Origin of the sequence: Accumulibacter sp. (assembly GCF_023806635.1) — a bacterium.
Lineage (GTDB): Bacteria > Pseudomonadota > Gammaproteobacteria > Burkholderiales > Rhodocyclaceae > Accumulibacter.
In genome coordinates this window covers 3,007-49,772 of record NZ_JAMTDQ010000112.1, presented here as the reverse complement: position 1 = coordinate 49,772, position 46,766 = coordinate 3,007, and the positions used below count along the sequence as shown (strand labels likewise).

Annotated in this window: 46 protein-coding genes and 1 pseudogene; 19 read left to right on the top strand and 28 right to left on the bottom strand. The window is 65.4% G+C overall.

Going from position 1 to position 46,766, the window contains the following annotated elements:
- Nucleotides 1-52: 52 nt before the first annotated feature.
- The gene (locus NFW30_RS19215; RefSeq protein ID WP_295349668.1) at nucleotides 53-1,333 is read right to left on the bottom strand and encodes an aspartate kinase; all 1,281 of its coding nucleotides are present in this window, start codon (nucleotides 1,331-1,333) and stop codon (nucleotides 53-55) included.
- 254 nt (nucleotides 1,334-1,587) lie between these two features.
- On the opposite strand from NFW30_RS19215, the gene NFW30_RS19210 reads away from it, so the two are divergent.
- Nucleotides 1,588-1,926 (top strand): helix-turn-helix transcriptional regulator, encoded by a 339-nt coding sequence (locus NFW30_RS19210; RefSeq protein WP_295349667.1) that lies wholly within the window; start codon nucleotides 1,588-1,590, stop codon nucleotides 1,924-1,926.
- 193 nt (nucleotides 1,927-2,119) lie between these two features.
- Here NFW30_RS19210 and recN read toward each other — a convergent pair whose 3' ends face one another.
- Entirely contained in the window at nucleotides 2,120-3,787 is a 1,668-nt protein-coding gene (recN, locus tag NFW30_RS19205) for a DNA repair protein RecN (protein WP_295349666.1), read from the bottom strand.
- 23 nt (nucleotides 3,788-3,810) lie between these two features.
- Nucleotides 3,811-4,737, bottom strand: coding sequence for an NAD kinase (locus NFW30_RS19200; RefSeq protein WP_295349664.1), 927 nt, complete (start codon nucleotides 4,735-4,737; stop codon nucleotides 3,811-3,813).
- Between the two features lie 76 nt (nucleotides 4,738-4,813).
- On the opposite strand from NFW30_RS19200, the gene hrcA reads away from it, so the two are divergent.
- Together hrcA and hemH are read left to right on the top strand one after the other, a co-directional pair.
- A complete protein-coding gene (gene hrcA / locus NFW30_RS19195) occupies nucleotides 4,814-5,842 on the top strand; it encodes a heat-inducible transcriptional repressor HrcA (protein ID WP_295349663.1) in 1,029 nt (342 codons plus the stop codon).
- Nucleotides 5,842-6,945 (top strand): ferrochelatase, encoded by a 1,104-nt coding sequence (gene hemH / locus NFW30_RS19190; protein ID WP_295349662.1) that lies wholly within the window; start codon nucleotides 5,842-5,844, stop codon nucleotides 6,943-6,945. Before hrcA ends, hemH begins: the two co-directional genes overlap by 1 nt.
- A gap of 157 nt (nucleotides 6,946-7,102) precedes the next feature.
- Here the strand turns inward: hemH and aceB are convergent, their stop codons facing one another.
- The gene (gene aceB, locus NFW30_RS19185; RefSeq protein ID WP_295349661.1) at nucleotides 7,103-8,701 is read right to left on the bottom strand and encodes a malate synthase A; all 1,599 of its coding nucleotides are present in this window, start codon (nucleotides 8,699-8,701) and stop codon (nucleotides 7,103-7,105) included.
- Between the two features lie 116 nt (nucleotides 8,702-8,817).
- Between aceB and NFW30_RS19180 the strand changes: the two genes are divergently transcribed.
- Nucleotides 8,818-9,717 carry a LysR family transcriptional regulator gene (locus NFW30_RS19180; RefSeq protein ID WP_295349660.1) on the top strand — a complete coding sequence of 300 codons (900 nt, stop codon included), beginning with the start codon at nucleotides 8,818-8,820 and terminating at the stop codon, nucleotides 9,715-9,717.
- A gap of 73 nt (nucleotides 9,718-9,790) precedes the next feature.
- Here the strand turns inward: NFW30_RS19180 and NFW30_RS19175 are convergent, their stop codons facing one another.
- Both NFW30_RS19175 and NFW30_RS19170 read right to left on the bottom strand, forming a co-directional pair.
- A complete protein-coding gene (locus NFW30_RS19175; protein WP_295349659.1) occupies nucleotides 9,791-9,946 on the bottom strand; it encodes a hypothetical protein in 156 nt (51 codons plus the stop codon).
- A gap of 734 nt (nucleotides 9,947-10,680) precedes the next feature.
- Entirely contained in the window at nucleotides 10,681-13,662 is a 2,982-nt protein-coding gene (locus NFW30_RS19170) for an HD domain-containing phosphohydrolase (RefSeq protein WP_295372487.1), read from the bottom strand.
- A 119-nt stretch (nucleotides 13,663-13,781) separates the two neighbouring features.
- On the opposite strand from NFW30_RS19170, the gene NFW30_RS19165 reads away from it, so the two are divergent.
- Nucleotides 13,782-14,291, top strand: a complete 510-nt coding sequence (locus NFW30_RS19165; RefSeq protein ID WP_295349657.1) for an adenylyltransferase/cytidyltransferase family protein — start codon at nucleotides 13,782-13,784, stop codon at nucleotides 14,289-14,291.
- An 87-nt stretch (nucleotides 14,292-14,378) separates the two neighbouring features.
- Here the strand turns inward: NFW30_RS19165 and NFW30_RS19160 are convergent, their stop codons facing one another.
- The 4 genes from NFW30_RS19160 to NFW30_RS19145 form a co-directional block, all read right to left on the bottom strand.
- On the bottom strand, nucleotides 14,379-15,227 hold the full coding sequence (locus tag NFW30_RS19160; protein WP_295349656.1) for an HDOD domain-containing protein: 849 nt from the start codon (nucleotides 15,225-15,227) through the stop codon (nucleotides 14,379-14,381).
- Between the two features lie 176 nt (nucleotides 15,228-15,403).
- Entirely contained in the window at nucleotides 15,404-15,781 is a 378-nt protein-coding gene (locus NFW30_RS19155; RefSeq protein WP_295349655.1) for a YajD family HNH nuclease, read from the bottom strand.
- Nucleotides 15,782-15,834: 53 nt separating this feature from the next.
- Nucleotides 15,835-17,001: an alkaline phosphatase family protein gene (locus NFW30_RS19150; protein WP_295349654.1), complete on the bottom strand. Its 1,167-nt coding sequence runs from the start codon at nucleotides 16,999-17,001 to the stop codon at nucleotides 15,835-15,837.
- A gap of 120 nt (nucleotides 17,002-17,121) precedes the next feature.
- Nucleotides 17,122-18,195, bottom strand: coding sequence for an MBL fold metallo-hydrolase (locus NFW30_RS19145; RefSeq protein ID WP_295349653.1), 1,074 nt, complete (start codon nucleotides 18,193-18,195; stop codon nucleotides 17,122-17,124).
- Between the two features lie 203 nt (nucleotides 18,196-18,398).
- Between NFW30_RS19145 and NFW30_RS19140 the strand changes: the two genes are divergently transcribed.
- The 13 genes from NFW30_RS19140 (at nucleotide 18,399) to NFW30_RS19080 (ending at nucleotide 30,957) form a co-directional block, all read left to right on the top strand.
- Nucleotides 18,399-18,872: a PaaI family thioesterase gene (locus NFW30_RS19140; RefSeq protein WP_295349652.1), complete on the top strand. Its 474-nt coding sequence runs from the start codon at nucleotides 18,399-18,401 to the stop codon at nucleotides 18,870-18,872.
- 135 nt (nucleotides 18,873-19,007) lie between these two features.
- Complete coding sequence (locus NFW30_RS19135) at nucleotides 19,008-20,171, top strand: isovaleryl-CoA dehydrogenase (protein ID WP_295349651.1); 1,164 nt, start codon at nucleotides 19,008-19,010, stop codon at nucleotides 20,169-20,171.
- Nucleotides 20,172-20,276: 105 nt separating this feature from the next.
- Nucleotides 20,277-21,419, top strand: coding sequence for a carbonate dehydratase (gene can / locus NFW30_RS19130; RefSeq protein ID WP_295349650.1), 1,143 nt, complete (start codon nucleotides 20,277-20,279; stop codon nucleotides 21,417-21,419).
- Between the two features lie 7 nt (nucleotides 21,420-21,426).
- Nucleotides 21,427-22,371, top strand: coding sequence for a DMT family transporter (locus tag NFW30_RS19125; protein ID WP_295349648.1), 945 nt, complete (start codon nucleotides 21,427-21,429; stop codon nucleotides 22,369-22,371).
- Nucleotides 22,368-23,504: an acyl-CoA dehydrogenase gene (locus NFW30_RS19120; RefSeq protein ID WP_295349647.1), complete on the top strand. Its 1,137-nt coding sequence runs from the start codon at nucleotides 22,368-22,370 to the stop codon at nucleotides 23,502-23,504. The genes NFW30_RS19125 and NFW30_RS19120 overlap by 4 nt, the downstream gene beginning before the upstream one ends.
- A gap of 90 nt (nucleotides 23,505-23,594) precedes the next feature.
- Complete coding sequence (locus NFW30_RS19115; RefSeq protein WP_295349646.1) at nucleotides 23,595-24,197, top strand: 2-hydroxychromene-2-carboxylate isomerase; 603 nt, start codon at nucleotides 23,595-23,597, stop codon at nucleotides 24,195-24,197.
- The gene (locus tag NFW30_RS19110; protein ID WP_295349645.1) at nucleotides 24,197-25,816 is read left to right on the top strand and encodes a carboxyl transferase domain-containing protein; all 1,620 of its coding nucleotides are present in this window, start codon (nucleotides 24,197-24,199) and stop codon (nucleotides 25,814-25,816) included. Before NFW30_RS19115 ends, NFW30_RS19110 begins: the two co-directional genes overlap by 1 nt.
- Before the next feature lie 8 nt (nucleotides 25,817-25,824).
- Nucleotides 25,825-26,619 carry an enoyl-CoA hydratase/isomerase family protein gene (locus tag NFW30_RS19105; protein ID WP_295349644.1) on the top strand — a complete coding sequence of 265 codons (795 nt, stop codon included), beginning with the start codon at nucleotides 25,825-25,827 and terminating at the stop codon, nucleotides 26,617-26,619.
- 9 nt (nucleotides 26,620-26,628) lie between these two features.
- Nucleotides 26,629-28,665 carry an acetyl/propionyl/methylcrotonyl-CoA carboxylase subunit alpha gene (locus NFW30_RS19100; RefSeq protein ID WP_295349643.1) on the top strand — a complete coding sequence of 679 codons (2,037 nt, stop codon included), beginning with the start codon at nucleotides 26,629-26,631 and terminating at the stop codon, nucleotides 28,663-28,665.
- Nucleotide 28,666: 1 nt separating this feature from the next.
- Nucleotides 28,667-29,593: a hydroxymethylglutaryl-CoA lyase gene (locus NFW30_RS19095; RefSeq protein ID WP_295349641.1), complete on the top strand. Its 927-nt coding sequence runs from the start codon at nucleotides 28,667-28,669 to the stop codon at nucleotides 29,591-29,593.
- 31 nt (nucleotides 29,594-29,624) lie between these two features.
- Nucleotides 29,625-29,846 carry a DUF1289 domain-containing protein gene (locus tag NFW30_RS19090; protein ID WP_295349640.1) on the top strand — a complete coding sequence of 74 codons (222 nt, stop codon included), beginning with the start codon at nucleotides 29,625-29,627 and terminating at the stop codon, nucleotides 29,844-29,846.
- Nucleotides 29,834-30,043 (top strand): DUF1289 domain-containing protein, encoded by a 210-nt coding sequence (locus NFW30_RS19085; RefSeq protein WP_295349639.1) that lies wholly within the window; start codon nucleotides 29,834-29,836, stop codon nucleotides 30,041-30,043. Before NFW30_RS19090 ends, NFW30_RS19085 begins: the two co-directional genes overlap by 13 nt.
- Nucleotides 30,025-30,957, top strand: coding sequence for an MBL fold metallo-hydrolase (locus NFW30_RS19080; protein ID WP_295349638.1), 933 nt, complete (start codon nucleotides 30,025-30,027; stop codon nucleotides 30,955-30,957). Before NFW30_RS19085 ends, NFW30_RS19080 begins: the two co-directional genes overlap by 19 nt.
- A gap of 96 nt (nucleotides 30,958-31,053) precedes the next feature.
- Here the strand turns inward: NFW30_RS19080 and NFW30_RS19075 are convergent, their stop codons facing one another.
- On the bottom strand, nucleotides 31,054-31,758 hold the full coding sequence (locus NFW30_RS19075) for a DsbC family protein (protein WP_295349671.1): 705 nt from the start codon (nucleotides 31,756-31,758) through the stop codon (nucleotides 31,054-31,056).
- Between the two features lie 38 nt (nucleotides 31,759-31,796).
- Nucleotides 31,797-32,966, bottom strand: coding sequence for a UbiH/UbiF family hydroxylase (locus NFW30_RS19070; RefSeq protein WP_295349637.1), 1,170 nt, complete (start codon nucleotides 32,964-32,966; stop codon nucleotides 31,797-31,799).
- Between the two features lie 87 nt (nucleotides 32,967-33,053).
- Between NFW30_RS19070 and NFW30_RS19065 the strand changes: the two genes are divergently transcribed.
- Nucleotides 33,054-33,437: a hypothetical protein gene (locus NFW30_RS19065; protein ID WP_295349635.1), complete on the top strand. Its 384-nt coding sequence runs from the start codon at nucleotides 33,054-33,056 to the stop codon at nucleotides 33,435-33,437.
- 121 nt (nucleotides 33,438-33,558) lie between these two features.
- On the opposite strand, the gene NFW30_RS19060 is transcribed toward NFW30_RS19065, so the two are convergent.
- From NFW30_RS19060 to NFW30_RS18985, 16 genes and pseudogenes are all read right to left on the bottom strand, one after another.
- Complete coding sequence (locus NFW30_RS19060) at nucleotides 33,559-33,843, bottom strand: PsiF family protein (protein WP_295349670.1); 285 nt, start codon at nucleotides 33,841-33,843, stop codon at nucleotides 33,559-33,561.
- 77 nt (nucleotides 33,844-33,920) lie between these two features.
- Complete coding sequence (gene hprK, locus NFW30_RS19055) at nucleotides 33,921-34,865, bottom strand: HPr(Ser) kinase/phosphatase (protein WP_295349634.1); 945 nt, start codon at nucleotides 34,863-34,865, stop codon at nucleotides 33,921-33,923.
- Nucleotides 34,862-35,314 carry a PTS IIA-like nitrogen regulatory protein PtsN gene (gene ptsN, locus NFW30_RS19050; protein WP_295349633.1) on the bottom strand — a complete coding sequence of 151 codons (453 nt, stop codon included), beginning with the start codon at nucleotides 35,312-35,314 and terminating at the stop codon, nucleotides 34,862-34,864. The genes hprK and ptsN overlap by 4 nt, the downstream gene beginning before the upstream one ends.
- Nucleotides 35,315-35,407: 93 nt before the next feature.
- Nucleotides 35,408-35,734 carry a ribosome-associated translation inhibitor RaiA gene (gene raiA, locus NFW30_RS19045; RefSeq protein WP_295349632.1) on the bottom strand — a complete coding sequence of 109 codons (327 nt, stop codon included), beginning with the start codon at nucleotides 35,732-35,734 and terminating at the stop codon, nucleotides 35,408-35,410.
- A 16-nt stretch (nucleotides 35,735-35,750) separates the two neighbouring features.
- The gene (locus NFW30_RS19040) at nucleotides 35,751-37,178 is read right to left on the bottom strand and encodes an RNA polymerase factor sigma-54 (protein WP_295349631.1); all 1,428 of its coding nucleotides are present in this window, start codon (nucleotides 37,176-37,178) and stop codon (nucleotides 35,751-35,753) included.
- A gap of 81 nt (nucleotides 37,179-37,259) precedes the next feature.
- Nucleotides 37,260-37,985, bottom strand: a complete 726-nt coding sequence (lptB, locus tag NFW30_RS19035; protein ID WP_295349630.1) for an LPS export ABC transporter ATP-binding protein — start codon at nucleotides 37,983-37,985, stop codon at nucleotides 37,260-37,262.
- Between the two features lie 11 nt (nucleotides 37,986-37,996).
- Entirely contained in the window at nucleotides 37,997-38,443 is a 447-nt protein-coding gene (gene recX, locus NFW30_RS19030) for a recombination regulator RecX (RefSeq protein ID WP_295349628.1), read from the bottom strand.
- Between the two features lie 10 nt (nucleotides 38,444-38,453).
- A complete protein-coding gene (gene recA / locus NFW30_RS19025; protein WP_034935060.1) occupies nucleotides 38,454-39,473 on the bottom strand; it encodes a recombinase RecA in 1,020 nt (339 codons plus the stop codon).
- A gap of 153 nt (nucleotides 39,474-39,626) precedes the next feature.
- Nucleotides 39,627-41,363 (bottom strand): hypothetical protein, encoded by a 1,737-nt coding sequence (locus NFW30_RS19020; RefSeq protein WP_295349627.1) that lies wholly within the window; start codon nucleotides 41,361-41,363, stop codon nucleotides 39,627-39,629.
- Between the two features lie 299 nt (nucleotides 41,364-41,662).
- Nucleotides 41,663-42,175: a CinA family protein gene (locus NFW30_RS19015; RefSeq protein WP_295349626.1), complete on the bottom strand. Its 513-nt coding sequence runs from the start codon at nucleotides 42,173-42,175 to the stop codon at nucleotides 41,663-41,665.
- Nucleotides 42,172-42,663, bottom strand: a complete 492-nt coding sequence (locus NFW30_RS19010; RefSeq protein ID WP_295349669.1) for a phosphatidylglycerophosphatase A — start codon at nucleotides 42,661-42,663, stop codon at nucleotides 42,172-42,174. Before NFW30_RS19010 ends, NFW30_RS19015 begins: the two co-directional genes overlap by 4 nt.
- Nucleotides 42,650-43,603, bottom strand: coding sequence for a thiamine-phosphate kinase (gene thiL, locus NFW30_RS19005; RefSeq protein ID WP_295349625.1), 954 nt, complete (start codon nucleotides 43,601-43,603; stop codon nucleotides 42,650-42,652). Before thiL ends, NFW30_RS19010 begins: the two co-directional genes overlap by 14 nt.
- 44 nt (nucleotides 43,604-43,647) lie before the next feature.
- The gene (gene nusB, locus NFW30_RS19000; RefSeq protein ID WP_295349624.1) at nucleotides 43,648-44,139 is read right to left on the bottom strand and encodes a transcription antitermination factor NusB; all 492 of its coding nucleotides are present in this window, start codon (nucleotides 44,137-44,139) and stop codon (nucleotides 43,648-43,650) included.
- Complete coding sequence (gene ribH, locus NFW30_RS18995) at nucleotides 44,136-44,654, bottom strand: 6,7-dimethyl-8-ribityllumazine synthase (protein ID WP_295349623.1); 519 nt, start codon at nucleotides 44,652-44,654, stop codon at nucleotides 44,136-44,138. Before ribH ends, nusB begins: the two co-directional genes overlap by 4 nt.
- The gene (gene ribBA / locus NFW30_RS18990; protein ID WP_295349622.1) at nucleotides 44,654-45,787 is read right to left on the bottom strand and encodes a bifunctional 3,4-dihydroxy-2-butanone-4-phosphate synthase/GTP cyclohydrolase II; all 1,134 of its coding nucleotides are present in this window, start codon (nucleotides 45,785-45,787) and stop codon (nucleotides 44,654-44,656) included. Before ribBA ends, ribH begins: the two co-directional genes overlap by 1 nt.
- A 351-nt stretch (nucleotides 45,788-46,138) precedes the next feature.
- Nucleotides 46,139-46,766: pseudogene (locus NFW30_RS18985) on the bottom strand (hypothetical protein); the annotation flags it as partial.

Below are 46,766 nucleotides of genomic sequence, written 5' to 3'. Positions count from 1 at the left end.
GCCCGCATGCTCCCTTAGCAGGGGAGTGCCTTCGACCTCTCGGCCACGTCTCCTAAGACGGCGAGATGATATCGGTTTCACCTCGGCCGGTCAAACCCAACTTCGACTTCGCGGGCTTCTCGAGACCGAAGGCCTTGTGCAGTACGCGCACGGCAAGTTCCAGATACTTTTCCTCGATCACCACCGAAATCTTGATTTCGGACGTCGAAATCATCTGCAGGTTGATGTTTTCCTTCGCCAGCGCGGCGAACATCCTGCTGGCGACGCCAGGATGCGAGCGCATGCCGACGCCAACCGCTGAAACCTTGCAGGTCGTCGCGTCGCCGCTGACGTCGCGTGCAGCGATTTTCTCCTTGACTGCGTCGAGGATTTTGAGCGACTTGCTGAAGTCGTTGCGATTGACGGTGAACGAGAAATCGGTGGTGCCGTCGCGGCCGATGTTCTGGATGATCATGTCGACATCGATGTTGGCGTCGGCGATCGGCCCGAGGATCTGGTAGGCAATCCCCGGGCGATCCGGGACGCCCAGTACAGTCAGTTTGGCTTCGTCGCGGTTGAAAGCGATGCCGGAGATGATCGGTTGTTCCATTTGGCCTTTTTCCTCAACAGTGATCAGTGTTCCTTCGCCCTCATCCTCGAAGCTCGACAGGACGCGCAATTTGACTTTGTACTTGCCGGCAAACTCCACCGAGCGGATTTGCAGCACCTTCGAGCCGAGGCTGGCCATTTCGAGCATTTCCTCGAAGGTGATCGTGTCCAGCTTCCGGGCTTCCGGGACGACGCGCGGGTCGGTGGTGTAAACGCCGTCCACATCGGTATAAATCTGACACTCGTCGGCCTTCATCGCCGCTGCCAGAGCCACCGCCGAGGTGTCGGATCCGCCCCGACCGAGCGTCGTGATGTTTCCTTCCTCGTCGGCACCCTGAAAACCGGCGACGACCACGACGTTTCCGTCGGCGAGGGCCTTGCGGATCCGGCCCTGATCGATCTTCAGGATGCGCGCCTTGGTAAAGGTGCTGTCGGTCAGGACGCCGACCTGCGGACCGGTAAAACTCTTCGCCTTCACTCCTTCTCCGTGCATCGCCATGGCCAACAGGGCGATCGTCACCTGCTCGCCGGTGGAAGCGATGACGTCGAGTTCGCGTGGATCTGGCGAGGGAGAAATCTCTCTCGCCAGAGCCAGCAGCCGATTGGTCTCTCCGGCCATTGCCGACGGAACCAGAATGATGTCGTGCCCCTGCGCGCGCCAGCGTGCGACACGCCGCGCGACATTCCTGATGCGCTCGGCCGAACCGACCGACGTGCCGCCGAACTTCTGTACGATCAATGCCATGGAAGATCCCGTTGAGCAGTGCCAAAAGGCTGACATTTTAGGATAACGCCGCGGTCGACAGCAAAAAGCTTGGCGCCAAGCCTGGCAAGAGGCAGGTCCCGGACTTGCTGCTTCGATGCGTTCGATCCCGCTTGCAATTGCGGATGAAATCCTTATAGTGTGGCGTGCGTCATTCCATCCATATGGTATGTCGTGACGGCAGGGACGAGGGGAGCCCGCTGCGAGGCGTCAACCAATAGCAAGAAAGGACTGTCATGAGCACCGTCAAGGTCGTTGAACGGGTCGATCCGCGCGAGATTCGTCGCAGGCTGGGTATGAATCAGCAACAGTTCTGGTCGAAGATCGGGGTCACGCAAAGCGGCGGTTCGCGCTACGAGAGCGGTCGCAACATGCCAAAGCCTGTACGCGAGCTTTTGCGCCTGGTCCATGTCGAGCAGATAGACATCCAGCGCATCAAGCGCGAGGACTTCGAGGTCGTGGAGTACCTCAAGGCGGAGGATCCGGACCAGTTCAAGGCGCTCAGGAAGGCAGCGAAGAACAAGCTCAAGAAGGCGGCCGCGAAGTCGTCTGCAGACGGCCAGGCTGCTCCCTAGGCGCGAACGGCGCACGCCTGCGCAGTCCTCCCTGGCGACTGACGAAACCGGTTGCCTGACGCACCCGCAGCACGAAGTCCACGCGGCTGCCGAGTGTCTCGCGTACCGCTGCCCAGGTGGGCCCTGCATTGGCCGGTAGCGAGGGGAGCATCAGCACGCGAAACGCGCCTCGTCTTCGCGGTTGCGATGACGGCTAGCCTTCTGGCGTGCTCATCGCCAGCATCTCGCGTGCATGCTGGCGAGTGACCGCCGTGATGTCGATACCGCCGAGCATGCGGGCGATCTCCTCGACCCTCGCCTCATCGTCGAGGCTGACGACCCGGCTGCGCAGTTGTTCCCGTGCCAGTTCCTTGCTCACCTGCCATTGCCAGTGGGCACGGGCTGCCACCTGTGGCAGATGGGTCACGCACAGAACCTGTCGCTGATTGCCCAGTTCGCGCAGCAGGCGCCCGACCACCTCGGCAACGCTGCCACCGATGCCGACGTCGACCTCGTCGAAGATTAGGGTCGGTACGGCAGCGGCCTGGCTGGTGACGACCTGGATCGCGAGACTGATACGCGAAATCTCGCCGCCGGAAGCGACCCTTGCCAGTGCGCGCGCTTCGCTGCCGGCCAAGCCGGCGATACGAAACTCGACCTGTTCGAAGCCATTTGCATTGCCTCCCTCGACCGCCAGGAGAGCCACCTCGAAGCGTCCGCCACCGAGGGCGAGCTGCTGCATCACCTCGCTGACTTCACTGCCAAGTTGCCTCGCTGCCGCTTGCCGACCGGCTGAAAGGCGACCGGCAAGCTCTTCATAGGTGGCCCTGGTGGCGGCCGTGCGTGCGGCCAGGGCGTCGGTGTCGGCTGCCTGCCCGAGCACTGCCAGCCTGTCCAGCCAGCGTTGCAGCAGATCGGGCAAGTCCTCGGGCGCACAGCGGAACTTCCGCGCGCAAGAGAGAACGGCATCGAGCCGCCGCTCGACCTCGCCCAGGCGCCGTGGGTCCAGATCGATCCGGTCGCCATAGCGACGAAGGGCCGAAACCGCTTCGCCAAGTTCGGCTTGGGCTGACTGCACGAGAGCGGCCACTTCTGCGATCGCCTGGTCATAGTCCGAGAGGTCGCCGAGTCGATGGCTCACGGCCGCCAGGCGCGCGTCGCAGGCGGCGTCGCCCGCAGCCAGCTCCTGCAAGGCAAACTGGACGCCGTCGACGAGGCTGGCCGCATGCGCCAGTCGTCTGTGTTCCTGATTGAGAAGCGCCCATTCGTCGCGGCAGAAGGCGAGTGTCTGCAGCTCACGCACCTGCCACTCGATCTGTTCGCTTTCGCGTGCCAGCGCCTCGGCCCCGTCACTGGCTGCCGCCAGGGCAGCCCGTGCCTTCTGCCAGCTGCGCCAGGCGGCGGACACCTCCACCTGCAGCGATTCGAGCCGCGCATGCCCGTCGAGCAACGCACGTTGCGCGTCGCTGCGCAGGAGCGATTGATGCGCGTGCTGGCCATGGATGTCTACCAGCGACTCAGCCACCTCGCGCAGCTGCTGTACCGTGGCCGGCGAGCCATTCAGGTAGGCGCGCGAACGACCGCTGCGGTCGACCACACGTCGCAGCAGCAGGCCTGCCTGCGTGTCGAGATCATGTGCGAGCAGCCAGGCCGCGGCATCGGGTGCGCCGGCGAGGTCGAACTCGGCGGTGACTTCAGCGCGCTCGCAGCCGCTGCGGATCAGTCCGCTATCGGCGCGCTCGCCGAGGGCAAAGGCGAGCGCGTCGACGAGGATCGACTTGCCGGCACCGGTTTCGCCGGTGAGTGTTCCGAAACCAGCCTGCAAATCGAGTTCCAGGCGGTCTACGAGGACGAAATCGTGGATCGTCAGGCGACAGAGCATGGTATTCCCGTCCGGCGGCCGCGCTAGTGTTCCTTCGGCCGTTCGCTCCAGTGCAGCTTCTGGCGGAGCATCGCGAAATAGCTGTAGGCCGGCGGGTGCAGCAAGGTGATCGAATACTCGGAGCGTCGTATGCGGACGGTGTCAGCGTTCTTGAGGTCGGCTGTCACCTGCCCGTCGAAGTGGGCGCGCGAGTCGGTCGCGTGGACGATGCGGATCTCGATCTCGGCGCGGTCACCGACCAGAATCGGCCTGTTGGTCAGTGCGTGCGGGCAAAGAGGCACCAGTGCGATGGCCGACACCCCAGGGTGGAGTATCGGCCCATTGGCCGACAGGGCATAGGCCGTGGATCCGGTGGAAGTGGCGACGATCAGGCCATCCGAGCGCAGGTGATAGATGAACTCGCCGTCGATGAAGAGCTCGAACTCGATCATTCGACCGATCGCTCCCTTGTCGACGACGACATCGTTCAGTGCCAGGTTGCAGACGATGGTGCGGCCTTCGCGGCTGACCTCGGCATCGAGCAGCATGCGCGTTTCCGGCGTGAAGCTGCCATCGAGCAGGTCGTCCATGCACGCCAGCATCTCGGTGCGGGCAATATCGGTCATGAACCCCAGGCGCCCCTGGTTCACGCCAACCAGTGGCACGCGATAACGCGCGAGTTGTCGTGCCGCATTGAGCATGGTGCCATCGCCGCCAACGACGATCGCCAGGTCGGAGTGGGCGCCGAGCCAGGCAAAGTTGCCGCTCGCCCAGCTCCCGAGCGCCAGGTGCGAGACGACGTTGCCTGCCGTTTCCTCTTCGATCAGGACGGTGATGCCACGCTCGTGCAGGTAGCGCGCCAGCAAGCGGATCGATTCGGCAATCTCCGGACTGTGGTATTTTCCAACCAACGCGATCGTTCGCGGTGGCGGAGCGCAGTCGGCCGAAGCTTGCGGAAAGGCACAGGTCATGGGTTCGAATTAAACCACAATTCGACTCGCAACCGCGGCACAGCGCGGTTGCGGCATTTTTTTGTAGAATCCGGACATGCTCGACGATCGCGCACGAACACTTCTCAAGACCCTGATCGAACGTTACATTGCCGACGGTCAGCCGGTCGGCTCGCGCGCGCTCTCACGCTGTTCCGGACTTGAGCTGTCGGCTGCGACGGTGCGCAACGTGATGGCCGACCTCGAGGACATCGGTCTGATCGCCAGCCCGCATACGTCGGCCGGCCGTGTTCCGACGGCGCGCGGCTATCGCTTCTTCGTCGACAGCCTGCTGACCGTCAGGCCACTGGAACCGGACAAGCTGCAGGCCATCGAGGGCCAGTTGGTGCCGACGCAGCCGCGGCAACTGATCAGCAATGCGTCACACCTGCTCTCCGGATTGACCCGTTTCGCCGGGATTGTCATGGCACCGCGCCGGCCGACGCTCCGGGTTCGTCAGATGGAGTTCGTCAGCCTGTCCGAGCGGCGCGTGTTGCTGATCCTGGTGACGGCCGACGGCGACGTGCAGAATCGCTTGCTGTTTACCAACCGTGGGTACACACCGTCGGAGCTGGTCACCGCCACCAACTACCTGAATCAGCATTTCGTCGGACACGACTTCGAGCACATGCATGCGCGTGTCCGCGACGAACTGAAGGAACTGCGCGGCGACCTGCAGGCGCTGATGGCCGCTGCGCTGACGGCCGGCGACGAGGTGATACGAGGTCCGGGCGAGCGCTATGTGATTTCCGGCGAAAGCAACCTGCTCGGAGTCGAGGAGTTCTCGTCGAACATGCAGCGACTGCGCGAGCTGTTTGACCTCTTCGAACAGAGGACCGCGCTGATGCAACTGCTCGACCTTACGCAGCGAGCCGACGGGGTGCAGATCTTCATCGGCGGCGAGTCCGGTTTGGCCCCGCTCGACGAATGCAGCGTCGTCACGGCACCCTATGAGGTCGATGGCGAGGTGGTCGGCTCGGTGGGCGTCATCGGCCCGACGCGAATGGCCTACGAGCGCGTGATCCCGATCGTGGACATCACCGCCAAGCTGCTCTCGTCGGCGCTCAGCTACAAGGCCACTTCCTGATGTCGCACTACCTCGTTGAACCGGCGTACCGTCATGGCTCGCCGCCGCGGACCGCCATCCTGCTGATCAACCTCGGGACTCCGGAAGCACCGACGAAGGCGGCAGTGCGGCGCTACCTCGGCGAGTTCCTCGCCGACCCGCGGGTCGTCGAGATGCCGCGGCCGTTGTGGTGGCTGATCCTCAACGGCATCGTCCTCAATACCCGCCCGGGACGCTCTGCCAGGAAGTACGCCGCCGTGTGGACGGCGGACGGGTCGCCGCTGCAGGTTCATCTGGCACGCCAGGCGACGCTGCTGCGCGGCTTTCTCGGCCAAGCCGGGCACTGCGTCGCGGTCGAGTACGCCATGCGCTACGGCCAGCCGTCGATTCCGGCGACGCTGTCGCGGCTCAAGGCCGAGGGCTGCACACGCATTCTCGTGCTGCCCCTCTATCCGCAGTACGCTGCCAGCACGACGGCGAGCGCGTTCGACGCCGTGGCTGCGTGGCTGCGTGGCGTACGCAACCAGCCGGAAATGCGCAGCATCCGAAGTTTCGCCGACCATCCGGGCTACATCGCGGCGCTGGCTGCCAGCGTCCGCGAGCACTGGGCAAGCCACGGTCGGCCGGCTGCCTCCTATCGTCTGCTGATGAGCTTTCACGGGCTGCCCCGCTACACCCTCGACCGGGGTGACCCCTACCATTGTGAGTGCCAGAAGACCGCTCGCTTGCTTGCCGAAGCGCTCGGTCTCGGCAAGGACGGATATCTGGCCTGCTTTCAGTCCCGCTTTGGTCGCAGCGAATGGCTGCAGCCCTACACTGTGGCGAGCCTACATGCGCTGGCCAAGGGCGGCGTGCACAGGGTCGATGTGATCTGTCCCGGGTTCACCGCCGATTGCCTCGAGACGCTCGAAGAAATGGCCATCGAAGGCAGGAGCGAGTTCCTGCGTGCCGGTGGCAATGAGTACCACTACATCCCGTGCCTGAACGAGCGGGACGACTGGATCCTTGCACTGGCCCAACTGGCAGCCAGCCATCTCCAGGGCTGGCCGACCCGTGAGGCCCCCGATGCAGCTGCCCTCGAGCTGAGCGCCCTGCGCGCTCGCGCCCTCGGTGCCCGTTCCTGAGTCCAGTCCGCGGCGGTGAAGCAGGCGCCTTGGGGCAGCCGGTCCCGGGGAAGCGAAGGGCGGGTTTGCGATCCGGCCCGTACCTTCCCTGGGGTGCATCGTCGGGCGGGGCGGAGGCGGTGGCCAAGAGCCTCGCCGGTCCTCCTCCGTGCAGGTCTCAGTCCATTGCTTCGTACAGCGGCAGAGTGAGGAACTCCGGGTAATCCGGCGTCAGAGACATCCTGTCGAAAATGACGGCCGCCTGGTCGTAGGTCGCCGTATCCTCTCCCTGGGCGCTGACGGTAGCCTTCACCCTGGCCAGCTCCTCGGCGATCATGCCGCGCACCATGCCGGCGGTCACCTTGCGCCCGTCGTCGAGGACCCCCTTCGGCGAAACAACCCATTGCCACACCTGAGAACGGGAGATCTCGGCGGTGGCCGCGTCTTCCATCAGGTTGTGGATCGGCACGCAGCCGTTGCCCGCCAGCCAGCTGCCCAGATAATGGATGCCGACGTTGATGTTGTTGCGCACGCCAGCCTCGGTGATCGGCTGCGACGGCTGGAAGTTGAGGAAGTCGGCAGCCGTGAAGTTCTCGTCGCGCTGCTTTTCCCACTGGTTCGGGCGGTCACCGAGAACCTTTTGAAACTCCTCGGCGGCGATCGCGACCAGCCCTGGGTGCGCCACCCAGCCACCATCGAAGCCATCGTTGGCGTCGCGCGCCTTGTCGTGCCGGATGCCGGCGAGCGCCTTCTCATTCGCTACCGGATCATTCTTGATAGGAATCAGTGCGCTCATTCCGCCCATCGCCGGCGCTCCACGCTTGTGGCAGATCTTGACCAGTTGCAGGGCATAGCTGCGCATGAAGGGCACTTCCATGGTGATCGCACCGCGGTTGGCAAGACAGAAGTCGGGGTTTTTCTTGAATTTCTTGATGCAGGAAAAAATGTAGTCCCAGCGGCCGGCGTTGAGGCCCGCCGAATGCTCGCGCAGTTCGAAGAGGATTTCCTCCATTTCGAAGGTGGCCAGAACCGTCTCGACAAGGACGGTTGCCTTGATCGTTCCCCTGGGCAGGCCGATGTGCTCCTGGGCCGTGATGAAGATGTCGTTCCACAGGCGGGCCTCGAGGTGTGATTCCATCTTCGGCAGGTAGTAGAACGGGCCGGCGCCTCGCGCGACCTGCTCGCGCGCGTTGTGGAAGAAAACCAGGCCAAAGTCGAAGATGCCGCCGGACACCCGCTGCCCATCGACGGTGACGTGCTTCTCATCGAGATGCCAGCCACGCGGGCGGATCTGCAGGGTGGCGACCTTCTCGTTGAGTGCGTACTCCTTGCCGGCCTCGTTGGTGAATGAGAGTTGCCGACGGATCGCCCGGAACAGGTTGAGTTGGCCCTGTACCTGATTGTCCCAGTTCGGACTGTTGGAATCCTCGAAGTCGGTCATGTACGAATCGGCGCCTGAATTGTAGGCGTTGATGATCATTTTCGCTTCGACCGGACCGGTGATCTCGGTCCGGCGACGCGCGAGTGCCGCCGGCAGTGGCGCGATCTTCCAGTCGCCCTCGCGGATGTGCCGCGTTTCCGGCAAAAAGTCCGGCATCTCGCCCGCGTCGATCCGCGCCTGACGATCCCGTCGCGCCTGCAGCAACTCCTGCCGGCGGCCTTCGAAGGCGCGATGCAGCTTGGCGACCAGCGCCAGCGCATCGCGCGTGAGAATGTTTTCGTATCCGGGTCTGATCGGGGCGTTTACTTGCATTCCGGCGGGCAGATCGAGGCTCATTGGGCGGCTCCTGTCGATGAGTTATGATGCAGTGCAAGAATTCTATTCGACGCGCGGGGCAAAGATAAGATCGAATGGAATCAAAGTATCTTTTACTCTGGGTAATGAATTCATCAATGGACCATCTCAAGCAGATTGAGGCCTTCGTCAATGCGGCGATACGTGGCAGCTTGTCAGCCGCAGCCCAACTCGAAGCGGTCACACCGGCGGTGATCGGGCGGCGCCTCGATGCCCTCGAGGCACGCCTTGGCGTCAAGCTGCTGCTGCGCACGACGCGCAAACTGTCGCTGACCTTCGAAGGGCAGGCCTTTCTCGAGGACTGTCAGCGGATCCTCAACGACTTGGCGAATGCCGAGGCGGCGGTTTCACTCGGAGGCGTTCAGGCCCGTGGCCACTTGCGGGTGTCGGCACCTGCCGGCTTCGGGCGGCGCCACGTGGCTCCGCAGGTGGCGGCGTTCATGCAGTCGAATCCGGAGGTCAGCGTTCGCCTCGATCTCACCGATCGGCTCGTCGACCTCGTGAACGAGGGCGTCGACTGTGCAGTGCGGATTGGGGAGCTGGCCGATTCGCGCCTGGCGGTGAGCAAGCTTGGCGAGATGAGGCGTCTGGTCGTCGGTAGCCCGTCCTACCTGGAAAGCCACGGAATTCCCGCGACTCCCGCCGATCTCGCGCGCCACAACTGCCTTTCTCTGGGGCAGCAGCGGGGCTGGGCACTGCGCGCGACGCCTGCTGGCGAGGCCGTGAACCACAAGGTCTCGGGGAACTTCGAGTGTAACGATGGCGCCGTCCTGCACGAATGGGCACTCGCCGGCAAGGGGCTGGCGTGGCGCTCGTTGTGGGAGGTGGGAGACGACCTGCGGCGGGGAGATCTCGTGTCCGTGCTGGACGACTACGCGGCGCCAGCCGTCGGCATCCATGCCGTCTTTCCGCAGCGGCGACACCTCCCGTTGCGGGTCCGGCTGTTCATCGACCATGCCAAGAGGACTTTCGGCGACCCGCGATACTGGGAACCCTGAAAGAGCGAGAGCGAGACGGCGGCGAGCCGTACGCGTACCGGCGTCGTCGTCCGACCGGCCGTTTCCGCGGCGATCACTGGCTGTTCTCGGCTGCTTTCCTGGCGGCGCGCAGGAGTGCTTTCCTGGCTTTTTCGGCACGAATGTGCGCCAGGGCCTGTGCCTTGTTGCACTCCTTGCAATAGGAATGCAAACCGTCCGAACTGCGCGCATTCTTGTGGAAGTCAAGCACGGGCTTCTCCTGCTTGCACTTGACACAAATCTTGGTGTTTCTTGGACCGGTCGAGGATTCCATCACGAGATCAGAAAGGCATTCCATCATCAATATCACTAATGATTGTCGCGTCGCGTCCAACTTCGGCCCTGCTCTCGCCGAGGGTACTTCAGGCCCTCGGCGGTGACGATGTCGGACAACAGTTGGTGCCGCCAGGAACCTCCATCCGCAGCTGGAAACCGTTCAGCGGCAAATACTTGAACAATGTCGGGCGCAATCCCGGAGGGGTGGTGTCCGGCGATGTCAGACTACGATGCCGTGCGCTCCGTCGCCGACCTTCGTCCACCGCGACGGCGCACAGACAGGCGCACGTTGCAGCGAATTTGAATAAGCAACATCTATGCCAGTAAATCAGTTCTGCTTATTCTTCAGGACGTTGGCGCCAGGGGATCGAGGTGCGCGTCGTTGGCCACTGGGCAGCTGTAAAGAATCCTGACAGTCGTCGGGATGCCGGCCGCAGCACGAGCGCTTGCCCTGCTGTCGATAACCTGCCTGATGGTCGGTAGCGTGCGGGCGACGGGTACCTGCCGGATCACAGCCCGGTGCGTGGTGGCGTCTGGCGGCAAGCACGCCAGAGCGCGGTTGAGCTGCTGCGGCGCGGCCAGGTCTGTCGGCGGCGCCTCATGACCCTGCCTCGCTGCCGACGCGCCCTCGGCGGGTGTCTGCAGGGCAGCATGGCCGACATCCCCCATTCAGACCGTGGCTGGCGGTGGCTCCAGGCGTGCCAGCAGAGCGTCGACGTCGACGCTGTCGATCTGCTCCGGCTGCATGAACCTGCGGGCGTATTCGAGATGGACGCCGGCGCGCAGGAACAGGGCGAACAGTTCGCCGTCGATATGCTGCTCCTGTTGCATGCGAACCATGATGGCGAGCGCCGCCGAGAGTGTCTTGCCCGTCTTGTACGGCCGGTCGATCGCCGTCAAAGCCTCGAAGATGTCGGCGATGGCCATCATCCGTGCCAGTGGGCTCATCTCGTCGCGTCGCAGCTGCCGTGGGTAACCGCTGCCGTCCATCTTCTCGTGATGGCCGCCGGCAATCTCCGGCACCTGACGCAGGTGCTTCGGGAACGGCAGTTGCGAGAGCATCATCAGTGTCTGGACGATGTGCTCATTGATCTTGTAGCGTTCCTCGTCCGTCAGCGTTCCGCGGCCAACGGACAGGTTGTGGATTTCACCACGGTTGTAGAGGAGTTCGGGGACCCTCATCCGGAACCCCCAGCGGTTGTTCTCGGGGAACCGGTCCTGCTCCCGTCGCGGCACGAGGTGCTCCGGCTTGTCAGCCAACAGCGCTTCGGCAACCGGCAGCGCCACGGGCTCGCTCGACTCCTTGCGCAGGCGTTCGTCACGGGCGATCCCGATCCGGTCATCGAGCGTGCGCAGCCAGCTTCTGGCGGCAATCGTCCGCAACCGCTCGACATCGTGCTCTGCCATGGACTCGCTGCCTTCGTTGCAGCGGGCGACGAAGGCGAAATCGTCGTCCAGTTGCCGCCACGCGGCGAGCAGCCGGCTCTCTGCGATCGCCGCATCCTCGCCGCCGGCAATGGCTCGCAGGCAGTCGATCTCCGCGTCGCGCTTGAGGACCTCGAAGCGCATCCGCACTTCATGGATGCGGTCGTGAATGCTCTCCAGTTTGGTTGCCTTGTCGACCACGTACTCCGGAGTGGTCACCTTGCCGCAATCATGCAGCCACGCGGCAACGTGCAATGCCTCCCGGTCATCCTGGCTGAGATCGAAGTCCCGATAGGGTCCGCTGTTCGCAGCACACGCCGCATCGGCGAGCATTTGGGTCAGCTCCGGAACCCGCGCGCAATGCCCCCCCGTGTAGGGACTCTTCGCGTCGATCGCGGCGGCGATGAGTTGGATGAAGGCAGCGAAGAGATCCTTCTGCGCCTTGATCAGCGCCTTGCTCTCGAGCGATACCGCGGCCGATGCCGAAAGGGCCTTGACGAAGCTCAGGCGATCGGCATCCGTTTCGCCGTCACCGAACAGTATCATTGCACCAACCAGTTCGGCGCTTCGGTTGAGCAGCGGTACGGCGATCCCGTATCGGAACTGCCGCCACTCCGTCAGGCCAAGGGCAGCGTGATCCTCTGCCCGCAGCCTGCCGCTGCGCGCCGCCCGGGCGGCCAACGCGTCGCCGAGCAAGGGGCCACTGCAGCCGATGCCGACGGTTGCCAGCCCGGCGGCGCCCACCTGCCCGGCGTGCTGCAGTGCGGCTGCCGGCTGCAACTTGTCATCTTCGGCAAGATAGAGGATGCCGGCACCGGCTCCGGCAGTTTTCATGGTATCCGCCAGGAGGTGCGGCAGGAGTCGATCGAAGTCCTGCTCGGCGGCGACCGCCTGGCTGATGTCGACGAAACGACGGATCGTTCGCTTCATGCCGTCCATCGTCTGTGCCAGCTCGCTCACTTCCTTGATCGAGGAATCCAGGACGATCGGCCGTACGAACTCGAAGTGCCGTATCGCCTCCGCTTCACCCGCCAGGCTACCCAGGGAGCGCGACACCGCCTGCGCCAGAGCCCAGGTCAACGGCACCGTCAGCAGGAGGACGAGCAGCGTCGCCAACGCCGAGTGCCGCACCAGGCGAAGCGCGCCGGCCAGCAGTTCCTCCTCGGGGATGGCGGTCACGATGTACAGTTCCACCGGGCTCTCGAGCAGCAGCCGGTCGACCGACGCTCGCCATTCCTGCCCGGCTGTGCTGACGGCGAGCATGGCCGTCTGCCGGCCCTGCATGTTGCGCACCGTATCGAGCACCGGGACCAGTGCCGGCACCCCGAGCTCGTCGAGCCGCGCCAGGGAAGCGTGCTCACCATCGGCGGCGGGCGTGAGTACCATGCGCCGTGCTTCCTCGTAGGCAAGCACGCGGCCCTCACCATTGACCATCGCGATGGCGGTCGCGGGCGTCACCTTCTGTCGCGCCAGAGCCTCGCCCAGGGTATGCAGCAGGATGTCCGCCGCAACGACGGCACGCCCGCCATCGGCGATGTGCGCCAGAGTGGTGCCGACCCGCTGGCTCGAGAAGAAGAGGTAAGGGGGAGTCTCGACGAGTCTGGCCTCATGCCTTGCCTGCGTGAACCAGGGCCGCTGGCGCGGGTCGTAGGTGGCGGCGTAATCGGGACGGTCGTCCCGTCGCAGCAGTCGCAGCTCGTCGTCGAAGTACATGAACACGCCACGCGCCACCGGCGTCGTCCGCTCGATGCTTTGCACGACATAGCGTGCGGCGCTCGGCGCGCGCGCTCGCTCACCGGCACTGCCGTGGCCGATGCGTCCGAGCAGGAAGAAATCACCATTGTCGTAACCGACGTAGAGCGAGGACAGCGCCGGCGAACTGTCGAGGGCGATGCGCAGGAACTGCAGGCTCTGCAGCCGCTGTGCGAGCGATCCGGCGCTGCTCACGCTCTGCTGGCTCAACAGGCGGGTTGCCACCTGGGCCGGGTCGATGAGCAGCCGCATCTCGAGCAGGGTCTCCTGGCTGATGCGCGATGTCAGGCCAGCCGCCGAGCTTTGCAGGAGCGAACTGCTCAAGCGGTAGCCAATCCCAGCCAGAACGGCGCAGACGCCGACGATCAACGCCAGAAACAAGGTCGAGATATGGATGTGTAGCGGATAAGGGCGGCGCATGTCGATGGGCTGGTAACGATAACGAAGCCGGATCACCGGCAAGACACTGTGCACGACGTCGGGTCTGCCGTGCCCGGACCTCTCCGCGGCTTGCCCGTCCTGTGCACTCCGTTCGGTGAAATTTCGCTGCTTTGTCCAAAGCCTGTACGATACCCGCCTTTCAGGAGCAAAGCATGTCCGAGGCAAGCAGCGCCAGCGCGAGAAGGCGGCCGGATTTCGAGCGCAAGATCGTCACGCCACAACAGCTCGCGGAGGGCGTCGCCAGCCTGCCGCGGCCGCTGGTATTCACCAACGGCTGCTTCGATGTTCTCCACCGGGGCCACGTCACCCTGCTCGCCGAAGCGCGGTCACTGGGCGCGGCGCTGGTCGTCGCGCTCAACGCCGATGCGTCGGTCCGGCGCCTCGGCAAGGGCGAGGGGCGACCGGTGAACAGCCTCGCTGACCGCCTGGCGATCATCGCCGCGCTGCAGGCGGTGAGCCTGGTGACCTGGTTCGACGAGGATACGCCGCTGCAACGGATACTCGATTGTCGGCCGGACATCCTCGTCAAGGGCGGTGACTGGCCGGTCGAGCGGATCGTTGGCAACAGCGAGGTCACCGGCTGGGGTGGCCGCGTCCTTTCCGTGCCCTTCATCCACCAGACGTCGACCAGCGGCCTGCTGGAGAAGATCAGGCGCCTCTGACCCGCTGGCAGAGCACGGCGCAGGAGTGACTTGCCGCGCGCCGCGCCGGCCTGCCGGTCGCGCTTTGCGGCAGCTTTGGCCGCGACGTCACCCGCTCAGGGCAGCCTTGAGCGAAGCGACGTCTTCGGTCGATTCGGAGAGCACGGTCGCCAGTGCTGCACGGTCGAAGAACGCACTAGCGATGCTGGCATCGGGCAGCTCGCAGAAGGCAGCGTCGCGCCAGCCGTGTTCGGCGTTCGCCAGCCGGTTGGCGACGAAAACGACGTCGGCCAGCGTCGAGAGGCTGCTCACCGGCCGCTCCTGTTCGTGCTCCTGGACCACCAGCACCAACTCCTCGGGCATGCCCATTGCCGCGAGCAGGGCATGCCCGATGTGGTCATGCCAGTCCGCCAGCAACTGGTGCAGCTCGCGTGGACTGGCTACCAATTCCGGGAAACTCACGGCTCGCGAAAGCAGATAGAAGACGCCGATGTCGTGCACCAGGCCGGCAAACAACGCTTCGTCGACATTGATGCGGGTGAAGCGGCGGGCCAGCACGCGCGACAGCGCTGCGACGTGCATCGTGTGCTCCCACAGCCGGCCCGACAGGGACTGGAATGCCGCCATCTTCTTGGAATTCAGAAGCTGTTCCATGGCCACGGCAAACGAAACCGTGCGCACGGCTTCCATGCCGACGCGCGCGATGGCGCTCCTGACGTCGACGATCGGACGCCCGCTGCGATTGATCGCCGCCGAGTTGGCGAGGCGGATGACCTTGGTGCTCATCAGCGGTTCCGCAGCGACCAGCCGACCCAGGTCGTCCACTGTCAGCTGGGGGTTCTTCAGGGCTGTGCGAACCTGGAAGGTGATGTCGAGAAAGGTCGGGAAAGAGACGACCTCACCCGAGAGGTCGCGAGCGATGTCTTCCAGAATCCTGAAGCTCAATTGGTTGCTCATCGGTGCATGATCCTTGGCATCGTGCGTGGGTGTCTGGTGCCGTCAGTGCGTCGCGCGACACCGGGGCGGGGGGGCCGGTTTTGCCGGCCAGCTTCGGGATTCTGCCTCAAGACGATCTGCCGCGAAGTGGTTACCGGAGATTGCGAAGTGCGACCCGGGCAAGCCGCCGAGGCCCTTCAGCCCTTCTTCAGCAGTTCCCTCAGGTTGGCGAACGGCTGCCCGGTTGCCGGTGCCTTCGTTCCCCCGGTCGTGGCGCTGACGCCAGCCTGTCGGGCTGCATCTGCGTCGAGCTGCCGCGAGTGCTCGTTGTCGTGACAATAGAGACACAGCAGCTCCCAGTTGCTGCCATCGCTGGGGTTGTCGTCGTGATTGTGGTTGCGATGGTGGACCGTCAGCTCGCGCAGGTTTCGGTGGGTGAACTCGCGACCACAGCGGCCGCAAACCCAGGGATAGATCTTCAGCGCCCGCTCGCGATAGCCAGCCTCACGCGCCACGCGGCTGCGCACGGCATCGGCGATCAGGCGATCGGTCGTTGCCGTCTTGTCGTTGTTCATCGTCGGTCTCCCTTGTCGTTGCCGGGATGGCTGGCAGCACGTCTGCCTGGCGCTCAGATATGTGCCGCAATCAGCGGGATGCGCATCTCGCTGGCGCTGATGCCCCCGTGCACGCCGAGCATGGCGAAGTGCCGTTCGCCCGGCAGCCAGTCCTTGATCGTCCAGTTGTCCTTCATCAGCAAGGTATAGTCGCCGATTCGCGACAGCAGGCGTGGATGCCACGGCGGAGGTCCGAACCAGCCGGCGGCAACCAGATGCTCGCTGGCATACAGGTGAACGGCACGCGACAGGTGGCGGCGCACGTAGGCCTCAAACGCCGGCCGGTCGCTTTCGGCGACGTAGCAGTAGGCAACCCGGCGCTCGCCGCACAGGGGCCGCTGCAGGAGAGCGGCAAGCCTTGGGTGATCGTCGAGGCTGATGACCCGCCGTGCGGGCGAATCGATGAAGCCGTGATCGGCGGTGACCAGCAGCCAGTTGTTGCTGCCGCGCAGGACGCGCAGGAGTCCGCCGAAACCGGCATCGAGATCGGCCAGTGCACGTTGCGCCTGTCGGCTGTCACTGCCGTAGTGATGCGACAGACTGTCCAGTTCGGGGTAGTAGGCGTAGATGTAGCGTGGCGAGCCGCTCTCGAGCAGGAGCTGGGCAAGACAGGAGTACATCTCCGGCAAGGTGGCATAGGCAGCTACCCGTGCCCCGCGAGAGTGCCAGGCATTGAACGGGCTGCCGGCGATGCTGCGCGGAGCGACGACCCAGCACTCGCGTCGCAGCGCCTCGAACAGCGAGGCATGCGAAAAGAGCTGCGCCGGAAGCTGCTCCGGCGGCAGGCGCGGCGCTTCCTGGCGGGGAGTCAACGGCAGGATGGCCAGGGTCTGGTCGATCTCGTCGAGGTGCATGTGCCAGCCGCTGAGGCCATGCTGGGCCGGAGCGAGACCGCTCATGACGGTCGTGATGGCACTGGCGGTGGTCGACGGAAAGACTGATGTCATACTGCCGACGAGGTGGCGCCGCAGATGCGGGCTGCCCGGGTGGCGGGTCAGCGTGCGCAGTCCGAGCCCGTCGACCAGCAGCAGGAGGATATTGCGGGCGCCGGCAAGAGCATCTGAGCCGAACGCCGCCAGTGGCGGATAACGCCGCTCGTCGCTGCCACAGGCAGTAGCGATGCTTTGCATCAGATTGACCAGGCCGCCGCCGGCGTAGTCGGGGAGGAGCGTCGAACCCATGGTGCGTCATTCTACGCCAAGCGGGGGACTGCCGGCCGGCAAGCGCCGGGGTGGCGCCGCGCCGCGCGCTGACTCGCCGGCCGACAGCGAGCGGCCGCCGCGCAGTGGGTCGCCGATTCGCTAGTCGGTTGCCGCTGTCAGGCTCCCCCGGGTCGCCGGCAGCCTGTCGCTGGCGAGGAAAACGATGCGACCATCGCTTTCCTCGCTGCGCGTCACTCGTCCTGCATGCTCGAGTCGGTTGAGGTGGGCGATCGCTTCTCCCATGGCAAACATCGTCTGATGCGCGTCCAGCTCGCGCTCGAACAGCGTCGGCAACAGATCGGCAGCGCTGCGCGGCGTCCGGCAGTTCTCTTCGAGCAGGCGCAGGCGGTCTTCGTGGTGGGCGTGCAGGGCATCGACCCGCTCCGCGATACCGTGGAACGGCAGTCCGTGCGAAGGCAGGACGAGCGTGCAGGGCGGCAGAGCGCGGTAGCGGTCGATCGACTGCAGGTAGTCGGCCAGCGAATCGGCCTCGGGAGTGACGGCAAAGACGCTGATGTTCGTCGAGATCGTCGGCAGCAGCATGTCCCCGGAGATCAGGATGCCGAGGTCCGGACTGTACAGTGCGGCGTGTTCGGGCGAGTGGCCGTAGCCGACCCGCACTTGCCATCGCTGTCCGCCGATGCACAGTTCGTCGCCATCGAACAGACGGCGATATTGCTGTGGCAGTGTCGGAACGCCGCGGTTGTAGGCACCGCTGCGGCGCTCGAGCGCGACACAGCGCTCCTCGTCGAGCCCGTGCGCGCGAAACTGGCGCAGCATGGCCGGATTGCCGTGTCCGCCCACTTCGTGCCAGACTGCATGCGCCGTCAGGTACTCACCGACGGTCATCCACACCGCCGCAGCGGTGCGTTCCTGTAGCCAGGCGGCAAGTCCGAGATGATCGGGATGGAAGTGGGTGATGATGATGCGAGTGATCCGGCTGCCGCGGTTCCCCTGGGTCAGGCCTGCGAGGATCGCCAGCCAGCACTCCTTGACCCTGTCGAGGCCGAAACCGGTGTCGATGATGGTCCAGCCCGCGCCATCCTCCAGCAGCCAGAGGTTGATGTGGTCCAGCGCAAAGGGCAGCGGCATGCGCAACCAGTGAACCCCAGTGGCGATGGGGAAGATCTCGCAGGCGGCGGGCGGGGCGGCAATGGGGTAGTCGAGCGGCATCGGCAGGCGGATTGTAAAAAGCGCTGAAATCTATAAACTGCCCAAGTCTGGGCGTGATGCGTGATGCCGGAGACTGCGAGGCCTCGTTCGCGCTGCATTGTACAATCGATCCCATCGGAAGCCATCCGCCATTGGAACATCCCGCCACACGCGCCATCGCCGAGTTGGCGATGATCATCGCCAGGCCCTTGCTGGCGGGCTGAATGACGCGCCTGCACAAGCCGCTGGACCCGTGCTTCGCCGAGCGTGTACGGGCCAGTTTCGCGCGCCAGCCGGCGATGGCCCTGATCGGTGCGCGCATGCCGGTGATCGAACCTGGCTACACCGAGATCCATCTGCCGCGCAGAGTGGATATCACGCAGCAACATGGCTACGTCCACGGCGGCGTCGTCGGGATGATCGCCGATTCGGCGGCCGGCTATGCCGCCAGCACCTTGACCGGGGCCGAAACCGAGGTGTTGACCGTCGAGTACAAGCTGAACCTGCTGGCACCTGCCGAAGGGGAATTGCTGATCGCCGAGGGATCCGTGGTCCGCTACGGGCGGACACTGATCGTCACGCGAGCCGAGGTCCTGGCGGTCAGTCTTGGCCGGAAGACCGCCTGCGCGCTCATGCAGCAGACGATCATCGCCGTCCACGGCCGCAAGGAACCGCCGGGTCAGCGCTCGGCAGGCTGATGCACGAAGAGCGGACGACGGCCGCAACGAGTTCTTTCATCACCCATGCCGCCGCCCATTGCCGGGTGACCGGCGACGAAGCGCTTGCGCCGCGCCTGCGGCAGGTGCACCAAGCCCGACCAAGGAGCCAGAGAAATGGAATATCCGAGTCTCAGTTTTGCCCACGGTGAGACGATCGACCTGCTGCGCAGCAGCGTGCGCAGTTTTGCCGCTGGCGAGATCGCACCGCGCGCCGAGGCCATCGACCGCGACAATCTGTTCCCAGCCGATCTCTGGCGCCAGATGGGTGAAATGGGCCTGCTCGGCATCACCGCCGACGAGGAGTACGGTGGCAGCGGCCTCGGCTATCTGGCGCACATCATCGCCATGGAGGAGATTTCGCGCGCATCGGCCAGTGTCGCGCTGTCCTACGGCGCACATTCGAACCTCTGCGTGAACCAGATCTGCCGCAACGGAACGTCGGCGCAGAAGGCACGCTTCCTGCCGAAGCTGATCTCGGGCGAGCACGTCGGCGCGCTCGCCATGTCCGAGGCGAACGCCGGATCGGACGTCGTCGGCATGCAACTGCGCGCCGATCGCCGCGGTGACCGCTTCGTCCTCAACGGCGGCAAGATGTGGATCACCAACGGCGGCGATGCCGACACGCTGGTGGTGTATGCCAAGACCGACGTCGATGCCGGTGCGCGCGGCATCACCGCCTTCCTGGTCGAGAAGGGAATGAAGGGCTTCTCCTGCGGTGCCAAGCTGGACAAGCTCGGCATGCGCGGCTCGAACACCTACCCGCTGTTCTTCGACGACTGCGAAGTGCCGGAGGACAACGTCCTCGGCCAGCCGAACGGCGGCGTGCGTGTGCTGATGAGCGGTCTCGACTACGAACGCGCCGTGCTGGCCGGTGGTCCGCTGGGAATCATGGCGGCGGCGATCGACCTCGTCCTGCCCTATGTGCATGATCGCCGGCAGTTTGGCCAGCCGATCGGCGAGTTCCAGCTGATGCAGGGCAAGATCGCCGACATGTACACCACCTTCAACGTCTGCCGTGCCTACGTCTACGCGGTGGGGCAGGCATGCGACCGGGGCGAGACGACGCGCAAGGATGCCGCCGGCGCCATCCTCTACGCGGCCGAGAAGGCGACCTGGATGGCCGGCGAGGCGATCCAGGTGCTGGGTGGCAACGGCTACATCAACGACTACCCGGCGGGCCGCCTGTGGCGTGACGCCAAGCTCTACGAGATCGGTGCCGGCACTTCCGAAATCCGCCGCATGCTGATCGGTCGGGAGTTGTTCGCCGAGACGCTGTAGGGCATCATCCTGCCTGAGGGGCAGGTGCGCTGGCCGGCGGCCGTCCATCGGCGTTGCCCGTGCCGTACGCCTCGTGTCCCATGATCCGAAGGAACCTCGAAAGAGATGATTACCGAGCTGAGAATCCTGAGCGCCGCTGACGGCGTGCAACTCGAGCACGTGCGTCAGTTCATCCGCAATTACGCCGCTTGGCTGGGCGTCGACCTGTCGTTCCAGGATTTCGATCAGGAGATGGCTTCGCTGCCCGGGGCGTACGCACCACCGGCAGGGCGGCTGTTCTACGCCGAACGCGACGGGCAAGCGGCTGGCTGCGTGGCGATTCGCCCGCTTTCGGCAGGTCTCTGCGAGCTGAAACGGCTCTATGTCGAACCGAGTCAGCGCGGCTACGGGGTCGGCCGTGATCTGACGCTGGCTGCGATCAAGGCAGCGAAGGAGATCGGTTACCGCAAGCTGCTGCTCGATACACTGCCCGCGATGCGTGTCGCCGTCAAGCTGTACCGGGAGCTCGGTTTCAAGGAGACGCCCGCCTACTACCAGACGCCGCTCGAAGGGACGATGTTTCTCGCTCTTGACCTGGAGAACTGGTCGGCGGAAGAGGTGGCGACCGAGAACCTGTTCCACCTGTTCGACTTCAATCGTGCCTGGGCCGACCGCATGCAGCAGATCGACCCGGAGTACTTCCTCAAGCTGTCGCGCCTGCAGACGCCGCAGTACCTCTGGATCGGCTGCTCGGATTCGCGCGTACCGGCGAACGAGATCTGTGGCCTGCTGCCGGGCGAGTTGTTCGTGCATCGCAACGTCGCCAATGTCGTCGTGCATACCGACCTCAATTGCCTGTCGGTCGTGCAGTTCGCGGTCGATGTGCTCAAGGTGAGGCACATCATGGTCGTCGGCCACTACGGCTGCGGCGGCGTCAAGGCGGCGCTGCAGCGCGATCGTTCCGGCCTGGTCGACATCTGGCTGCGACATGTACGCGACGTGCACGACAAGCACCTGGCGCTGGTGGACGAACTGCCGCCGGAAAGGCGGCACGACCGACTGTGCGAGCTCAATGTGCTGGAACAGGTCGCCAACGTCTGCCAGACCTTCGTCGTCCAGGACGCCTGGCAACGCGGCCAGCCGTTGACCGTGCACGGCTGGATCTATGGCCTGCACGACGGTCTGCTGCGTGATCTCGGGGTGACCGTGCATCGTCCTGAGGACGTCCTGGCCAGCTATGGCCTGGCGCTCGAGGCGCTGCCCAAGTGAGTGCGTGGTGAGCAGCTTGGCGCAGCGCGCGGCGGCACCGTCGGCGACCTATCTCAAGCTCGTCGCCACCGCCGTGCTCTGGGGTGCCACCTGGATCGCCGGCCGGGTCGCCGTCAGCGAGGCGGCACCGCTTGCCGTGGCGAGCTGGCGATTCCTGCTCGCCGCGCTGCTGCTCGGCGCCCTCGTCGTGCAGCGTGAAGGCTGGCCGCGCTGGTCGCGCAGCGACTGGCTGACCCTGGTGGCGCTCGGTGCCAGCGGCATCTTCCTCTACAACCTCTGCTTCCTTTACGGCCTGCGGCTGATCGAGGCAGGCAGGGGCGCACTGGTCGTCGCGTTGACCCCGGTGCTGGTCGCCACCGGCGACTGGCTGTTCTTCGGCGCGCCGATGTCGCCACTCCGGGCCGCGGGAATCATCGTCGCGATGTTCGGCTGCCTGCTGGTGGTCAGCAACGGCGACGTGCGGCTTCTCGTCAGCGGGCAGATCGGCAGCGGCGAATGGCTGATCATTGGCTGCAGCCTGCTGTGGGCGGTGTACACTTTCATTGGCCGCCGCGCCACCCGCTCGCTGTCGCCGCTGGCGATGACCTTCGGCGCCAGCCTCACCGGCTGCACGATGCTGACCACGGCCGCCCTCGTGCAGGGTACCCTGTTCAGCCTTGCGGACACGACCTGGCGCAGCTGGACCTCGATCGCCTTTCTCGGGATTTTCGGTGTCGCGCTGGCCTTCACCTGGTATGCCGCTGCCGTGCAGGAGATCGGTGCCACGCGCTCGGCCGCATTCATCAATCTGGTCCCGGTCAGCGCCGTCCTGCTGGGTGCGCTGATGCTGCACGAGCGGCTCGGGATCGCCGTTCTCACGGGCGGTTCATTGGTGATCGCCGGTGTCCTGATGACCAATCACGCCGCCGCGCAACTCGCGGCTGGCGCCCACAGCAAGGAGAAGACTGCATGATCTTGACCCAGGAACAGGAAATGATCCGCGACTCGCTGCGCGACTTCGCGCAGGAGCGGCTGGCGCCCTTCGCTGCCGAGTGGGATCGCCATCACACCTTTCCTGCCGAGGCGCTGCGCGAACTGGGCGAACTCGGCGCGCTCGGCATGGTGGTCCCCGAGGAGTGGGGTGGCGCCGGGATGGATTACATGTCGCTGGTTCTCGTCCTCGAGGAGATCGCAGCTGGCGATGGCGCGACGTCGACGATCGTCAGCGTGCAGAATTCGCTGGCCTGCGGCATCACGATGAAGTATGGCAGCGACGAGCAGAAGGAGAACTGGCTGAAGCCGCTGGCGCGTGGCGAGATGCTCGGCTGCTTTTGTCTCACAGAGCCGCATACCGGCTCCGACGCCGCCGCCATCACCACCCGCGCCGACCGGGACGGCGACGATTTCGTCCTCAACGGTGTCAAGCAGTTCATCACCACCGGCAAGTACGCCCAGGTGGCGATCGTCTTTGCGGTCAGCGACCGGTCGGCAGGCAAGAAGGGCATCTCGTGCTTCCTGGTGCCGACCGAGACGCCGGGATACATCGTCGCCCGCATCGAGGAGAAGATGGGCCAGCGCGCTTCCGACACGGCGCAGATCCTCTTCGAGAACTGCCGCATCCCGGCCTCCTGCCTGCTTGGGCGGGAAGGTGACGGCTACCGCATCGCGCTGTCCAACCTCGAGGCCGGCCGCATCGGCATCGCCGCCCAGTCGGTCGGGATGGCGCGCGCCGCCTTCGAGGCTGCGGTGCAGTATGCGCGTGAGCGCGAAACCTTCGGCAAGCCGATCATCGAGCACCAGGCAGTCAGCTTCCGCCTCGCCGACATGGCGACGCAGATCGATGCAGCACGGCTGCTCGTGTGGCGCGCCGCGACCTTCAAGGACGCCGGCAGGCCGTGCCTCAAGGAAGCGTCGATGGCCAAGATGTTTGCCTCGGAAATGGCCGAGCGGGTCTGCTCGGACGCGATCCAGATCCTCGGCGGCTATGGCTACGTCAGCGATTTTCCGGTCGAGCGGATCTATCGTGACGTGCGGGTTTGCCAGATCTACGAGGGGGCCAACGACATCCAGCGCCTGGTGATCGGGCGTGCCGTCGCTGGCGAATGAGATCGGCCGCTGCCATCAGCGTTGCCGCACCGATCGCGCCGCGCCGGCAGCGTGGCAGAGCGGCCGCCTGATAACTGTCAAGGATTCATCATGTCGCAAGCGATCGACTTCTACTTCGATTTCTCCTCGCCTTACGGCTACCTGGCTTCGGCGAAGATCGACGATCTGGCCGCCCGCCATGACCGCAGGGTGAAATGGCGGCCGATCCTGCTCGGTGTCGTCTTCCGGCAGACCGGTGGCGCACCGCTGACCAGCATTCCGCTGAAGGGAACGTACTCGCTGCATGACTTCGCGCGTTCGGCGCGCTTCCTCGACGTCCCCTACGAGCACCCGAAGCACTTCCCGCTGAGCACGCAGCACGCCGCGCGCGCCTACTACTGGTTGCACGATCAGGATTGTGCGGCGGCACGCATGTTTGCGCACGCCGTCTTCCGCAGCCTGTACACCGAGGGGCGCGACGTCTCGGACATGGCTGTGGTGCTCGACATCGCCGCCGAACAGAAGGTCGATCGCACTGCACTGGCCGACGCGCTCGCAGGCCAGGCGCTGAAGGATCGCCTGAAGGCCGAGTGCGAGGCGGCGATCACGCGAGGGGTCTTTGGCTCGCCATACATCGTCGTTGATGGCGAACCGTTCTTTGGCGCAGATCGCCTGCCGCAGATCGAGCGCTGGCTCGCCAGCGGAGGCTTCTGATGCCCGTTCTCAACAGCCTGCTCGATGTCCGCAGTGCCGACTTCCTGGCGAGCCAGGCGGCGATGGCAGCGATCGTCGCCGATCTGCGGGCGACCGTCGAGCGCGTCGCGCTCGGCGGTCCCGAGGCGGCGCGCCAGAAGCATCTGGCGCGGGGCAAGCTGCTGCCGCGCGAGCGCGTCGATGCGCTGATCGACCCCGGCTCGCCCTTCCTCGAACTGTCGCAGCTCGCCGCCTACGGGATGTACGGCGACGCGCACCCATTCGAGGTGCCAGCGGCGTCGCTGATCACCGGCATCGGTCGCGTCAATGGCGTCGAGTGCATGATCGTCGCCAACGATGCCACGGTGAAGGGGGGCACCTACTACCCGCTGACGGTCAAGAAGCACCTGCGGGCGCAGGAGATCGCCAGCGAGAACCGATTGCCGTGCATCTATCTGGTCGATTCGGGTGGCGCCTTCCTGCCGATGCAGGATGAAGTCTTTCCCGACCGGGAGCATTTCGGCCGCATCTTCTACAACCAGGCTCGCCTCTCGGCGGCGGGCATTCCGCAGATCGCCGCGGTGCTGGGCTCGTGCACCGCCGGTGGTGCCTATGTGCCGGCGATGTGCGACGAGTCGATCATCGTCAAGGAACAGGGGACGATCTTCCTCGGCGGGCCGCCACTGGTCAAGGCGGCGACCGGTGAGGTGGTCAGCGCCGAGGATCTCGGCGGCGCCGACGTCCATACGCGGGTCTCGGGAGTCGCCGACCACTATGCGGAAAACGACGCGCACGCACTGGCCATTGCCCGTCGCATCGTCGGCCATCTCAACTGGCGGAAGCGGCCGGCGGTCAGCCTCGGCGAACCACGGCCACCGCTCCATCCGGCCGACGAGCTGTACGGGGTGATTCCGACCGATGCACGGAAACCATTCGACGTGCGCGAGATCATCGCCCGAATCGTCGACGGCTCCGACTTCGACGAGTTCAAGGCGCGTTACGGGACGACGATCGTCTGCGGCTTTGCACAACTGTGGGGCTATCCCCTGGGTATCGTCGCCAACAACGGCATCCTGTTCTCGGAATCGTCGCTGAAGGCAGCGCATTTCGTCGAGCTGTGTGCGCAACGGGGCGTGCCGCTGCTCTTCCTGCAGAACATCACCGGCTTCATGGTCGGCCGCAAGTATGAGAACGGCGGCATCGCGCGCGACGGGGCGAAAATGGTCACCGCCGTCGCCTGCGCCAATGTGCCGAAGTTCACGGTGGTCATCGGCGGCTCTTTCGGCGCCGGCAATTACGGCATGTGCGGACGTGCCTACTCGCCACGCCTGTTGTGGATGTGGCCGAACGCCCGCATTTCGGTGATGGGTGGCGAACAGGCGGCGAACGTTCTCGCGACGGTACGGCGCGACGGTCTGGAGGCCGCCGGCAGGACCTGGAGCCGCGAAGACGAGGAGGCCTTCAAGGCGCCGATCCGCGAGCAGTACGAGCGGCAGGGCCACCCCTACTACGCCAGTGCCCGCCTCTGGGACGACGGTGTGATCGACCCCGCCGATACCCGGCGGGTCCTCGGCCTCGGCCTGTCGGCGGCGCTGAACGGCAACCCCGAGCCGACCCGGTTCGGTATCTTCCGCATGTAGGGCCAGCCATGAGCGATTATCGATCGATCATCACGGAGGTCGACGGCGGCGTCGGCATCCTGACGCTGAATCGGGCGCAGCGTCACAACGCATTCGACGAGGAGCTGATCGTCGAGATCACAGCCGGTCTGCGACAACTTGCCGCCGATTCACGGGTGCGTGTCGTCGTCCTCTCGTCGACCGGCAGGAGTTTCTGTGCCGGCGCCGATCTCAACTGGATGAAGCGGGCCGCCGGCTACACGCCCGAGGAGAACCTGCTCGATGCCAGTCGGCTCGCAGAGCTCCTGATGACGTTGAACGAGTTGCCGAAGCCGACGATCGCCCGCGTCCAGGGAGCGGCGTACGGTGGCGGCGTTGGCCTGATCGCCGCCTGCGATCTGGCGGTCGGTACCTACGACGCGATCTTCGCCCTCAGCGAGGTCAAGCTGGGCATCGTCCCGGCGGTGATCAGCCCGTACGTGCTGGCAGCGATCGGCGAGCGCCACAGCCGGCGCTACATGCTCACCGCCGAGCGTTTTTCCGCTGCCGAAGCCTACCGCATCGGCCTGCTGCACGAACTCGTCCCGGGCGACGAGGAACTCGATGAAGCGATCGCCGAGATCGTCGAGACCCTGCTGGCCAACGGGCCGAGCGCACAGGCGGAATGCAAGGCGCTGATCCGCGTCGTCGCCGGGCAGCCGATCGATGCCGAGACCATCGCCGAGACGACACAGCGAATCACGCGGGTGCGCGCCAGCGACGAGGGGAGGGAAGGGCTCGCCGCCTTCCTCGATAAGCGGCCACCCAACTGGCTCGCCGACTGAGGGGGCCGAATGTTCAGCAAGATTCTGATTGCCAACCGCGGCGAGATCGCCTGTCGCGTGATCCGCACGGCCCGTCGCATGGGGGTGCGCACGGTTGCCGTCTATTCCGAGGCCGACGCCAACGCCCGCCATGTCCGCCTCGCCGACGAGGCGGTGGGCATCGGGCCGGCAGTGGCGCGCGAGTCCTACCTCGTCGGCGAGCGGATTCTCGACGCCGCCGCACGCAGCGCCGCGCAGGCGATCCACCCGGGCTATGGCTTCCTGTCGGAGAACGACACCTTCGCCGATGCCTGCGCCGCCGCCGGCATCGTCTTCATCGGTCCGCCGGCGGCAGCCATCCGCGCCATGGGCTCGAAGTCGGCGGCGAAGAACCTGCTCGCGGCTGCCGGCGTGCCCCTGACTCCGGGCTACCACGGCGACGAGCAGGATGCCGACTTCCTGCGGCAACGGGCCGATGCGATCGGTTATCCGGTGCTGATCAAGGCCACCGCCGGCGGTGGTGGCAAGGGAATGCGGCTGGTCGAACGTGGCGCCGATTTTGCCGGTGCCCTCGCCTCGTGCCGGCGTGAGGCGAACGCGGCCTTCGGCAATGGGCAGGTGCTGATCGAGAAGTATCTGCGCCATGCGCGACACATCGAGATCCAGGTATTCGCCGACTCGCACGGCAACTGCGTTCATCTCTTCGAGCGCGACTGTTCGGTGCAGCGCCGGCACCAGAAGGTCGTCGAGGAGGCGCCTGCGCCGGGCATGACTGCCGAGCGGCGGGCAGCGATGGGGCGGGCGGCAGTCGATGCGGCGCTGGCGGTCGGTTATGTCGGCGCCGGCACGGTCGAGTTCATCGCCAGCGACGAATTTCCCCAGGAGGGCAGCTTCTACTTCATGGAGATGAACACCCGCCTGCAGGTCGAGCACCCGGTGACCGAGATGATCACCGGCCAGGACCTCGTCGAGTGGCAGTTGCGCATCGCCAGCGGTGAGCGCCTGCCGATGCGCCAGGATCAGCTCGACATTCGCGGCCATGCGCTCGAGGCGCGGATCTACGCCGAGAATCCCGAGCAGGAGTTCCTGCCGTCGACGGGACGCCTGCTGCACCTCGCACGTCCGGCCGAGAGCCTCAATGTGCGCGTGGACACGGGAGTCGAGCAGGGTGACGAGATCAGTCCCTTCTACGACCCGATGATCGCCAAGCTGATCGTCTGGGACGTGGACCGTCACGCAGCACTGGCACGCATGCGGCAGGCTCTCGCCGATTACCGCATCGTCGGCGTCAGCACCAACGTCGATTTCCTCTCGCGCCTGATCGCCTGTCCGGCGTTCGTCAAGGCCGATCTCGATACCGGCCTCATCGAGCGCAGCCGCAGTTTCCTCTTTCCGGTCCGCAGCGAGCCCTCCAGCAGCGTCTTCTTCGTCGCTGCCGTAGCCGGCCTGCTGCGCGAGCACGCTGCTGCGCTGGCCAGTGCCGGTCGATCGGGGGACCCATGGTCACCATGGAGCCTGCACGATGGCTGGCGACTCAACCTGCGCCCGCGCCGCACGCTCAGCTACCGCTTCGCCGAGGCCCGTTACGAGGTGCTGGTCGCTTACGAAGGCGATGGCTGGCGGCTGACACTGGGCGGCGAGTCGGTCCTCGCCCGCGGCCGCTTCATCGACAGCGGGCAGTTTGCCGGTCAGCTGGCGGTCGAACTCGACGACCGCCGACTGATCGCCAGCGTCATCGCCGTCAACGAGAAGCAGGAGCTGAAACGGCACGTCTTTCTCGATGGCACCAACTACGTCATCCTGCGTGACGATCCGCTGCATCTCGTCGAGGCCGGCGGCGCCCAGGGCGGCGGTCTGACGGCACCGATGCCGGGCAGGATCGTCGCCGTGCTGGCAGCGCCGGGGCAGCAGGTCGAGAAAGGCGCGCCGCTGTTGATTCTCGAAGCGATGAAGATGGAGCACACGATCACAGCACCGATGAACGGCTGCGTGCGCGCTTTCTGCTACGCGGCCGGCGATCAGGTCGCCGACGGCGCGACCCTCGTGGACTTCGCCGCGGAGGTTTGAGATGGCGCTCCCCGGACGAGTGAAAGTAGTCGAGGTCGGCCCGCGCGATGGCCTGCAGAACGAGGTGCAGACCATCTCCGCCGCCGTCAGGGTCGGGATGATCGAGCACCTCCTGGATGCCGGCCTGTCGGTCATCGAAGCCGGCTCCTTCGTCTCGCCGCAGTGGGTACCGCAGATGGCTGACAGCGGCGAGGTCCTGCGCACCGTACTCGGTCGCTCGCGGGGACGGCAGGGTGCCTCGTTTCCGGTCCTGACGCCGAATCTCAGGGGTTTCGATGCGGCGGTGGAAGCAGGCGCACGGGACGTCGCCATCTTTGCGGCAGCCTCGGAATCCTTCTCGCAGAAGAACATCAACTGCAGCGTCAGCGAGAGCCTGAAGCGTTTCGCTGCCGTCGTCGATTCCGCCAGCGCGCTCGAAATTCCGGTACGTGGCTACGTTTCCTGCGCCATCTCCTGTCCGTACGAAGGCCGCATCGCGCCGCAGAAGGTGGCGGATGTGGCGCTGCGGCTGTTCGAGATGGGTTGCCACGAGATCTCGCTTGGCGATACGATTGGCACAGGCACGCCGGCGACGATACAGCGGATGATCGAGGCCTGCGCTGCGGTGGTACCGCTGGACAGGCTGGCGGGTCATTACCACGATACCTTCGGGATGGCCGTTGCCAACATCTACGCCTCGCTCGAAATCGGCATGGCAGTGTTCGACAGCTCGATCAGCGGCCTGGGCGGCTGCCCGTACGCAACCGGTGCCAGCGGGAACGTGGCGACGGAAGACGTGCTTTTCCTACTGCAGGGGCTGGGAATCGACTCCGGAATCGACATGGCCGCGCTGCTGCGCGCCAGTGAGTACATCTCGCAGCACCTTGCTCGCCAACCCGCATCGAGGGTGGCACGCGCGCTTCTCGCCCGACGCGGCGGGAATGCATGAGCACCGTCCTGACGCAGCGTGGTGGCCGCTGATGCAGAGCGTCGTCTCGCCGTGCATCAATGTCTGCCGCATCGACGCTTGCAGCGGCTTCTGCCTGGGTTGCTTTCGCACGATCGACGAGATCAGCGTGTGGAGTCGTGCCTCGACGGCTGAGCGCTTGCGGATCCTCGTCGCCGTCGAGCGGCGGCGTGCCGAGCACGACCCGCAGGGTTGTGCCGCCGGTGGCGAGTTCCGTGGCGAGTGCGAGCGCTGATCATGGGCGAGGCGGCAGATGACTACCTTTGCGTCGGCATCTGCATGCCGGATCCCGATTCCGGCTACTGTCTGGGTTGCGGCCGGCCGCCGCTGCCGGTGTCAACGGCCAGCGAAGGCATTGTCGTCGTCGAGGAGCGGCGCAGTCGACGGGTCCCGGACGAATCGCCCGACAGCGAATGCCCGGCCAAGCGCTGATGCTTCCCGGCAGCCTGCTGGTCATCGAACGTGGCTGGCTGTCGTCGAACAGCATTCTCTTCCACGAGGGTGAGGAAGCGACCCTGATCGACAGCGGCTACGTTGCGCATGCGGCGCAGACAGTTGCTCTCGTCGACAACGCCCTCGCCGGCCGCCGCCTCGGACGCCTGCTCAACACGCACTCGCACTCCGATCACATCGGTGGCAACGCGGCGCTTGTTGACGCCTTCGGGTGCCTGGTGATCGTCCCTGCGGGAATCGATGCGACGATCGCCGAATGGGACGAGCAAGCCCTCCTTCTGTCGCCACTCGGCCAGTCGGCAGCGAGGTTTCGCCATGATGCGACGATCGCCGCCGGTGAGGAGGTCGAGCTTGGCGGCCTGTGCTGGCGGGCGGTCGCCGTTCCTGGTCACGACATGGACGCGCTCGCCTTCCACAACTCCGAGCAACGCCTGCTGATCTCCGGCGACGCGCTGTGGCGCAACGGCTTCGGTGTCGTCTTCTCCGAACTGCTGCGGCACCCCGAAGGCGCCGGCGGGCTGCGGGCTGCTCGCGAGACCCTTGACACACTCGCCCGCCTGCCGATCGATGTCGTGATACCGGGTCATGGCGCGCCTTTCGTCGAGGTTGGCGAAGCGTTCGAGCGCGCCTACCAGCGGCTGGCGGCCTTCGAAGCCGACGTCGAACTCCTGGCGCGGCACGCGCTCAAGGTAATGCTCGCATTCGCGTTGCTGGAAAGGCGGCAGCTGGCGCGTGCCGAACTACCTGCCTTCCTTGCCCGCTTGACCTTCTGCCAGAGCGTGAACGCGCGCTACCTGCAGCACAGCAATGAACGCCTGGCGCACTGGCTGGTCAGGGATCTCGTACGTTCCGGCGCGCTACGGGAAAGCGACGGGATGCTCATCGCCGTCTGAGTTTCGGAATCGAAGCGGACACAGCGGTGTGCCTCGCTTGCCGCTACCGCTTGCCGTTCTGCGTTGGGCGGCGCACGGCGACTTGCTCCGAGAGTGTCAGCGACTGGGCGCCTGTGCGAGTTTCTCCTCGATCCTTGCCAGCGGTACCGCGCCCGGGATGCGCTCGCCGTCGGCAAAGAAGATCGTCGGCGTCCCATTGATTGCCAGTTTGCGGCCCAGTTCAATGGTCTTCTTGACCGCCGTCGTATCGCAGTCACCCTTGCCGCCAGGCGCCTTGCCGTCGACCATCCAGTCATTCCACGCTTTCGCCCTGTCCGCTGCACACCATATCCGGTTTGACTTGTCGAGTGAGTCCGGCGAGAGAATCGGGTAGAGAAAGGTGTAGATGGTGACGTTGTCCAGTTTCGCCAGATCCTTGGCCAGCTTCTTGCAGTAGCCGCAATTGGGGTCTTCGAAGGTGGCAAAGACGCGCTTGCCGTCGCCGCGCACCTGCTTCACGGCAAGCGCCAGTGGCAATTCCGAGAACTTGATCGCGCTGAGCTTCTGCAGGCGCTCCTCGGTCACATTCTTCATGCTCTTGCCGTCGATCAGTGCGCCGCCGGCAACGATCACCGACACCTTGTCGTCGGTGTAGAAGATCTGTCCGTCGGCATAGGCTTCGTAGAGGCCGAGGTAGGGAGTCCTGGTCAGGCTGGTCAGGGGACGCCCGAGCTTGCTTTCGAGCGACTTCCGGACAGCGGCCTCGTCGGCCACTGCGGGCAGGCTGATGGTCGTGGCGAGCAGGAGTGGCACGAGTCTCATGGTGATCAATGGTCTGTCTCCAGGTGATGGTCAGTCGTTCAAAGGGCGCCGATGGCGTAGCGTACGAGCAGGTTCTTTAGGACCGGCAAGGCGTTGGTCAGGTTCATTCCCGTGTTGCGCAACGTCCCGATCCCCGGCAGTTCGCTGCGGAAAAGGTGGTGCAGGGCATGCGTCGCCGTTTGCATCAGCAAGGTTTCCTCCCGCCGCAGCCGCTGATAGCGACGCAGGAAGCGCAGGTGGCCTACATCCTGCCACTCCGGTACGGTGGCCAGCACGCTGGCCAGGGCCCGTGCGTCCTGAAAGCCGAGGTTGATGCCGTGGCCGGACAACGGATGAATCCCGTGAGCGGCGTCGCCAACGAGAGCGACGCGTGCTGCGGCGATCTGCGGAACCTGCAGCAGGCGCAAGGGAAAGGCCGCCGCCGCTGTCAGCAGCTGCAAGCCGCCGAGCGCGCAGTCACCGGCTGCGGCAACGCGGGCGGCCAGCGCCTCCTGCGGCAGATCGAGCAGCTGGCGCGCGTGTTCTTCCGGCGCAGACCAGACGATCGAGATGCGATCTCCAGCCAGCGGCAGCCAGGCAAGGATCCCGTCGTGCCGGAACCACTGCCGCGCCACGCCGCGGTGCGGGATCTGGCAGTCGAAATTGGCTACCAGACCCAACTCGCCGTAAGGCGTATCGATGGCCCGCAAACCGAGCTTCTCGCGCACCCACGAGTCGCGTCCGTCGGCGGCGACGAGCAGCCGGGCGGTGATGCGGTGCTCGTCGCCAATGGTGAGGGAGGCGGCTCGGTCATCGATCGCGATCGCAGTCGGCTCCGCCGGGCACAACAGGCTCAGGTTGCCCTGCCGCTTGGCATTTTCCCAGAGCTCGCAGGCCATCAACGAGGACTCGACGATCCAGCCAAGCTCGTCGACACCGGTTTCGTAAGCCGAAAACTCCAGTCGCGCCCCTCGGTCGCCATGAATCCGCATCGCGGAAATCGCCGTCAGGCGGTCACCGGGCAGGTGTTTCCAGATGCCGATCTCCTGCAGGAAGCGGCTGTTTGCTGGCGAGATCGCGTAGACGCGTGCGTCCCAACCCTGGGCCGGTCGTGGCGGACGCTGCTCGACCAGGGCCAGCCGCAGGCGGCTCTCGCGCAGCGCACAGGCGAGAGAAAGGCCTGCCAGGCCACCACCTACGATGAGGACGTCGAAGTCACTGACTGACATGGATTCGATCCGGAAAGCACGACCGCCTGGACGACGCTGCTGCGTCCTCGCGAAACGCAGCGACCGGCCAGGATGATGGAGAATATGATGATGACACTCGCAGCCAGGCTGTCCGTTCCCGCCTACCTTCCGGCAATCGTCCGCGCCGAGTTCGACTCGGCGCTCGATGCCCTGCTGGCGTTGACCGTGCCGCGAGACGAAGCCATGGATCTGCTCGTCGCCTCGTGGCTGTCAGGCGAGCCGGATTGTCTGCTGACTACCATCGACGGCGGCCGCGCCGTCGTCGTGCTGCGCTCCGCGAGCGGCCGCTGGGCGGCATGCAACGCCTTTCTCAACCATTCCTGCGACAGCCAGGCAGACGCCGAGCGTCGCCTGCGTCGCTTGCTGCGAGGCCATCAGCGTGGCCACGTCGCCTGCCTGCCCGCCACTGTGGTCAGGCTCGCCAGCGCGAAGACGACCGCCGCCGGCTGAGCGACGCGGCGGGCACCCGCCACTCGCAAGCGCAGCGCTCAAGCACAACAGGCGGTCGTACACTCGACACCCGGTCGCGCGGCCGGCACGGACGACGGCGACGCTCGCCTGTCAGAAGGAACTAGCTCGGGCTTCCCTTCAGGCACTCGCTCATGAACTTCTTGCGTTCGTCGCCCTTTAGTTGCTTGCTGCCGGCTTCGGCGTTGCAGCTCTTCATCTTGTCCTGTTGCGTTGCCGGTGCAGGCTTGGCACCCAGACAGGTACTCATGAAGCTCTTCCGCTCGTCACCCTTGAGGCCCTTCTGACCAGCCTCGGCATTGCACGCTTTCATTTTCTCCTGCTGCGCCTTCTGTGCGGGCGAGGCTTCCTTCTTCTCTTCGACGGCGACCGCGCTGCCGGCGGCTATGGCGAGTGCAACAAGGGCGAAGACGGCTTTCACGGCATTTCTCCTCGTAGTGATCGGGAGTTCCGATTAGGCCATCGCTAGAGTTCGCCGTCAAGCAGCGCCTGCTGCTGCCGGTTGATGAAATCACTCATGCTGTCGATGCCGCGCAGCTGCAGAATGCTGTTGCGCACGGCAGCCTCGAGCAGGACGGCGATGTTCCGTCCGGCGGCAACCGGAATCACGACCTTGCGTATGGCGACACCGAGGATGTCCTGCGTCTGCGCGTCGAGCGGCAGGCGCGGCCCGTCCGAACGGCTGGTCGGCCTCTGCAGGTGAACGATCAGCTTGAGTTTCATTCGGCGTCGTGAGGCGGTCTCGCCGAAAATGGTGCGAATGTTGAGCAGCCCGAGACCGCGAACTTCGAGATAGTCACGCAACATGCTCGGGCATCGCCCTTCGATCGTCGTCGGGGCGATGCATGCGAGTTCGACGACGTCGTCGGCAACCAGACCGTGGCCGCGTGTGATCAGTTCGAGCGCAAGCTCGCTCTTGCCGACGCCTGAGTCACCGGTGATCAGCACACCCATGCCGAACACGTCCATCAGGACGCCATGCACCGAAGTCGACCCCGCCAACCGGCGCGAAAGATAGATGCGCAACAGGTCGATCACCGCCGAACAGGGCTTCGGACTGACGAACAAGGGCGTCGAAGTCGACTGGCAGGCATCATGGATCGCGGGCAGCACCTCGACATCGTCGGCGACGATCAGCGCCGGTGGCCGCGCAGCCATCAATTCCCGCACCTGGTTGCGCAGACGGTCGGCACTGACGCGATTGCCCCATGCGTTCTCGGCACGGCCGATGACCTGCAGGCGTTCCGGGTGGATCAGGTTCAGGTGGCCAACGACCTCGGCGCCAAAATAGCCTTGATCCCTGAGTTCGATCTGTCGGTCCACCCCGACGGCCACTACCCAGGTCAGTCTCAGTTTCTCGCGATGATCCTCATACAGCTGGATCACGCTGAACTGACGCTGGGCGGTCATGGCCCGGCAGCGAAAATCTGTCGGATGGTCTGGGCGTCGGGAGCCTTGCTCAGCGCCTCGCGACAGCTGCGATCCGAGAAATGCTGCGCCAACTCGGACAGTATCTGCAAGTGCTGCTCGGTGGCCACCTCGGGAACCAGCAGGATGAACAGCAGCGCCACCGGTTTGCCATCGGGTGAGTCGAAGGGGACCGGAGCAGCCAGCCGAAGGAAGGCACCCGTGGCATCCCTCAGACCCTTGATTCGCCCGTGCGGGATGGCAACACCCTGACCAAGCCCGGTCGATCCGAGCTTCTCGCGTGCGAAGAGGCTGTCGAATACGGTGCTGCGGGCAATGCCGAGATAGTTCTCGAACAGCAGCCCGACGTGTTCGAAAACGCGCTTCTTGCTGCTGACGTCGAGATCGAGAATGATGTTCTCGAGGGGAAGTAGCTGGGTGATATGGCTCATGCGACAAGACCTGAAAGAAGAACGGGAGCCAACGCGAAGGGATACAGCCGGACGGTCCGCTTGGCGATCGTCCGGCTGGCCGGGCGTTGAAGGTTACTCGGCGGCAATGTGATCGGTGATCTTGTTGCCGCGATGGTGGTCCTGCAGTTTCTGCTTGTACTTCTGCACCTGACGGTCGAGCTTGTCCACCAGACCATCGACCGCGGCGTAGAGGTCTTCGTCGACCGATTCGACATAGACATCCTTGCCTGCCAGGTGAACAGTCACCTCTGCCTTCTGCTTCAGCTTGTCCACCGACAGAATCACGCTGACGTCGATCACGTTGTCGAAGTGGCGGGTGATTCGTTCGAGCTTGCCGGTGACGTAGTCGTGCAGCGCCGGGGTGACCTCGAGGTGGTGTCCACTGACTTGCAGGTTCATGGTGTGGCTCCTTCTTCTAGATTGACTTGCGTAGACTGACCGGCGGGATATTGAGCGACTCACGGTATTTTGCGATTGTTCGCCGTGCGACAACAATCCCCTGCTGGCCAAGAACCTCGGATATCTGGCCATCCGAGAGAGGCTTCGTTGGTTCCTCCGTGGCAATCATCTGCTTGATGAGGGCACGGATCGCCGTTGCCGAGCAGGCTCCGCCGGTTTCGGTGCCGACGTGACTGCCAAAGAAGTACTTCAACTCAAAAATTCCGCGTGGCGTTGCCATGTACTTCTGCGTGGTCACGCGCGAAATCGTCGACTCATGCAATCCCACCGTTTCGGCGATCTCGCGCAGGACCAGCGGCCGCATGGCGACTTCGCCGTGTTCGAGGAACTGGCGCTGTCTTTCGACGATAGCCTGCGCCACTCGCAGGATCGTGTCAAACCTTTGCTGGACGTTCCTGATCAGCCAGCGTGCTTCCTGCAACTGGACGGACAGGCCAGAACCCCGCTGGCGGGAAAGAATCTGGGCGTACAGGCTGTTGATCCGCAGCCGCGGAAAGGCCTCGGCATTGATGCTTGCCGACCACTGGCCCCTGAGCTTGCGCACGACCACATCGGGTACGATGTAACGGGTCTCCGTGCTGGCATAGGCAGCGCCGGGGCGCGGGTTGAGGCTGCAGATCAGCAGGTGGGCCGCACGCAGTGCCTCGTCATCGGCGCCAGTCTGTTTCTTCAGCCGTGCGAAGTCGTGGCTGGCCAGCAGGTCGAGGTGCTGCAGGACGATCTCCTGCGCCAGGCTGTTGATCATTGTCGGCGGCGTGGCAGCCAGTTGCAGAGTCAGGCACTCCTGGGCGCTGCGTGCGCCAACGCCGGTCGGGTCGAGGTTCTGCAGGTACCGCAGCGCGATCTGCAGCTCTTCAAGCCCGACGTCGAGATCCTCAGGCATGGCCAGCGCGATTTCTTCGAGTGGCTGCGACAGATAGCCATCGTCGTCGAGGATGTCGATCAGATAGCTGACCAGAATGCGGTCCCTTGCGGAGATGGATGTCAGAGCAAGTTGCCACAGGAGATGGTCGCGCAGCGAGACCGCAGCGGCCTGCACGTCCTGATAATCCGTGTCATCGTCCTCGTCGCCATCAAAGGAACCGGCGGCGCCGGTGCTGCCGAAGTGGTCGTCCGCCCAGCCGTCCTCATCGCTGGTGCTCGGGGCAGGCGATGGTTCTGCGCCCGCTTGGCCGTCCTGGAACTCGGCGTCGGCGTGGTCAGCCGGTAGCGCTGCCGGCTGCGGATAATCCTCTGCCCGCTCGAGCAGCGGGTTTTCCTGCAGGAACTTCTCCAGCTCATGTTCCAGCTCGACCGTCGATAACTGCAGCAGCCGTATCGACTGTTGCAGCTGGGGGGTCAGCGCAAGATGCTGCGTGAGCTTGAGCGTGAGGGATGGTTTCATGTGCGGAACCGGGTGGGCCACCGTGTCGCCATGGCAGACTGCCCGTCTGGTTCTCGAATCATCGCCGAAGGGCTGTCGCGATTACAGGCGGAAGTTCTCGCCCAGATACACCTTGCGGACGCTTTCATTATAAATGATTTCGTCCGGACGGCCGGCGGCGAGGACACGCCCCTCGTTGATGATGTAGGCGTGGTCGCAGATCCCCAGCGTCTCGCGAACGTTGTGATCGGTGATCAGAACGCCGATCCCCCGTTCCTTCAGGAAGCGGATGATGCGCTGAATGTCCAGGACGGCTATCGGGTCGACGCCGGCGAATGGTTCGTCGAGGAGGATGAAGCGCGGCTCGGTGGCCAGTGCGCGGGCGATTTCGACCCGCCGTCGCTCGCCGCCGGAGAGCGACGTCGCCGGGTTCGCACGCAGATGACTGATGTGCAGTTCTTCGAGCAGGAGTTCGCTACGCTCCTCGACCTGCATGGGCGACCACTGCTGCAGTTCGAGGACGGCCCGGATGTTCTCGCTCACCGTCAGCTTGCGGAAGACGGAAGCTTCCTGTGGCAGGTACGACACGCCGAGTCTGGCTCGCTTGTGGATCGGCAGGTGGGTCAGTTCGACCTCATCGAGACGGACCGAGCCGCCATCGCAGGCAACGAGACCAACCACCATGTAGAAGCAGGTGGTCTTCCCCGCGCCATTCGGGCCGAGAAGACCGACAACCTCGCCGCTGGCGACCTCGAACGAAACGTCATGGACGACCGTGCGCGCCTTGTAGCGCTTGTTCAGCATGTGTGCGAACAGGGTGCTCTGCATTCTGGAAGTGTTCACTCGTCGTCAGGAGCGGCACGCAGGACGCGCCGAATGGTTTCGGCAGAGAATCCCCGGCTGGCCAGGAAGCGCATCTGCCGCGCCCGCTCGGTGTCTCCGGCGGCCGTCGGCTGCTGCCCGAAGCGCCGCAGCCAGACACGCCGGGCTCGTGACAGCTCTTCTTCCGCAACGGTCAGCGCCGCACTGACCAGCTCATCGGCAACGCCCTTCGCCCGCAGTTCATGCGCCAGACGGGCATCGCCGAAACGTGCGGCGCGCGCCCTGATGCGGCTGCTGGCGTAACGGTGGTCGGACAGCAGGTTGCTGCTGCTCAGGTCATCGAGTACTGCAGACAGCGCCTGCGGATCCTCTGCCTGGGCAGCCAGCTTGACCAGCAACTCGTGGCGAGTATGTTCGCGCCGCGCCAGCAGGCGCAGGGCCCGGTCGCGCAACGCGTCCGGCATCAACCGGCCCTCAGGCGGTCGCGACACCGGTTCCCGGCAACGGAACCTTCACCGCAGCGCGGATCCGGTTCTCGATCTCCAGCGCCACATCCGGCTTGCCCTTCAGGTACTCGCGTGCGTTGTCCTTGCCCTGGCCGATCTTCTCGCCGTTGTACGAATACCAGGAGCCGGACTTGTCGACCAGCTTGTGCAGTACTCCGAGTTCGATGATCTCGCCTTCGCGCGAAGTACCCTCGCCATAGAGGATATCGAAGATGGCTTCGCGGAACGGTGGGGCGACCTTGTTCTTGACCACCTTGACCCGCGTCTCGTTGCCGATCACCTCGTCCCCTTTCTTGATGCTGCCGATGCGCCGGATGTCGAGGCGGACCGAAGCGTAGAACTTGAGTGCGTTGCCACCGGTGGTCGTCTCCGGGCTGCCGAACATGACCCCGATCTTCATTCGGATCTGGTTGATGAAGATCACCAGCGTGTTGGTGCGGTTGATGTTGGCCGTCAACTTGCGCAGCGCCTGGCTCATCAGCCGTGCCTGCAGGCCGGGGAGCGAGTCGCCCATGTCGCCCTCGATCTCAGCCTTGGGGACCAGAGCAGCGACCGAATCGATCACCACGACGTCCACGCTCGCCGATCGCACCAGCATGTCGGCAATCTCGAGTGCCTGTTCGCCGGTGTCGGGTTGTGATATCAGCAGTTCGTCGAGCTTGACGCCCAGCTTCTGCGCATAGCCAGGATCAAGTGCGTGTTCGGCATCGATGAAGGCCGCCGTGCCGCCGATCTTCTGCATTTCCGCGATCACCTGCAGCGTCAGGGTCGTCTTGCCCGATGATTCCGGACCATAGATCTCGACCACGCGGCCACGCGGCAGGCCGCCGATCCCGAGGGCGATGTCCAATCCCAGGGAGCCGGTCGAGACGACGGGGATGTCATTGACCACACTCCCTTCACCCATGCGCATGATCGAACCCTTGCCAAACTGCTTCTCGATCTGCGCCAGCGCCACAGCCAGAGCCTTCGACCTGTTGTCGTCCATTGTCGCCTGTCCTTGTTCTTGCTTGATAGGAATTATCCCACGTTCGACGGTGCTGCAGAGGCGCCGCCGATATCTTCACTATACTGTATTCAAATACAGTATGGAAGTTGGTCGGCCGGGTTGCCGTCGGTGGCGGCGCATGCGTCCGGCTGGTCAACGCGCCGGCCGTGGACGCTCCTGCTGGATGTCCGTCAGAATCAGCAGCTCGCGTACGGCGGCGAGTTCAAAGCCCCTGCGTTCGCCCTTCCGGTTGTCGCGCAGGAGCTTGTCCAGATAGGCCGGGCAGCCCGGCGTGTCCCAGAGACGAAGCAGTTCGCGCCTGATGTGCGTCATGCTGTCTATGGTCGGCAGGCGTGTCAGGATTTGCTCGATCGGCATCCGTGCCAACTCACGGGCTGTCACGATCGGCGCGCTGAGTTGTCCGGCTGCCTGCCAGGCTGGTGTGGCGACGTTGAAAAGGCTCGTCAGCTTCAGGGCCAGCGACTCGAACGCCGCTTGCTCGTTGCCCTGGCGATAGACCTCGAGCAGTTTCAGCCACGGCGTCACGGCTGCCATCGGCTGCTGTGCGATGAATTCCTCGAGGGCGTGCTGAGCGCCCCTGGTGCGGCCGAAGGAGAGCATGATCTCGGCGAGTTCGAGGACGGCCGTCACTTCTTCGTCGCTCTCGCGCAGCGGCGAGGAAGTCGTCTCCTGGCCGTCGCCGTCGGCCCGCAGGCTATCGGCGGGGGTGGCCGTTGCGCCACCCCGTTGCCGTTCGCCGCCATCATCGGCGATCTGCAGTTCCCAGCGCGACACGTCTGCCGACGTGTCCGGCGGTTGCTCGGCGTTTGCCGACGCTGCGGTCGCTCGTGGCGCCAGCGAATGCCGGCGCAGGAACCAGGCGAGAGCGGCGATCAACCCCAGAAGCAGGCTTCCCTCGAACCACCAGTCGGTTTCGCGCGCGGCCGCAGCGGGCGGGCCGGGAGATCCGGCCGGCGACGCTTCCCGCGTCGCACGCGATGGCCTGTCACTGTTGGCCGCGCTCGTCGGTGCCGCTGCGACGGGAACTGGCGACGGCAGCGGCTGCGTCGCACTCTTCCTGTGCAGGGCCTCCAGGGTGCTTTCGAGCTGCCTTATCTGTTGCGCGATCGCCAACTGCTGGGCGGCCTGCGTATGCAGGGCAGACAGCAGCTGGTACTCGATGCGCAGCATGGCACGCTGGCTTTCGTTGCTCCTCCCGAGCAGTTCGGTCGACAGGCGGGTACTCAGCCGTAACGGATGCTCTTCGCCCGGAAGGGCTTTCACGACATCGTCCTCGCCCGAAAGCAGGAGGCGGTCACCGGCCCTGCCGGCGGCGGTCGTGCGGCGCGAAGGCTCGCGCGGCGGCGCTGGTGCCCGCGCAGACCCCGCTTCAGCCGCTCCGGCCAGGCGGCCGGGCGAGCCCTCGGCGGCGGCAGGTGTCGCCAGCGGCGCCGCTGCCAGGGACGACGCCGGCAACTGCCGATCGCGGGTCGGTGGCCGCGCGAGGGTCGCCGGCTGCACGCGGCGATTCGCAGGGTCGATCAGCAGTACGTAGTTGCGACCAGTCTCGGCACCACAACCAACCCGCACGTTGACCTGCAACAGAGGTTCAGTGATCGTCTGCTCGGAAGAGATCCGCAGGTGCCGGCGGCCAGCGCTCTCCTCGACCGTCAGGCGGGCATGGCGCAGGGTCGGCAGATCGCCGTCGCCCGTCGGTGACAGGCGGAAGCACTCCGCCTGCATCCTTTTCCCATCGCTGCCAGCGTCCGCCATCTCGACCACCGCCTCGAAGCGCGAGCCGAGCGTCGAGAGCACGGTCATCTTGCCCAGAGTGGCACCCTGCACGGTGCCTGCAGACCAGACGAGCAGCGACGGAAGGATGGCCGCCATCGCGACCGCACGAAAATGGGCGATTCCGGGGAGCATCGGGGACCCGTCGAGCTCGTTCAACCGCCTCATTTTATTACATGGCCAAGGGCTGTGCCGAGAAACTGTCGCTTCCGGAACGACGAATGGGCGGAGCGTCGCCGCGGCGCTGGGTAAGGCGCGGCGACCGCGACCAGATTCGTTTCCCGATCGATCCGTCCGCCTGCCGGTCCACCGATCTGTCACCCATGAAACCGCGCGCTTCCTCGTACTCTGGCATGTGGCGCATCCTGGCATCCCTGCGACCGTCGTTTCATGATCTCTCAGGCGCAGCGGTGGCCAACCCGCGGCAGGAGTCCGCGCAGGGCGTATTCGACCGACCGCGCACGAACTGCCCGGCGATTGCCCGGAAAATGGCGGGTAACGGTGGCTACCTGTCCGTCGGCAGCCCGAGCCCAGGCGAAGCAGACGGTACCGACCGGCTTCGCCGCCGTTCCGCCGGCGGGTCCCGCTATGCCGGTGATCGCGACTGCCCAGTCTGCCGGGCTGCGCGCCAGTGCACCGAGTGCCATGGCGGCGGCGGTTGCCTCGCTGACCGCACCGTGGCTGGCGAGCGTGCTGGCGCTGACACCGAGCAACTCGGTTTTCGCCTCGTTCGAGTAACTGATGAAACCGCGGTCGAACCAGCGCGAGCTGCCAGAGACCGCTGTGATGCACTGGCTGAGCCAGCCGCCGGTGCACGATTCAGCTGTCGTCAGGCGCTCGCCAGCCTGCAGCAGCAGGCCTCCGACCTCGTCCGCCAGCCTTTCCAGTGCCACTTGGTCGGGCTCGTTCATGGCAGCGCGAAGCGCAGGATCGCCAGGACCAGAAGCGTGTAGCCCGCGGCCACCAGGTCGTCACACATCACACCGAAGCCGTTCTTGACGCGCTCGTCAAAATAGCGCGCCGGTTGTGGTTTGACGATGTCGAAGAAGCGGAAGAGGCAGAAGGCGGCTGTCTGCCACAGCCAGTGTCCGGGGCAGAACAGCAGCACCAGCCAGAAGGGGACGATCTCGTCCCAGACGATACTGCCGTGGTCGACAGCGCCGAGATCGACGCCCGTCCGGTGCACGGCCAGCGCGCCAGCGAGGAAAGCGAAGGCCAGGAAGAACAGCATCTGCTGTTCGTTCATCGACTGGCCGAGGAGCGGGTAGGAAAGCCAAGCGAACAATGTGCCGACGGTTCCCGGCGCGCGCGGCGACAGGCCACTGCCGAAGCCGCAGGCCACCAGATGCGCAGGATGCGCGAACAGGAAGCGGATCGAGGGCCGGCTAGGCAAAGTGATCGAATCCCCTGTCGCCGAAGTCCAGCGCCCGTCCGCTTTCGTCTACCACCCTGACCTCGCCGACCGGCGCGGGCAGAACGCGACCACAGCGACACAGTGGCAACTCCAGTTCGCCAGCCAGCGCAACGAGGTCGTGGCGCCTGCTCTCCGCAGCCGTGAACAGCAGTTCGTAGTCGTCACCACCCGCCAGTTGGCAGCGGCGGGCCAGGAGCGGCTCGACGCCGGTCGGCAACGGCGGCAGGAGATCCAGAGAGATCTCGGCACCCGCTTGCGATTGCTCGACGACATGGCCCAGGTCGGCGAGCAGGCCGTCCGAGACGTCGATCGCCGCGTGGGCCAGATCGCGCAGGCGAAGGCCGAGCTCGACACGCGGCAGCGGCCGTTGCAATGCCGCAAGGCAGGTGCCGCGCAGGGTCTCGCCGAGGTGGACCCGTCCCTGCAGGTGAGCGAGGCCGAGTGCCGCCAGACCCGTCGGACCCGAGAGCCAGATATCGTCGCCCGGCAAGGCGCCGTCACGCCGCAGCGCAGTGGCCGACGGCAGTTCGCCAATTGCCGTCAGACACAGGTTGCGTGGACCTCGTGTCAAGTCGCCGCCGACCACATCGACGGCATGGCGGCTGGCGCAGGCGAACAGTCCCGCGGCGAACTGCGCGATCCATGACTCGTCAGGCGCAGGGAGACTGCCGGCGAGGAGAACCCAGCGCGGACGTGCGCCCATGGCCGCCAGATCCGACAGGCTGACCGCCAGCGTCTTCCAGCCGAGCGCGCAGGGGTCGGTGTCCGGCAGGAAATGCGTCCCTTCGACCAGCATGTCGGTAGTCACGGCCAGAACGGTGCCCGCGGCCGGCGCGAGCAGTGCGCAATCGTCACCGGGTCCGAGCAATGCCGCTGGCGTCGGCCGCGTGAAATGGCGCCGGATGAGTTCGAACTCGTTCGCCATCCTGATCCCGGGTCGCGCCTATCGCGTGCCACCGGCGCGGCGACTCATCGGCGCCCGCTCGCCGATGACCGGCCGGCGGCAACCTCGGCCGGGCGCAGGCGGATGGCCAGCTTGTCGAGCACGCCGTTGACGTACTTGTGACCGTCGGTGCCGCCAAAGCTCTTCGCCAGCTCGATCGATTCGTTGATCACGACGCGGTATGGTGTCTGCGGATGGTTCTTCAGCTCGAAGGCTCCGGCAAGAAGCACGCAGCCCTCGACCGGCGACAGCTCGCCGAAGGGGCGGTCGAGACAGGCCTGCAGCTGTTCCTGCAGCGCTTCGCGCTGCGTGAGGACGCCGCGCAGCAGACCGGCGAAGAACTCGCCGTCGGCCTTGTCGAAGCCTTGGCTGTCACGCAGGCTGGCTTCGATTGCCGCTTCGTCACTGCCGCCGACCTGCCACTGATAGAGTCCTTGGAGAACGAACTCGCGCGCACGCCGCCTTGGGGTGGGCGGCCTGGTCTTGCGACCTGTCGCCGGCGATGGTGTTGCCGTCATCGCGTGTCCTCCCGGACCAGGCGCAGCAGATTTGCCATTTCGATGGCCGCCCGGGCGCAGTCGATGCCCTTCTGGTGCATTCGGGCGAGCGCCTGATCGTCATCCTCGCAGGTCAGGACCCCGTTTGCGACCGGTACCTCGTTGGCCAGTTGAAGCTCCATCAGTGCTCGACAGGAGTCATTGGCGACGATCTCGAAGTGGTAGGTTTCCCCACGGATCACCGCGCCCAGCGCGATCAGGGCATCGTAGCGAGCGGTTCGCGCCATCGTCTGCAAGGCGAGCGGGATCTCCAGCGCTCCGGGAACGGACGCGACCGTGATCGCGCCCTCGGCAACGCCGAGACGCGTCAGTTCGCTGGTACAGGCGCTGAGCAGCCCTTCGCCAATGTCCTGGTTGAAGCGGCTCATCACCACGGCGACGGTGAGGCCGACACCGTCGAGTGCGGGCTCGTACTCGCGGATCTCGCGGCCGCTGGTCAGCGGACGAATGCTGGTCGGACGATTCGGGTTCGCCATCAGAGACTTTCGAGATCCTGTTGCGTGGCCACGTGTCCCGTGACTTCGAGGCCGAAACCCGTCATGCTGGGCATACGGCGCGGCCGCGAGAGCAGTTTCATCCTGCCCACTCCCAGGTCGCGCAGGATCTGTGCGCCTATGCCGTAGATCCGCGGATCCCAGCGTGTCGCGGGTTTGCGGGCGGAAGCCGGTTCGCGCAGGATCGATAGCAGATCCTGCCCGCTCTCGGGGCGATGCAGGAGGACGATGACACCTGCGTCGACGCGCGCCAGTGCTGCCTGCGCGACGCTCAGCGGAAAGCTGTGTCGGCCCCCCCCGGGGTCGAGGAAATCGACCACCGACAGCGGCTCATGCACCCGCACCAGGGTCTCCCTGTCCGGATGAATCTCACCCTTGGTCAGCACCAGGTGCACCTCGTCCGAAGTGCAGTCGGTATAGGCGTGCAGGGTGAACTCGCCATGCGCCGACTGCACGGTCTTCGACAGCGCCCGCTCGACCAGCGTCTCGTGCCGGCTGCGGTAGTGGATCAGGTCGGCGATGGTGCCGATCTTCAGGCCGTGCTCACGGGCAAAACCGACCAGGTCAGCGAACCTCGCCATGCTGCCGTCCTCCTTGAGGATCTCGCAGATCACTGCCGCCGGCTCGAGGCCGGCCAACTGCGCCAGATCGCAGCCCGCCTCGGTATGGCCGGCCCGCACCAGTACCCCGCCGGTCTTGGCCATGATGGGGAAAACGTGCCCGGGTTGGACGATATCCTCCGGACGCGCATTTCTCGCCACCGCCGCCTGGATGGTCAGCGCGCGGTCCTGCGCCGAGATGCCGGTGGTCACGCCGGTCGCCGCTTCGATCGAGACCGTGAAGGCCGTGCTGTAGGGACTCTTGTTCTCGCGCGTCATCTGCGTCAGCCCGAGCTGGCGGCAGCGTGCCTCGGTGAGCGTCAGGCAGATCAGTCCGCGGCCAAAGCGGGCCATGAAGTTGATCGCCTCCGGCGTGACGTGTTCCGCAGCCAGAATCAGATCACCTTCGTTCTCGCGATCTTCCTCGTCGACCAGAACAACCATGCGCCCGCCGCGCATTTCGACGATAACCTCCTCGATCGGCGATACATCCGCGGAACAGCCTTGTGGTGCCATCAGTACCTCCTTGACTTCGAATCGGCAGTATCGGTGCCCCGAGCACGTGCCGCCGGCGGCTTTCCGGCGACGCGACCATGTACGCAACGCGCCGCAAGCCTGGCCAATCATCTTCGAGGACGCGATTCTCTCAGTTTCCCGGGCCTACCGCCATGCTGCCGTCAGCCGGCGAGGGGCCGCTGGTCGCCGGCGAGAACGGACGCCCTTCTTCACGCCCACTGCGCAAGACGACGGTCATTCGTTTTATCATGCGGATAGTGTAGGCGGGCCGATCTGTCAGAGCCGGCGAGGGCGACTGCCGAAGGGTTCCGGTATCTGAAGCCGATGGTCGATGCGGAGGGGTATGCGATGTCAATGAACGGGACTTGGTTGCTGGTCTTGGGCGGCTTGGTCGTTGCTTTCGTCATCTGGCGGCTGGTGGTTGCCTTGCGCGCCGGGAGGAGGCCAGCGGCGACAGGCGAGGGAGCCGAACGACTTGCCGCAGAAGAAGAGGGCGCTCGCCGTGAAGCCGAGCGCCAGGCTGCCGACGAGGCCGCCCGCCGCGAAGCCGAGTGCCTTGCCGCCGAGGAGGCCGCCCGCCGTGAAGCCGAACGCCTCGCCGCCGAGGAGGCCGACAGCCGTGAAGCCGAACGCCTCGCCGCCGAGGAGGCCGCCCGCCGCGAAGCCGAGCGCCTTGCGGCCGAGGAAGCCGCCCGCCGTGAAGCCGAGCGCCTTGCGGCCGAGGAAGCCGCCCGCCGTGAAGCCGAGCGACTCGCCGCCGAGGAAGCCGCCCGCCGCGAAGCCGAACGCGTCGCCGCCGAGGAGGCGGCCCGCCGCGAAGCCGAACGCCTCGCCGCCGAGGAGGCGGCCAGCCGTGAAGCCGAGCGCCTCGCCGCCGAGGAGGCCGCCCGCCGCGAAGCCGAACGCCTCGCCGCCGAGGAGGCCGCCCGCCGCGAAGCCGAGCGCCTTGCGGCCGAGGAAGCCGCCCGCCGTGAAGCCG

Coding starts and splice junctions, on each gene's coding strand:
- NFW30_RS19215 (WP_295349668.1), bottom strand. CDS start 1,333: ATGGCATTGATCGTACAGAAGTTCGGCGGCACGTCGGTCGGTTCGGCC.
- NFW30_RS19210 (WP_295349667.1), top strand. CDS start 1,588: ATGAGCACCGTCAAGGTCGTTGAACGGGTCGATCCGCGCGAGATTCGT.
- recN (WP_295349666.1), bottom strand. CDS start 3,787: ATGCTCTGTCGCCTGACGATCCACGATTTCGTCCTCGTAGACCGCCTG.
- NFW30_RS19200 (WP_295349664.1), bottom strand. CDS start 4,737: ATGACCTGTGCCTTTCCGCAAGCTTCGGCCGACTGCGCTCCGCCACCG.
- hrcA (WP_295349663.1), top strand. CDS start 4,814: ATGCTCGACGATCGCGCACGAACACTTCTCAAGACCCTGATCGAACGT.
- hemH (WP_295349662.1), top strand. CDS start 5,842: ATGTCGCACTACCTCGTTGAACCGGCGTACCGTCATGGCTCGCCGCCG.
- aceB (WP_295349661.1), bottom strand. CDS start 8,701: ATGAGCCTCGATCTGCCCGCCGGAATGCAAGTAAACGCCCCGATCAGA.
- NFW30_RS19180 (WP_295349660.1), top strand. CDS start 8,818: ATGGACCATCTCAAGCAGATTGAGGCCTTCGTCAATGCGGCGATACGT.
- NFW30_RS19165 (WP_295349657.1), top strand. CDS start 13,782: ATGTCCGAGGCAAGCAGCGCCAGCGCGAGAAGGCGGCCGGATTTCGAG.
- NFW30_RS19160 (WP_295349656.1), bottom strand. CDS start 15,227: ATGAGCAACCAATTGAGCTTCAGGATTCTGGAAGACATCGCTCGCGAC.
- NFW30_RS19155 (WP_295349655.1), bottom strand. CDS start 15,781: ATGAACAACGACAAGACGGCAACGACCGATCGCCTGATCGCCGATGCC.
- NFW30_RS19150 (WP_295349654.1), bottom strand. CDS start 17,001: ATGGGTTCGACGCTCCTCCCCGACTACGCCGGCGGCGGCCTGGTCAAT.
- NFW30_RS19145 (WP_295349653.1), bottom strand. CDS start 18,195: ATGCCGCTCGACTACCCCATTGCCGCCCCGCCCGCCGCCTGCGAGATC.
- NFW30_RS19140 (WP_295349652.1), top strand. CDS start 18,399: ATGACGCGCCTGCACAAGCCGCTGGACCCGTGCTTCGCCGAGCGTGTA.
- NFW30_RS19135 (WP_295349651.1), top strand. CDS start 19,008: ATGGAATATCCGAGTCTCAGTTTTGCCCACGGTGAGACGATCGACCTG.
- can (WP_295349650.1), top strand. CDS start 20,277: ATGATTACCGAGCTGAGAATCCTGAGCGCCGCTGACGGCGTGCAACTC.
- NFW30_RS19120 (WP_295349647.1), top strand. CDS start 22,368: ATGATCTTGACCCAGGAACAGGAAATGATCCGCGACTCGCTGCGCGAC.
- NFW30_RS19115 (WP_295349646.1), top strand. CDS start 23,595: ATGTCGCAAGCGATCGACTTCTACTTCGATTTCTCCTCGCCTTACGGC.
- NFW30_RS19110 (WP_295349645.1), top strand. CDS start 24,197: ATGCCCGTTCTCAACAGCCTGCTCGATGTCCGCAGTGCCGACTTCCTG.
- NFW30_RS19105 (WP_295349644.1), top strand. CDS start 25,825: ATGAGCGATTATCGATCGATCATCACGGAGGTCGACGGCGGCGTCGGC.
- NFW30_RS19100 (WP_295349643.1), top strand. CDS start 26,629: ATGTTCAGCAAGATTCTGATTGCCAACCGCGGCGAGATCGCCTGTCGC.
- NFW30_RS19095 (WP_295349641.1), top strand. CDS start 28,667: ATGGCGCTCCCCGGACGAGTGAAAGTAGTCGAGGTCGGCCCGCGCGAT.
- NFW30_RS19090 (WP_295349640.1), top strand. CDS start 29,625: ATGCAGAGCGTCGTCTCGCCGTGCATCAATGTCTGCCGCATCGACGCT.
- NFW30_RS19080 (WP_295349638.1), top strand. CDS start 30,025: ATGCCCGGCCAAGCGCTGATGCTTCCCGGCAGCCTGCTGGTCATCGAA.
- NFW30_RS19075 (WP_295349671.1), bottom strand. CDS start 31,758: ATGAGACTCGTGCCACTCCTGCTCGCCACGACCATCAGCCTGCCCGCA.
- NFW30_RS19070 (WP_295349637.1), bottom strand. CDS start 32,966: ATGTCAGTCAGTGACTTCGACGTCCTCATCGTAGGTGGTGGCCTGGCA.
- NFW30_RS19065 (WP_295349635.1), top strand. CDS start 33,054: ATGATGACACTCGCAGCCAGGCTGTCCGTTCCCGCCTACCTTCCGGCA.
- hprK (WP_295349634.1), bottom strand. CDS start 34,865: ATGACCGCCCAGCGTCAGTTCAGCGTGATCCAGCTGTATGAGGATCAT.
- ptsN (WP_295349633.1), bottom strand. CDS start 35,314: ATGAGCCATATCACCCAGCTACTTCCCCTCGAGAACATCATTCTCGAT.
- raiA (WP_295349632.1), bottom strand. CDS start 35,734: ATGAACCTGCAAGTCAGTGGACACCACCTCGAGGTCACCCCGGCGCTG.
- NFW30_RS19040 (WP_295349631.1), bottom strand. CDS start 37,178: ATGAAACCATCCCTCACGCTCAAGCTCACGCAGCATCTTGCGCTGACC.
- lptB (WP_295349630.1), bottom strand. CDS start 37,985: ATGCAGAGCACCCTGTTCGCACACATGCTGAACAAGCGCTACAAGGCG.
- recX (WP_295349628.1), bottom strand. CDS start 38,443: ATGCCGGACGCGTTGCGCGACCGGGCCCTGCGCCTGCTGGCGCGGCGC.
- recA (WP_034935060.1), bottom strand. CDS start 39,473: ATGGACGACAACAGGTCGAAGGCTCTGGCTGTGGCGCTGGCGCAGATC.
- NFW30_RS19020 (WP_295349627.1), bottom strand. CDS start 41,363: ATGGCGGCCATCCTTCCGTCGCTGCTCGTCTGGTCTGCAGGCACCGTG.
- NFW30_RS19015 (WP_295349626.1), bottom strand. CDS start 42,175: ATGAACGAGCCCGACCAAGTGGCACTGGAAAGGCTGGCGGACGAGGTC.
- thiL (WP_295349625.1), bottom strand. CDS start 43,603: ATGGCGAACGAGTTCGAACTCATCCGGCGCCATTTCACGCGGCCGACG.
- nusB (WP_295349624.1), bottom strand. CDS start 44,139: ATGACGGCAACACCATCGCCGGCGACAGGTCGCAAGACCAGGCCGCCC.
- ribH (WP_295349623.1), bottom strand. CDS start 44,654: ATGGCGAACCCGAATCGTCCGACCAGCATTCGTCCGCTGACCAGCGGC.
- ribBA (WP_295349622.1), bottom strand. CDS start 45,787: ATGGCACCACAAGGCTGTTCCGCGGATGTATCGCCGATCGAGGAGGTT.